This is a genomic window from Candidatus Bathyanammoxibius amoris (assembly GCA_024451685.1).
In the GTDB taxonomy this organism is placed as follows: Bacteria; Planctomycetota; Brocadiia; order Brocadiales; family Bathyanammoxibiaceae; genus Bathyanammoxibius; species Bathyanammoxibius amoris.
On record JAMXCW010000011.1, the window covers coordinates 1 to 50,107 of the forward strand.

Consider the following 50,107-nt stretch of genomic DNA (forward strand, 5'->3'; position numbering starts at 1 on the left):
GGCGTCTCTTTCGAAACTGCTCTTTGAAAAAAAGATTGACAGCATAATGTCCGCAGCGAAGAGCCCCATAAGTTAAGTTGATTGAACCTTTTCTGCCTTTTGGCAGATAGAAGTATTTTTTTCTATGGAGGGTTTGATCTTGGCTCAGAACGAACGCTGGCGGCGTGGATTAGGCATGCAAGTCGAGCGAGGACTTCCCCTTCGGGGGAAAGAGCCGAGCGGCAAAAGGGTGAGTAATACACAGATAACCTGCCTCTGGAAGGGGGATAGCGGAGCCCGCAAGGGACTTGCCGAAAGGTCCGATAATACCCCATAATGTCACTGGCCGCATGACCGGTGACTAAACGTGTCCACTTCGGTGGGTTGCGTCCGGAGAGGGGTCTGTGTCCCATCAGCTAGTTGGTAAGGTAACGGCTTACCAAGGCTTTGACGGGTAGCCGGCCTGAGAGGGTGGTCGGCCACATTGGGACTGAGACACTGCCCAAACTCCTACGGGAGGCTGCAGTCGAGGATATTTCGCAATGCCCGCAAGGGTGACGAAGCGACGCCGCGTGGGGGAAGAAGGCCTTCGGGTTGTAAACCTCTGTCAGGAGCCAGGAAATGCAGGGTGTCAATAGCATCCTGTTTGACTACAGCTCCAGAGGAAGCCATGGCTAACTCTGTGCCAGCAGCCGCGGTAATACAGAGATGGCAAGCGTTGTTCGGAATCATTGGGCGTAAAGCGCACGTAGGCGGCCTTGTAAGTCGGTTGTGAAATCCCCTGGCTCACCCAGGGAACTGCATTCGAAACTGCGAGGCTTGAGGACAGGAGGGGAGAGTGGAACTTCTGGTGGAGCGGTGAAATGCGTAGATATCAGAAGGAACACCGGTGGCGAAAGCGACTCTCTGGCCTGTATCTGACGCTGAGGTGCGAAAGCTAGGGGAGCAAACGGGATTAGATACCCCGGTAGTCCTAGCCGTAAACGATGGGCACTAAGTAGGGGGGGGGCGACCCTTCCCTGCCGTAGCTAACGCATTAAGTGCCCCGCCTGGGGAGTACGGCCGCAAGGCTAAAACTCAAAAGAATTGACGGGGGCTCGCACAAGCGGTGGAGCATGTGGCTTAATTCGATGCAACGCGAAGAACCTTACCGGGGCTTGACATGGTAGAAGTAGGAGCCTGAAAGGGTAACCAACGGTATCCAGTCCGTAACTATCACAGGTGCTGCATGGCTGTCGTCAGCTCGTGCCGTGAGGTGTCGGGTTAAGTCCTCTAACGAGCGAAACCCTTGTCTCTAGTTGCCATCGGGTCATGCCGGGAACTCTAGAGAGACTGCCGTCGTAAAGACGGAGGAAGGTGGGGACGACGTCAAGTCATCATGGCCCTTATGCCCCGGGCTGCACACGTGCTACAATGGCCGGTACAAAGGGATGCGAAGCCGCGAGGTGTAGCGAAACCCAAAAAACCGGCCTCAGTTCGGATCGGAGGCTGAAACTCGCCTCCGTGAAGTTGGAATCGCTAGTAATCGCGGATCAGCTACGCCGCGGTGAATATGTTCCCGAGCCTTGTACACACCGCCCGTCAAGCCACCCAAGCAGGGTGTACCAGAAATCGCTGACCCAACCCGCAAGGGAGGGAGGCGCTGAAGGTACGTCCCGTGAGGAGGACTAAGTCGTAACAAGGTAGCCGTAGGAGAACCTGCGGCTGGATCACCTCCTTTCTAAGGACGACGTAAAAGGGGCTCTTCCTCGGCATTATGCTGTTTAATCTTTGCAGGTGGCTATCGACCCAATTATGAGCCACGGCGCGCACATAATTGGGCCTATAGCTCAGCTGGTTAGAGCGTTCCCCTGATAAGGGAAAGGTCAGTGGTTCGACTCCACTTAGGCCCACCAGAGCTCCCTTAAAGGGGATGTAGCTCAACTGGGAGAGCGCGGCCCTTGCACGGCCGAGGTTAGCGGTTCGATCCCGCTCATCTCCACCAAGAATTTAGATTATAATTGCTCTTTGACAACTTAGAATAGCGGAAAAGGTGGCAAGTACACCATATAGCTTTTGGGTAGCTAAGCTACTAAGGGTTCATGGTGGATGTCTTGGTGCCAAGAGCCGATGAAGGACGCAGCAGGTTGCGATAAGCTTCGGGTAGCTGCCAAGCAAGCTTTGACCCGGAGATCTCCGAATGGGGCAACCCATCTGGGGTAATACCCAGGTATTGGTACCTGAATACATAGGGTATCAAGGGCAACGGAGGGAAGTGAAACATCTCAGTACCTCCAGGAAAGGAAAGAAAAATCTACTCCCTCAGTAGCGGCGAGCGAACGGGGACAAGCCTAAACCCGGCATGTGTAAAAGCCCTTGTGCGTTGCATGTCGGGGGTCGTGGGAATCGATTGGGTGGCGACAGGGAGCCGCCCGGGGAGTTACAAAGGTCAGCGTTAGCCAAACAGGCAGGAAAGCCTGGCCACAGCGGGTGATAGCCCCGTAGGCGAAAATTCTGACTCTCCCTCGTCGGTATCCCAAGTAACGCGGGCCACGAGAAAGCCTGTGTGAATTCGGGAGGACCACCTCCTAAGGCTAAGTACTCCTTGGCAACCGATAGCGAACAAGTAGCGTGAGCGAAAGATGAAAAGAACCCCTGTTAGGGGAGTGAAATAGAACCTGAAACCATGTACCTACAAGCGGTGGGAGCACTATGGTGCGCCTTCGGGTGCACAACGTGTGACCGCGTACCTTTTGTATAATGGACCGGCGAGTTGCTGTGTACTGCTTGGTTAAGTGTTATCAGACACGAAGCCGTAGCGAAAGCGAGTGTTAATAGCGCGTCTTGGTAGTGCGCAGCAGACACGAAACCGGGTGATCTACCCTTGGCCAGAATGAAGCGGATGTAAAAGTCCGTGGAGGTTCGAACCCGTCTACGTTGAAAAGTGGTGGGATGAGCTGAGGGTAGGGGCAAAAGACTAATCAAACCCGGTGATAGCTTGTTCTCCTCGAAATAGCTTTAGGGCTAGCCTCACGTGTTTCCGGATAGGGGTAGAGCACTGAATGGACTCTGGGGCCCACCAGGCTACCAGGTCCAATCAAACTCCGAATACTATCCGTCCAAGCGTGGGAGTCAGACCCTGGGGATAAACTCCTAGGTCAAGAGGGAAACAGCCCAGACCGTCGGCTAAGGCCCCCAAAACAGTCTAAGTGAAAAAGGAAGTGAGAGTGCTAAGACAGCTAGGATGTTGGCTTAGAAGCAGCCATCATTTAAAAAGTGCGTAATAGCTTACTAGCCGAGTGCTTTCGCGCCAAAAATGAACGGGACTTAAGTCTGTTGCCGAAGCTGCGGATCCGCCTCTGGCGGATGGTAGAGGAGCGTTCTACGATAGGCTGAAGGGAGACCGTGAGGACTCCTGGACGATGTAGAAGTGAGAATGTCGGTACGAGTAGCGATAATATGAGTGAGAATCTCATTCGCCGAAAGCCTAAGGTTTCCTGGGGAAGGTAAATCCGCCCAGGGTTAGTCGGGACCTAAGTCGAGGCCGAAAGGCGTAGACGATGGACAACGGGTCAACATTCCCGTACCACCACTAGGACGCTTGAGCATGGGGGGACGGAGACAGGAAGGTTAGCAGGCCTAATAGACATGGTCTGTCTAAGCCCGAGATGCCGTTCCAGGAAAATCCGGAACGCCAAGGCATCAAAGGCGAATGCGTGGGCCTTGAGCCCGTAAGTAACCGGTACTGTCTTCCAAGAAAAGCCTCGTTTGCGAGTCCTGGCGGTGTCCGTACTAAAACTGACACAGGTAGGCGAGGTGAATATCCAAAGGCGCTCGAGAGAACCCTTGTTAAGGAATTCGGCAAAATTGCCCCGTAACTTCGGGAAAAGGGGCACCCGCTTTCGAGCGGGTCACAGCAAAGAGGCCCGGGCGACTGTTTACTAAAAACACAAGTCTGTGCAAAGACCAAAAGTCGAAGTATACAGACTGACGCGTGCTCGATGCCAGAAAGTTAAGGGAATGGGTTAGTCCGCTTCGGTGGACGAAGCTCTGAACTGAAGCTCTGGTGAATGGCGGCTCTAACTATGAGAGTCCTAAGGTAGCGAAGTTCCTTGTCGGGTAAATTCCGACGTGCATGAAACGCGTAACGACTTGGGCGCTGTCTCAACAAGGGACTCGGCGAAACTGTAGTCGTGGTGAAGATGCCACGTACCCGCGGCAAGACGGAAAGACCCCGTGAACCTTTACTGTAACCTACTATTGAGTTTTGGCATGATATGTGTAGGATAGGTGGGAGACTTTGAAGTCCGCTCGCTAGGGCGGATGGAGTCATCCTTGAAATACCACTCTTATTATGTTAGGACCCTAACCTGGTGCCGTGAATCCGGGCCGGGAACAGTGGTAGGCGGGCAGTTTGACTGGGGCGGTCTCCTCCTAAAAGGTAACGGAGGAGCCCAAAGGCCTCCTCAGTGCGGTTGGTAACCGCATGTAGAGTGTAAGGGCATAAGGAGGCTTAACTGCGAGACATATATGTCGAGCAGGTGTGAAAGCAGGGCCTAGTGATCCGGTGGTTGCGTGTGGAAGCGCCATCGCTCAACAGATAAAAGGTACTCCGGGGATAACAGGCTGATCTTCCCCGAGCGTTCATAGCGGCGGGAAGGTTTGGCACCTCGATGTCGGCTCATCGCATCCTGGGGCTGAAGAAGGTCCCAAGGGTTCTGGAGTTCACAGATTAAAGCGGTACGTGAGCTGGGTTTAGACCGTCGTGAGACAGGTCGGTCCCTATCTGCCGTGGGCGTTCGATACTTGAGGAGAGCTGTCCCTAGTACGAGAGGACCGGGATGGACGAACCGCTGGTGTACCAGTTGTCGCGCTAGCGGCACAGCTGGGTAGCTAAGTTCGGAAGGGATAAACGCTGAAAGCATCTAAGCGTGAAGCCCCCTCCAAGATTAGGTATCGCATCCCCTTGAGGGAGAAAGACACCTTGTAGACTACGAGGTTGATAGGCCAGGTGTGTAAGTGCAGTAATGTACTTAGCTAACTGGTACTAATTTGTCGAGGAGCTTGGTTGCCCGTTTTTTTGCTTGTGGTGTGCCCAGAAACCTTTTCCACTATTCTGTTGTCTTCAAGCTCTTTTTCGGTAGCTATAGCAAGAGTGAAACACCCGTTCCCATTCCGCACACGGCAGTTAAGCCTCTTGCGCCGATGGTACTGGCAGACAAGCCGGGAGAGTAGGTCACTGCCGAAATTATCTATATAAGTAACCCGTCCGGCAAACGGACGGGTTTTTTATTACCGAATTCTCATTACCAGAAAACGACCGTGACAGACAAGGACACGCAGGCAGAAGAACAGTTGTTCAAGGAGTACCTCGCCGCTAAAGGCCTTAAATACACCCCCGAAAGACAGACCATCTTCAGGCGGGCGTTCACAACGCACAAACACTTTGAGGCGGAGGATCTGTTGCTAAGCCTCAGACAGAACCACCAGCGCGTCTCCAAGGCCACCATCTACCGCACACTCGCCCTGCTTGTAAGAAGCGGACACCTCCGGGAGGTAATCTTTGGAGAAAAACATTCCCACTACGAACACGTCCACGCAAACGAACACCACGACCACATGATATGCTCCGGCTGCGGCAAGATAATCGAGTTCACGGATGAAGCACTCGAGCGCCTGCAGGACAAGGTCTGCGTAAGGCACAAGTTCAAGCCTGAATCCCACCGCATGCAAATACACGGCCTGTGCAAAGACTGCCACAAGGCAAACACAACGTCCTAGCCAGACCCGCCCGAACATTCAACAGAGACAGGCCGGTGTCCAACACAAAAGGGTTGCGGAAACACCGGAAACAAAAAAGTCTATAAAAGACGAGATTTTTCCCTTTAAATAAGGCTGCAGAAATAGTAGATATACAGTTTATTTATTGCATTCCCACTGGTTTGTTTCGTGTTACCTGACCAAAATAGCAGGAGGAAATAAAAGTTGCTGGCCTTAGACCTCTTAATGGAAGGAATCTTGTTGCTGGCGTCCATCTTGTCGTTAATCTTTCTGTCCCGCGCCAGAAAGGCGTTAACGCTGAAGTCCGTCGGCCGTGCACGCTTTTTCCTTCTCCTGTTTATGGGCCTGATATTGGTAGAGAATGGGCTCGGTATATATTTCGGCTTCAGACGTGGACACGACACCATTACGCTTGAGGCCCTGATCCTGGCCCTGGCCAGCACGGCCATATTTTATTCGGGCAAGGCCCGGCATGAACGGCCCAGAGAGAACCTGGGTGTGGCGGTCGTCTGTATAGCCTGGACGGTCATGTCCAACGCGCTCGAAGTCATCCTCGGATTCTTCTTGAGGGCGTAAGAAGGCTCGCTTTTCTACGGCATATCCCTGCCCTTTGCCAGATACGTTTACCACCTGTTTGTCCCCTTCTCATCGTATTATAAACCCTTGTGGTTTATGGGGTTTTCGTTGTAAACACAACAAGACTTCATTCAAGTCGGTGATTACCATGACCCTTTCTATGGGTTTCCAGTACGGAGGGGGGGGTCGGGCACGGCTACCAGGTAGAAGGGGGTAAGTATCTTTACCCCGTTATCGCCCCGGCATTGATAATCATCGGCTGCATGATGCTCGGGGGTGCCAGAAGGATCGAATGGGACGAATCCAGTGAGGCCATACCGTCTTTTCTTACCATAAGCATAATACCCTACAGTATGAGCATCACCGGGGGAAGGGCTTGAGGTCCACTGGGTCTTTCACGTCATCTCAGCGGCCTTCGTAGCGAGATACGTGTTGCTGGGACAACGGTCTCGTTAACTACTCGCGGCCTACGGCCCATTAACAGTTAAAACAGACCGTTAAAGCACCTGCGGCCGTTATCCCCGTCCCTTCTTAAAATCATGATGACAGGTGTCGCAGGCCTCCCTTACCTTGAAGGATTGCTCCAGCACGGCGTCAGTATTCCCCTCGTCAGCCGCTTCGCTCAGGGCATGCATCCGGCGGTGCAGGGTCTGTCTCAACCTCTCGAACTCCCGCTGATCTACCTTTGACAGGGTTGACTGTGAAAGGTCTAGATTACAAATAAAATGTGAGGCCTCGTCCAATTCATGCGTTATCTTGATTGTCGCTGGGATGTCGTCTTTCAGTACGGCTTCTTCGAGTTCATCCAGGCCCTCCTGCAGGATCTCCATGGTATCCTTGACCTTCTCTTCACTTTTCTTGGATTTGTATATCTCCTCACCAGATGCAGGGATGCTTATGCAGAGCGTAGACAAAACAAACACACCGGTTAGGAAAAAAGGATAAAATCTCCCCATATACGACACCTCCATTAATAACTCAGTCACTGGTAAATAATCATGTTATAAGACGTATAGTCCCATATTTCCATAATTTGCCTACCCTGTCAACATATTTTAGAAAAACGAAATGCCGCCTTATGTTGCGCGTCTATACCGCGTCATGGATGGTATTTTTCTTGCTAAAATACTGAATTTATAGTACATATTAGAAAACAGGTGTTTAAACATTTGCTGGCTTGGAGGTTCGAGATGTCCAGGGTTTGCAACGTATGTGGAAAAGGCACAACAACCGGCTATGCCTACGCGCGCCGCGGCCTGGCCAAGAAAAAGGGTGGTGTCGGGCGTAAGATAACAGGCAAAACCAAGAGAACATATCTAGCCAATCTGCAGCCAATCAAGGCTAGACTCAATAACGGAACCATAACCAGGATAAAGATTTGTACCAGATGCCTCAAGGCGGGAAAGGTGGTCAAGGTGGTCTAGCGTAATGAGCCCCTGCCAGACAATAAGGACAGTCTCCCTGCGCACTGCCTGTGGCCAGTTGACCAGGTACAGACAGGAGATTATCCAAAGAGCACTTGGTCAGCTGGAAATAACGGGGTTTAAGTATGGCTTAGAGTTCTCTGACTTTGACGTCCTGGTGTTTCCCGTGGGTTTCGACATCTCTGGGAAACCCAGACCGTTTTACAACCTCAGCCTCCTGTCAGATGACGTCTTTGAACTTGACGATGCACGCCTTGACTGTCTGCTTTTGCACGAATACCTCCACTGCCTCATTTCCTGGCGGGCCTTCCACAACCCTTACAATGACAACCCTGAAATGTACCGCCTTGTCAGGGAATTCGTAACCGACTGGAAGACAGAGGACAGGGAACTCAACTTTTCCCTGGAATACATCGACGAGATAAAAAACAGCGTCTATTTCATATTGCGGGACAGGCCCTGGGCGGCGTGGGGCGTCGGGGGAAGCCGCTGTACCAGAGGCGTAGTTACTCATTCGATAAACAGGTACTGCAGGCTGGCGGCCGAGAAGCTGGACAAGGAAGGACTTCCATTTTTCCAGCACATGGGGAAGTCTGTCTTCCATGAGAGGGTAGGCTTTTCCACCCTAGACGACGCCAGGCTCTTTATGGCATTCTTGTGTTTTGAGTATGGAGAATTTCTGGTTGAGGAGCTCAGGGCCGCAAACCGAAACAGATTTGGCCGCGATATCGCCGATTATGAGGAAGGTCTGTGTATATACCTTTCGACCGCTATGCTGGACATACCGCTGGATGAATTCGTGAGGATATGCCATCAGGACAAGTCTGAACTGATGGCCGCACATGCCCTTGAAGAAAAGTACGGCCACGAGTCTCTCGACGTCATAGGCCGGCTTAAGGAAGGCGTCCCGGTGGAAAGCATTTTTTAGGAGGAGACTTTCCGTGTCCCTTATCGACAAAAAGACCATTGACCATGTAGCCCTCCTGGCCAGACTGGAACTCAGTGAGGAGGAGAGGGAGATACTTACCACCCAGCTCGAAGACATATTAAAATACATAGAGAAACTCAAGGAGTTAGACACGTCGCAGGTAGAACCCATGGCCTATGCCGCCACCACAAAGAACGTCTTCCGTGAGGACGAGATAAGACCGTCTATAGATGTGGAGGATGCCCTGAAAAACGCACCCTCCAGGGCAGAAGATTTTTTTAAGGTGCCAAAGGTGATAGACTGAACCCTTACATCTTAAAGTTTACCACAAGATAAACAGGCCGTATGGAACAGGGGGGCACAATAACGTGCCCCCGTTTTCAAGACATATGAATACATCGACCATACATGAGCTTACCGCCTTTGAATTAAGAGAAAAGTTCACCTCTGGCGAGCTTACGTCACAGGAGGCGACAGAAGGGGTCTTCCGCCAGATAGAAGAAAAAGACCCCGTCATAAGCGCCTACCTGAGTCTTGACAGGGAAGGCGCCGTTGAGAGGGCCAGAGAATTGGATGCCCGGATGCAGAGGGGCGAAAAACCGGGACTTCTCGCGGGAATACCCGTCGCCGTAAAGGACAACTTATGCACTAAAGGCCTGCGGACCACCTGTGCGTCCAAGATATTGGGCAATTTTGTCCCTCCGTATGATGCCCACGTGACGGAGAGGTTAAAGGCGGAGGGGGCCGTCATCGTTGGCAAGACAAATCTCGACGAATTTGCCATGGGCTCTTCGACAGAGAATTCCAGTTTTAATCCGACGAAAAACCCCTGGGACGTGAGCCGCAGTCCGGGAGGCTCCAGTGGCGGCTCGGCCGCGGCCGTCGCCGCCGGAATGGCCTGTATGGCGCTTGGCAGCGACACTGGCGGCTCCGTAAGGCAGCCCGCGAGCCTCTGCGGTGTGGTAGGCATGAAACCGACCTACGGCAGGGTGTCACGGTACGGCCTGGTAGCCTTCGGGTCGTCACTCGACCAGATTGGGCCCCTCACAAGAGACGTCAGGGACGCGGCACTGCTGCTACAGGTGATAGCGGGGCACGATGAGAGGGACTCTACCAGCGCTGATATGCCTGTGCCGGACTATTTGTCAGCCCTTGAAGACCGCATAGACGGCGTCCGCATAGGAATTCCGAAGGAATATTTCGCCGAGGGACTGGACGACGAGGTACGGCAGGCCGTGGAAGGGGCCGTCAAGACCTACAAGGGCCTTGATGCCAGCGTGATCGAGGTCTCTCTGCCACACACGCCATATGCGGTGGCCGTCTACTACATAATCGCCACGGCCGAGGCCAGTTCCAACCTCGCCCGGTACGACGGTGTCCGCTACGGGTACAGGACGGCGTCATCAGACGGAACCATTAGCATGTACAGTCGTTCCAGGGCCGAGGGTTTTGGCAGTGAGGTAAAGCGCAGGATTATGCTCGGAACGTACGCACTAAGCTCCGGCTATTACGACGCCTACTACCTGAAGGCGTCTAAGGTGAGAAACCTCATCAGACAAGACTTCCTGTCGGTCTTTGAAAAGGTAGACGTCATTTTATGTCCAACGTCGCCGACGCCCGCATTCAGGCTCGGGGAACGCCTTGAGAGCCCGCTGGAGATGTATCTCTCCGACGTGTTCACGATCCCGGCAAATCTGGCAGGGATACCCGGGATATCTATACCGTGCGGTTTTACGCGAAACAACCTTCCCATCGGGTTACAGCTAATGGGAAAACACTTCGATGAGACAACACTTCTGAGGGTCGCCCGCGCCTTTGAGAGAGAAACCGATTACCACCGGAAAAGGGCCGGAAGGGACTGCCTATGAAGATATTGATAATATCTGACATACACGCGAACATCCAGGCGCTATCTGCCGTTCGGGACAACGAAAAGGGGGTCGACAAGATATTCTGTCTGGGCGACCTGGTGAACTACGGGCCCAACCCTAAGGAGGCCATCGAAACAGTACGAAAAATCTCCGAGAAGATAGTAAGAGGAAACCACGATGACGCGGTAAGCGGGTTGCGTGACGATTGCTGTTGCCCGCCGGAGTACAGTGAACTGGCCGAGCCGGGAAAGGAGTATACACGAGGGGTTCTGGATGAAGCAGAAAAGCAGTTCTTGAGAGACCTCCCACTTGTGGAAGAGGTACAGGTAGACGGTTTCAAGTTCCTGCTGGCCCACGGCTCACCGGGGGGAAACAACTGCACCTTCCTCCCGCCGGACACGTCCGAGAAGGTCATGGCCAGGGAGCTTGAAGGGGTAGATGCCGACTTTGTGTTTATTGGCCATACCCATATGCCGATGCAGATGAAGGTCGGCAAGACGGTCGTCGTTAATCCGGGGAGCGTGGGCTTCCCCAGCGGCAACATCCCCAAGGCCGCTTACGCAGTATGGGAAGACGGCAACATAGAGTTCAAGAAGGTAGATTACGACATTAGCGAGACCGTCAAGGCCCTTAAGGGGACGGCCTTGCAGTTTCAACATATAGAGGTCATTTCCGAGAAACTGAAACATGGAAAGTTTTAAACTCTCATAAAAATGTAGCGTGGCAGCTTGTCTGCCACGTGTACTAAATATTTGGGAACTTCATACTAAACTGATAAATGAAATACGAAATAGTCATCGGCCTTGAGACACACGCAGAGCTGGCGACGGCGTCAAAGCTCTGGTGCGGGTGTTCCACCACCTTTGGCACGCCGCCCAATACCCAGGTCTGCCCCGTGTGCCTTGGTATGCCCGGCGTCCTCCCCGTACTGAACAAAAAGGCCCTGGAATACAGCCTCAGGGCCGCCCTGGCGCTTAACTGCGGGATAAACCTCTTCAGCATGTTCGATCGAAAAAACTATTACTACCCCGACCTGCCGAAAAACTATCAGATATCACAAAACCATCTCAATCTCGGTCTGAACGGGTTCGTCGATATAAGGACGAATGAAGGGATGAAGAAGATCAGCATCAACAACGTGCACCTGGAAGAAGAGGCCGGTAAGCTCATCCACCCGGAAGACCCTTCGGCTGATTACAGTCTGGTGGATTTCAACCGTGCCGGAGTTCCACTCCTTGAGATAGTCACCAACCCGGACATGCGAGACCTTAAAGAGGTCGAGCAGTTCATGCAGACTCTGAGGAATATCCTGCTGTACAACGAGGTCTCCGACTGCAAGATGCAGGAGGGCTCTCTCAGGTTCGAGGCCTCGATATCACTGAGGCCCGTGGGTCAGGAGAAATTGGGCCGCAGGGTGGAGATGAAGAACCTTAACTCTATGAAGGCCGTGCTGAAGGCCCTGGAATATGAAACAGGCAGGCAGACAGAAGTCCTGGACTCAGGAAAAGAGGTAGACATGGAGACCCGGCTGTGGGATGAGGTAAAGGGTCGCACCGGGAGGATGCGCTCCAAGGAAGAGGCCCACGACTACAGATATTTCCCTGAGCCCGACCTGGTGCCGATGGCCATCGAAGAACGCTGGCTCAATAAGCTAAGGTCCGCGCTTCCTGAGCTCCCGATAAACAGGAGAAACCGGTTTGTGGAGGAATATTCCCTTTCAGATTATGACGCGGGGGTCCTCACGGAAGACAAGGCGGTGGCAGATTATTTTGAACGGAGCGTAGGACTCCATGCCACTCCCAAACCCCTGTGTAACTGGATAACAAACGACGTGCTCAGGGAGCTTAAGGAAAGGAAAGTCGAGATAAAAGACTTTAAGGTCTGTCCCGAGTCTCTGGTAGGACTGGTAAAGATGGTTGAGGAGGGGGCCGTCAGCATGCCCGTTGCCCGGGAAGTATTTGTAAGTATGGCTGACACGGGCAAGGAAGCCGCCGAGTTGGTAAAGGAGAAAGGGCTCCTCCAGATAAGCGACAAAGGAGAGCTGGAAGAACTCGTTTCAAAGATTCTGGATGAAAACCCGGCGGCAGTTAGTGATTTCAAAAAAGGTAAAAAGACGGCACTAGGCTTTCTTGTCGGCCAGATAATGCGCCAGTCCAAGGGCAAGGCAAACCCCAAAGTCGCTAACGAACTCCTCACGCAAAAACTTAAGGCATACTAAACCCTGCCTACCAGGACATCACTTCGCACACGCCATAACTAACTTATAGAAATTGTTTGGGCACAAGACGGGAAACCGGGACTATACGTCACAAGGACCGACGGTCTTTCTCTTGTTCGCCTTCGTCCTTTCGATGGCGCTATCCAGAAGACATTCAACCTTACAGCTCAGCGCCGCAATCAGTTCCCCGGACGTCATACACCCATTGCTTTTTATATATTCCTTTACCTTGCTGCCTACTACCAAAATCTCCCCTGAACCACTTTTTTTAGCCATTTTCGTCTCCTTTGGGAAGGATAAGTTGAGTTTATAAAAGATAACACTATAATGAATCCGGCAATCAATGCCCCACACGATGCTATACAGAGGTTCTGGGCGATAATATCACAAGGTGTTTAAATGTCAATAGGCTTGATAGAAAAACTTTCTGACCGTACATTACTTGGTACTCCATGAACGTAGACCTCAGAAAAGCACTTGTCTCCAGGACTAGACGGCTGGTTGTAAAGGTCGGCACCGGCGTAATTACCACAAAGGACGGACTTCTGGACACGGCCCAGGTCTCAAGCATATCCAAGCAGATAGTGGGCCTGAAGCGACGCGGCTACGAGGTTGCCCTTGTAAGTTCCGGTGCCGTGGGTGCGGGGATGGGCGAACTCGGCATGCGCAGGAGACCGTCTACACTGCCGGAACTACAGGCGGCAGCAGCCGTTGGCCAGGGCAAACTGACCGGGGCCTACGACGACTGTTTTAAGGCCGAGGGATATCATGCCGCCCAGGTCCTGCTCACCAGAGAAGACCTGGAGGAACGCCACCGGTATTTAAACACCTGTAACACAATCAACGCCCTGTTCGGTTTTAAGGTCGTACCCGTAATCAACGAAAACGACACCGTCTCGGTGGAAGAAATCAGCTTTAGCGACAACGACATCCTCTCCGCCCTGGTGACCAATCTCTTGAGGGCGGAGCTGCTGGTAATGCTCTCATCCGTGGACGGACTCTACAAAAAACCCGGTAAGGGTGCGGAGTTTGTGCCCGTGGTGGAGGAGATTACCGGCGACGTGGAACGGCTCGCGTCCGGGTCCATGACGCATCTCGGTATGGGCGGCATGGAAAGCAAACTCAAGGCCGCGCGCATAGCGACCAATTCCGGAGAGGCCGTTATCATCGCAAACGGCAGGACACCCGACGTCCTGACGAGGATAATCGACGGTGAGGAATTGGGTACACTGTTTCTCCCCGCCCGCAAGAGGCTCAAGAGCCGCAAACGCTGGATAGGTTTTACGCTGAGGCCCAAGGGTAGGATATACATTGACGAAGGCGCCTTCGCCGCCCTCTCAAAGAGGGGCAAGAGCCTCCTGGCCTCAGGGATAACCGACGTGGACGGGGGGTTTGACAGGGGAGACGTGGTTTCTATATCCACCGCAGGTGATAAGGCCGAGTTCGCCAGGGGCCTTACAAATTATTCTTCAACAGAGCTCATGAAGATAAAGGGGCAGTCCAGCTCCTCGATAAAGAAGACCCTGGGCAGCAAACCCTACGACGAGGTGGTGCACAGGGACAACATGGTGCTAATCCAGTGATCTAGAGCTTCCCAAGGAGTATCAGCCCCCCTATGCCTATAAAGATAACGGCGGCGCCGTTGCGAATATATTTTGTGGGCACTGCCTGCGCGATCTCCGCCCCGATGGTTACGCCTATCAGAGTCACTATCGTCATGGCCAGGACCGCGCCGATGAAGACCGTCACCGGTTTACCGGTCTGACTGGCCATAAATATTGCCGCTATCTGTGTTTTGTCACCAAATTCCGCGGCGAAAATAGCACCGAACGTGCCGACAAGAACCTTCAAATCGATGTCCATTAGCGTTCTCCTTAGCTCATTATCCCGACTTTAATAATTCCAAGAATTTCCCTACATGAAATCAGTCTAATATCATGTGTCATTCTGAGTTTTTTGAGCGAAGAATCTTGTATGTGGCGTGGCAGCTTGCTGCCACGTTTAACGTTGGAGCAAGCTCCAACGCTACATTCCTTGATTGTTCTACTCCCTCAGAATGACAATTGTAAAAAATCTTTCATAGGGAACACATGATGTATTACCGTCTAATCCTCTTTTACTATGGCCTTTTTCACCAGTTCATCGTACAGATACCGAAGCTCCTCCGAGCCAAGTATATAGGCGGTAACCAGAAACGCCACCACCGAGGCGGAAAGTGGCGCAAAGAGCCGCAACGCCTTTAACGAAAAATCCCCGTGGTGTTCAGGCAACATGTCCAACACAATAATACATGCAACCACCATGACGGCTGAGGCAAGCATGGTCCGCCCAACCGACGCCATTACCCCCTCCAGACCCTTTATCTTTAGCCTTTTTCTCAGGATAACAAAAAGTACCGTCGCCTGTGTCATGGCGGAAATGGCCGTTGCAAACGCCAGACCCCCCTCCTTCAAGAACCAGATCAGGGTAAGGTTCAGAGTCAGATTAAGAACCACCATACTGGCCCCCACCTTCACCGGGGTCTTCGTGTCCTGTATCGAATAGAACGCCCTTATAAGGATGTGAAGGGAGCAAAACGCCCATATCCCTGTTGCATAGAAGAAGACTACTGAGGTCGTACGGAGTGCGGACTCCTCTGTAAAGGCGTGCCTCACAAAAAAGAGCTCTATGAGCGGCCCGCCCAGCACCATAAGCCCGAGAGACGCCGGTACACTGATAAATATCACTATCTGCAGCACCTTCCGCAGGGTGGTGGAAAATGCCTCCCAGTCGTTCCTGACCGCATATGTTGAAATGGTGGGAAACATCGCGGTAGCCATGGCAATGCCCACAAGCGCCAGCGGAAATTCTATTATGCGGTCTCCATAATAGAGCACCGACGCCGCCCCGCTATGAAGGGGGTATTCGTAGACATTTCCCAAGAACGAAAACGTGTCGTGTCCTCCCGGCGACGAGGAAAATCCGATGGCAATCAGGCTGTCCAACAGGACGTTCACCTGCACAATGGCCAGACCAAAGACCACGGGACCTATCAGCCCTGTAATCTTCCTCAGCCCCGGATGAGAGGGCTCAAGGATGGGGCTTACGACGTCCCCCTCCTTTCTGAGCACCAGGAGCTGTACACCGTATTGTAAAACGCCGGCTATTAGAATAGCCAGCGCCACACCGAAGATCTTCTCTTCCTGGGTGTCTCCCATCATGGGCGCGAGGAAGAGGAGGCCCGCTATCCAGCATACATTCAGAATGACCGGAGAGAGGGCTGGCATGAGGAAGTGCCGGAGGCAATTAAGCACGGCCGATATCAGTGCCGCCAGACAGATAAGCGGCATGTAGGGAAACATTACGGCCAACAGCTCAAGCACCAGTTGCCACTTTTCACTGAGAGGTGTGAGCCTTGGGAGTATGTAGAAAACGACCTCTCCCAGGACTACCAGCAGGCCAAGGAAAAGGCCCAGTACCGTTGCGACGACGCTTACGAGTCTCCAGGACTCACGTTCATCGCGCTTCTCCAGATATTCAGTGAACACCGGCACAAAGGCCGCAGTCAATGCACCTTCGCCGAAAAGCCTGCGGAACAGGTTCGGCACACGGAAGGCAACGGAAAAGGCGTCCCAGACCATACCCGTACCGAAAACGCTGGCGCAGAGGATGTCGCGGGTTAAGCCCAGTACACGGCTTAACAATGTACAGAGGCTTATTGTGCTAGCAGACCTTATGAAAGAGTGCTTGGGCAATGTTGTCTACCGTCTTAAAGGGCTGCCTGAAGGTATTAAGCCGTCACGCATGAGGGATTATACGTTTTAACACCCTGTCTTAGGGGGGTCATCGGGTCAGCTCACGTATGAAGTGTTTCGTAACCGCCAGCACGTCTTCTTGAGCGATTATCGCCGAACAAACCGCCACGCGTGTAGCCCCTGAATCTAAGACCTGCCGGATATTGTTTGTGTTAATGCCTCCAATGGCGAAAAATGGTATATCTATTTCACTCACGATTTCTTCGATCAGTTGTGTGCCCACGGGTTCCGCCCGCGTCTTGGTGTCCGTGGGGAAGATGGGGCCAATCCCCAGGTAGTCTGCCCCGTGCGTCTGTGCCTGACGGGCCTGATGAATATTATGGGCTGAAACTCCGATAAGCCTGTCATTGCCAACCAGACGTCTGGCCTCCTCAACAGGCATGTCTTCCTGACCCAGGTGTAACCCATCCGCCTGAACTTCTATGCCGACCTCGGGGTAGTCATTTACGATAAATATAGCGCCAAGTTCCCGGGTCAGCTCCCTTATCTCCGTGGCAGCCTTGAGGATCTCTTTTCGAGGTATGTCCCCGGCCCTCAGCTGGAGGACTTCAGCGCCTCCGCGTATGGCAAGCCTTGCAGTATCAATGACTGACCCCTTGCACAAACTGGGCGTCAGCAAGACATACAGTCTTGCCTCCTCAATGGCCTTTCGCAGGTTTTTCCCGTCCTTCGTAACTCGCAAGATTTATCATTATCATAATATAGTCCTGCCTTCAAGGTTTTTATCTAAAGCGTTTATACACCATGTAATAGAGAATTATTTCCCGTTTTTACCACCAACACGGAAGCTATTGACTGACAAGGCAAGAATGTTATAATTGAGTTGTCTATGAAGAGCGCAGGCAAGACCTTCATGCACAGGGCATACCTGTTTAACCCTATCCTGTTATTGACCGATTGGCGGAGGGGCAGCAATTATTCTCTTTCGGGGATGGCCGTTCAGTGACTGAGTTAAAACACGAATGTGGACTCTTTGGTGCGTACGGGTGCCTTGACGCCACGGAGAAGGTCTACTTTGGCCTTTATTCCCTCCAACATCGCGGTGAGGAAAGTGCCGGTATCGCTTCTACCGATGGCCGGAGTATAATCTCACACAGGGGAATGGGGCTGGTCTCTACCGTCTTCACGGCGCAGAAGCTTAAGAGCCTGAGAAACCCCGCCGCCATCGGACACGTCCGTTACTCCACCATAGGCGGGAGCGAGTTACGTAACGCCCAACCCTTTGTGGCTGAATACTCAAAGGGACAGGTGGCGATTGCACACAATGGCCAGCTGGTCAATACAAAGGAACTCAGGGCCTCCCTCGAACGAATCGGCGCAGTGTTTCAGACACAGACCACCAGCGATAGCGAGGTGATTCTCCACCTCATGGCAAAACCAGAATACCGCGACAACCTCTCCGGTCTGCTCAGCGACCTCAAGGGCGCCTTTTCCCTCTTAATTCTTACGCCCGGTGAGATGATCGCCGCCAGAGACGCGAATGGTTTCAGGCCCCTGTGCATTGGTAAACTGAACGACGGCTACGCCGTGGCCTCAGAGAGTTGTGCCCTTGAACAGATTGGGGCACAATATCTTAGAGAAGTCTCCCCCGGAGAGGTCATTTATATCGACAAGAATGGTCTGCGGTCAGAGACCTTCGCCCCTGCAAAACCGTCCTACTGCATCTTTGAACTGATATACTTTTCCAGACCTGACAGCATGATATACGGAGAAAATGTACACCTCTTCCGCAAGCGCTTGGGTGCCAAGCTGGCGGAGGAATGCCCCGTGGAGGCCGATATAGTGATACCCGTGCCGGAGGGAGGGAATTCCGCGGCCATGGGCTATTCCCAGGCCTCTGGAATTCCTCTGGACCGCGGCTTTGTACGTAACCACTACGTGGGACGCACTTTCATCCAGCCACACGTCGAACAGCGACATCAAAAGGTGGAAATCAAGCTTAACGCCATCTCAAACGTGGTCACGGATAAAAGGGTAATCGTGGTGGACGATTCAATAGTGCGGGGTACTACCTCCAAGAGCCGCTTAGGACTGCTGAGAAAGGCCGGCGCAAAGGAGATACACGTAAGGATTAGCTGTCCCCCGCACCGCTATCCGTGCTATTACGGGATTGATTTTCAGATCAAAAAGGAACTAATCGCGGCAGTCCGTCCCCTGGAGGAGATAACAGAGTTCCTGGAAGTGGACAGCCTGGGCTACCTCAGTATCGAGGGCCTTTTGAGCTGCACCTCCTCCCCCAAGGACTACTGTGTCGCCTGTTTTGCCGGCAAATATCCCGTACCGGCGGAAATTATCAAAAAGGCCCCTGAGGACTCGGAAGAGTGGGAAGAAAAGGCCGGCGAACACATCATTGTTGTGTAGGCTCTGCTTCGCAACATAACCCTGCTATCTCGCCTCACACACCACCAGCAAGGTCCAGCCATGCCCCCAATATATTATAAAGACGCAGGGGTAAACATAGCCGCCAAGGAGAAATTCACCGGGGACATACACAAAGACATGCGAAAGACCTTCGGCCCGAGGGTCATTGAAAGCCCCGGCGGCTTTGGCGGACTCTTCAGCCTGCACTATGAAAACCGCCTGTTCAAAAAATACCGCAACCCCGTACTGGTAGCCTCGACCGACGGTGTCGGCACGAAACTCAAGGTGGCCTTTATGATGGACAAGCATGACACGGTCGGCATAGACCTGGTGGCTATGTGCGTGAACGACATCCTGACCATGGGCGCAGACCCCCTCTTCTTCCTCGACTACGTGGGCGCCGGGAAGGTCGACCCCTCCAGGCTGCATGAGGTCATAAGGGGCATTGTGGCCGGGTGCAGGGAGGCTGATTGCGCCCTGCTCGGGGGCGAGACGGCCGAGATGCCCGACTTTTATCGTGATGACGAATACGACCTTGCCGGGTTTGCCGTAGGGGTTAAAGAAAAGAAAGACCTCATAATGGGCAAGGCCATCACACCGGGAGACGTCGTGGTGGGCCTTTATTCAAGCGGGTTACACAGCAACGGGTTCTCACTCGTAAGAAAGGTTTTTTTCCAGAAACACAAATGGTCCGTCAGCAAGAAGGTCGAAGAACTCGGCGCCACGCTGGGAGAAGAGCTGCTGAGACCCACGAAGATATACGTCAGGGCCATGAAGAAGATACTGGGGCACTACAAGATAAAACACGTGATAAAAGGGGCCGCTCATATCACAGGTGGGGGTTTTCAGGGAAACATACCGCGCATACTGCCTGCCGGTACCTCCGTCAGGATAGAAAAGAAACTCTGGACACCCCAACCCATATTCACACTGGTCAAAACACTTGGAGACGTACCGGAAGACGAGATGTTCCGTGTGTTCAATATGGGCATAGGCATGGTAGTTATCGTGAAGGCTTATTACGAAGACTCGATAATACGTCAGCTCCGTTCGGCCGGGCAGGATGCCGCCGTTATAGGAAAGGTGGTAAGGGGCAAACGCCGGGTCGAGTTGGTGTAACACAGCGTGTAATAATTGTCAACATGTGGGGTGCGTCTTGACACACAAGCCCGTGTTCCCGCATATTGCAAGCATCTCGTTAACCAACGATTGAAGTGGAAATTGGACAAAGAAAACCCGAACAATCAGCCGGAATGGCAATAAGGGTATTTACTACTCCGGTCCCTGTTTAAGATAGGTCCTGACGGCGTCCTCGAACTTCATCGGCTTCAGTTCAAAGTCCCTTTTCATCTCTTTTATGTCACCCACGTTGTCACTCTGCATCATAATAAGCTGTTCACGGGTAATCATGGGTTTTTCACTGACTTTTTCCATCAGGTAGGCCATGGGCCACGCACTCTTCAGCGGCAGGTGGAGCTTTTTCTTCCGTGTACCCATCACCTTGAATATGGTGTCCAGTATCTCATCCATGGTTAACTGTTCCGGCCCGCCCAGCTCATAAGTTTTGTTTACTATTTTTTCACTGGCCGCGGCCTTCGCAAAGCAGTGTGCCACGTCTTCCACATAGACGGGCTGCATCTTCACCTTCCCCGATCCGATGACGTAAAAGATGGGCAGGTACCGGGTCTGCCTGACTATCTGGGCGAACATGTTTACAAACTCGTCGTCCTTGCCGCATATTATAGACGGCCGGAATATTACGTACGGTATACCGCTTGAGCGGACGGCCTCCTCGCCCGACCATTTGGTGGTGTGGTAGCGGCTGGCCGCGTCGGCCCCGGCACCCATTGCACTCATGTGAACAAACTTCTTTACCCCGGCCTTTCTTGCGGCATTCACCACGTTGGCCGTGCCCTCCACGTGTATCCTCTCAAACGTCACCTCAGGGGGCTTCTCAACGATGATGCCCACAATATGAACGACCTTCTCCACGCCCTTCATCGCCTTCTCAAGTGTCCCCGGGGACGTTATGTCCCCCTCCACGAATTCTACGCCCAGACCTTTCAGCACTTGCCGGCGTGACTGCTTTCGTGCCAGACACCTTACCTTTTCCTTCCCTTCTTCGACCAGCTTCCTTACGACATTACGTCCGACAAAGCCCGTACCGCCCGTTACCAATATCATGTTCCACCCTCCATATTTGCCACAGCCACAGTAGGTACCGCAGGGTCGTGCCAGAGGCAGGACCACCCTCCGTTATCAGTATTATTTCTTGCTCCTTGCCTCCACTATAGCGATGGCCTCAATCTCCACGCCCACATCCTTCGGCAGCCTTGACACCTCAACAGTCGAGCGTGCGGGCCTGGAGTCCTTGAAAAACCCGGCGTACACCTCATTAACCGCGCCATAGTCCTCCTCTATACTCTCCAGGAATATGGTGGTCTTTACTACGTTCTCCAGCGACAAGCCGGCGGCCTCCAGTATTCCCTTGATGTTTTCCAGCACGCGGCGTGTCTGGGCCCGGATGTCGCCCTCTATAACGTCACCCGTGGCAGGGTCGATGGGTATCTGGCCGGAAACGAACACCAGTGAGCCCGCACGCACACCCTGAGAATAAGGGCCTATGGCCTGTGGCGCGTCTGTAGTAGAAACCACTTCCTTATCCATGCATGACCACCTCCCCCACTTACGGATCGAAGTTCAGGCGCCCGCCCCCGCAGCTTTTTCTTTAATCGCGGTATCCTCTTTGACCTGAGCGGACCTGCCGTTTTTCTTAATCGTCCTTTCGAGGAGTTCTACCACGTGGAGCGTCTCTACGGGTAGATTTCTGCTTGCGACAAGCTCTGAGATCTGAAGCACACACCCGGGGCAAGACGTCACCACCTTTTCCGCCCCGGACCTTTCTATGGATTTTATCTTGTGCTCACCTATCTTCATAGACAGGTCACGGTATATGATGGCAAAAATACCCCCGCCGCCGCAGCACCTCTCAGGATACTCCATCTCCTTGAACGTGGCGCACCGTTTAATCACTTCCCTCGGTTCTTTGATAATACCCTGGCCCCAGCGCAGGTGGCAGGGGTCATGATAGGTGACCGTAGAGTCCAGGGGCACCGTCTCGTACTCCGTAAATTTTTCCAGGAACACGTTTATATCGTAAATCTTATCATGCATGGGTTTCCATGAATCGCCCAGCATCTTCAGGTAGTCCCTCTTTATCGTCAGTGTGCAGGTGCCGCAGCCGGATACGATGGCATCAAGGTCCTCCGCCTCAAACACCTTCCTGTTCTTCTCGGCCAGTTTCCTGGCCGCGACCATATCCCCCAGAGACCTGGCAGGAATGCCGCAGCACACCTGTTCCGGGGGCACAACCACCTCAATGTCCAGCATATTGAGCACGTTTATGAGGGAGTCTGCGATATGGGGATTAGCATAGTTTGTCATACAGCCCACAAAGAAGCCCACCCGCATCTTCGGCCTGGTAAGTTTCTTTGTCTGCCTGTGCTTATTCAGCGCGGTCTGTGCGGCCAGGGCAGGCACCCACTTCCTGCCCATAAAAAACAGCGGCAGGTGTCTCAGCGTTCCCTGCCGCTCACCGGGGATAAACCTCTGCCCGAAGGCGGCGGCGCGGATTATGAAGTCAAACAACCTCCGTCTGGGAAGGATGTGCCGCAACACAAGACGGGCCAGGCGTGATATGCCCATATTCTTCTCTATGCCCTCAAGGAGCGCATCTATAATCTCGCTGAAATTCACATCGGAGGGGCATACGGCCTGACACCGCAGACACTTCTTGCACGAATATATATAGTCCCTGAGTTCGGGCGTGTAGAATATCTCGCCCTGGAATACGGCCTCTGCAAGGCTTATCCTGCCCCTGGCCACGCGCGTCTCATCGCCGGTCTCAAGAAACACGGGGCAGACAGAACGGCACTTGCCGCACTTCGCGCATCTTGCAATCTCTCTTTTCGCTTCTTCTATACCCATAACGGCACCTTAAAACAATTTTAGTTTATACGGCAGACTTAAGCAAATAAATTAGGGCATCTTACACACCTAACCCTACTCGATGTGCGCCCCCTGTAAACCTCTGTTCCGGACGTTGGTATTGCCTTGATTTTGCGGCCATTATCTGATATTTTCAAAAATCCGGGAATTTCACTAAAGGAAACTGTTTTAAGAAGATAACTGACTTGGGAAGCCTGCAGGACATATACAAAAAGGTGGTTGACGGCAAGAGGTTGAGCCGGGAAGACGGACTCCGGCTCTATGAATCTAACGACGTCCTTCAGGTAGGCCGCATGGCCGACATCATGAAGGAGCGTAAGAACGGTGACAAGACCTTTTACATCGTAAACCGCCACATAAACTATTCCAACATATGTAAGAACCAGTGCAAGTTCTGCGCCTTCTCCAAGGAGGAGGGAGACGAAGGCAGCTACGCCATGACCCTGGACGAGGTAATAGAAGAGGCCGAGGGCGTGGTAGAGCAGGGGGCCACAGAGATACACATAGTGGGCGGGCTGCATCCGAAGCTCGGGTTTGATTACTACCTTGAGATGCTTGGCAGGCTGCACGAACGTTATCCTCAGGTACACCTCCAGGCCCTTACGGCGGTAGAGATAGCCCATCTGGGCGAGAGGGCGGGCCTTTCGGTAAAGGATACACTTGTCGCCTTGAAGCAGGCGGGCCTGGGGTCAATACCGGGCGGCGGGGCCGAGGTCTTTTCGTCGAGGGTGAGGAAGGAACTCTGTCCCGACAAGCTGGAGGGAGAGGGCTGGCTGGGCGTTATGCGCGAGGCGCACCGGCTCGGCCTGAAGAGTAACGCCACCATGCTGTACGGGCACATGGAATCGGCCGGGGAGAGGATAGACCACATGCTCGAACTGCGCGGGCTCCAGGATGAGACCGGCGGGTTTATGAGCTTCATCCCCCTTGCATTCCATTCCGACAACACCCCCCTCGAGGAACTTCCCCGCACCACCGCCGCACTGGACCTCAAGACCCTGGCCATCGGCAGATTGATGCTGGACAATTTTCCCCACATAAAGGCCTTCTGGATAATGCTGGGCGTAAAGCTCGCCCAGGTATCGCTGAGTTTCGGTGTGGATGACATGGACGGAACGGTGCTGGTGGAGAGAATAACCCACTCGGCGGGGGCGGACACGCCGGAAGAGTTGTCTGTAGGGGAGATTGTAAAGCTGATAGAAGAGTCAGGGCACAGACCGGTGGAAAGGGACACGCTTTACAGGGAAGTAATAAGGCCGGACAATAAATATGACCACAGATGGCATCTTGCAGAGACCCGGAAAGAGGACTGTGTCGAGGTTCATTAAATTGAAAGGAGAGTCATGGAGTCGTTCCCCACACTTTTTAGCCCCTTCCGCATAGGTTCCATGGAGGTAAATAACCGTATCGTATTACCGGCAATGGAGACCCATCTATGCGACGAAGACGGCTTTGTAACCGATGAGGTCATATCCTATTATCGCGAGAGGGTAAAGGGTGGCGTCGGGTATGTGACGGTGGAGAACACCTCAGTTGACCCAACCGGCAGGATAAACGACGGCATGCTGTGTATACACGATGACAAGTATGTTGACGGGCTGGGTCGTCTCGCAGATGAGATACATAAAATAGATGGAAAGATAGTCATTCAACTGAGCCATGCCGGCAAGGAGGCCCTTAAATTCTTCACAGGCGTTGACCCGGTCGCTCCGTCCCCTATCCCCAGTCCGATAACCAGGACAATGCCCAGGGAATTATCTATCGAAGAGATAGGGGAGATTGTCGGGAAATTCGCCGACGGGGCGGAAAGGGTCGTGCGCGCGGGCGCCGACGGCATTGAGCTGCACATGGCCCATGGTTATCTCGTTAACCAGTTCTTTTCTCCCGAGACCAACATGCGAGAGGACGGCTATGGCGGCAACACCGAAAACAGGTCGAGATTCGCCCGGGAGATCGTAGAGGCCATCAGAAAGAGGGTGCCCGGTGACTTCCCCGTCATCTGCAGGATTAGCGCCGACGAATATACCGAGAAGGGACTCAAGCTCGAAGAGAGCAAGGCAATCGCAAAAACACTTGAAACCGCCGGAGCAAGTGCCCTCCATGTATCGGCGTGCAACAGCTCATCCGCTGTCTATAACATCCCCTGCTACTACCTTGAAGAAGGCTGCTTCATAGAGCTGGCGGCGGGGCTAAAACCCGTCGTAAGCGTGCCGATAATCACCGTTGGGCGGATTCTAAGGCCGGAGATGGCGGAAAAGGCGCTAGCCGAGAACAAGGCAGACCTTGTCAGTATGGGCAGAAGCCTGATTGCAGACCCCCACTTACCCAGAAAGGCGAGGGAGGGGCGTCTCGACGACATAAGACCCTGCATCTCCTGTAACCGCTGCATCGAGAGTATCATAGAGGGAAGACTCGTATGCACCACAAATCCCTATATCGGCAGGGAATGGGAAATAGAACGCTTACCCCGGCCCAGACCGAAACGAGTCCTTGTAGTCGGCGGCGGTCCCGGCGGGCTCAGTGCCGCCACTGCCGCCGGAGAGCGCGGCCATAAGGTATGGCTGTGGGAAAAGGACTCAGACCTGGGAGGTAGATACAGGTACGCCATCATGGCCCCCAGGAAGGAGAACATGTCCAAGTTTCTGGACTACCTTATACGCCGCGCAAAGGAGTGTACCGAAGAGATACAGTGCGGCAAGGAGGCCACCGCCAACGCGATAAAAGAATTTTCGCCGGATGCCGTAATACTGGCCTGCGGGGCCAGGGACGAATTCCCGGATATTCCGGGCACGACCGGCAACAACCTGCTGGACATAAAGAAGGCCTTCGACCAGGCCGACGCATTGGGTAAGAACGTAGCCATAGTAGGGGGAGGCCCGGAAGGTTGTGAGTTGGGAGACTTTCTTTTGACCCGGGGCAAAAAGGTAACTATCATAGAAATGAGAAGGATGCTGGGTATCGGCCTTGTCGCCCATCCGCGTTTCCACGTCTCCGAAAGGCTGAAAAATGGCGGCGCCAGCATCCTTTTGAGCTCAAAGGTGGTAGAGGTAGGCCCCGGTTTCCTGGTAATTAATAAAAGACGCGAAGGCAATCAGAAACTGGAGGGATTTGACGACATCGTTATGGCAAGCATTCACAAGCCTAACATGGAACTTCAGGAGGCCTTAAACGGTAGTATAAAGGAACTGTACGTAGTCGGCGACGCCTGTGAGGGCCGTACAGCCCTTGAGGCAGTAGCAGAAGGAGCGGAAGCGGCCCTCAAACTCTAACCCCCGGTATAACCTGTGTTATTGTAGTGGCGGAGTCATGCCGTGGGCAGCCTCCAGAGGCGCCCACAACGGGGTCCGCCTAAGGCGTGACTTGCTCTGCTTAGTGTTGAGCAACCACGACCACTAACTCTAATAACCCCAAACATCCCGAGGCCTGGAAATGTGAAGCAAGGCACTGTATTCAAAGTAGCGGGACCTAGTTGTCAGGTTGAGGCTGACGGCCACACCTACACCTGCAGTATACGAAAAAAACTTAAAACCGCCTCAGACAAGCGGACAAGCCCGGTAGTGGTGGGGGACCAGGTAAGGTTCAGCGAGACGTCTCCCGACGAAGGAGTAATCGAAGAGATAGGGGAGAGACAAACCAGGCTGTCCCGCGTGGCCCCATGGGCACCCGGTAAAGAACACGTGGTAGTGGCCAACATGGACCAGGTGCTCATAGTAATGGCCGCAAAAGACCCGCCCGTTAAGGCAGGACTCATTGACCGCTACATAATCGCCTCAGAGAACGGCGGCCTAAACTCGGTAATCTGTATAAACAAGATAGACCTGGTAGACGAAGAGGAGGTTTCATGGGTCAAGGATTTATACGGCGGCCTGGGGTACCCGGTGTTGTTTACCAGCGCGGTCGAGGACATGGGTATAGAGGAACTCGCGGGCACTCTTAAGGACAAGAAGACCGTCCTGGCCGGACAGTCGGGTGTAGGTAAATCATCTCTTATTAACCGGATTCAGCCCGGTCTCGGCCTCAGGATCCAGGATATAAGGGTGGCCGCAAGAAAGGGGAAACATACCACAAGCTGGGTAACACTCTTAAAGATGGACATAGGCGGATACGTTGTGGACACGCCGGGGATAAGGGAACTCGGGCTCTGGGACATCAGAGAACCTGACGTTGCCGAGTTTTTCCGGGATATCTGGGAGATTGGAAAGGGCTGTCATTTTTCGAGGTGCACCCACAGCCATGAACCTCGTTGCGCGGTAAAGGCGGCCGTAGAGCAGGGCACCCTTGACGAAAGACGTTATGGCAGCTACCTGAGAATCCTCGCCTCCACAAAGGAAAAACAGACCCGCTAGAGATTATCCTACCTGAAAACATTGCAGCAAGCACAGAAGTGCCTTAACTACCAGACCGGTCATATACGCAACACAATATGACAACGCCCGCCGCGCCACATAAAATAAATCCTTGACGCTTTGTTTACAATATGATTAGAATCCCCCGTAGACATGCCAACCAAATCCACGGTCTCCTCCAAACGCGTCCAACCCAGGGTAACGGTGATAGGCTCCGGTACCGGGGTTCCCTCGTTATCGCGCGGTTATCCGTCAATCCTTGTCAGGGCGGAGGGCGAGATTATGTTACTCGATACGGGCCCCTGTACCCTGGCAAGACTGCTTCACCGGGGGGTCACTTACGTTGACATAGACAGGGTCTTTTACACCCATCTGCATCCTGACCACTCCGCGGGTATGACGTCAATGCTCTTTGCCATGAGAAACGCCGAGCCAAAACGGACAAAACCGCTGCGTGTGTTCGGCCCACCCGGCTTAAAGGGGTTTTACGAGGGTCTGAACCAGTTATACGGGAACGCCCTGACACCAAAGTCGTACGAATTAAACCTCACCGAGCTGTCTGAAGAGGAGACAGCGTTTGACGGCTGGAAGGTAAGGACGAGCCCGATGGCACACATGGTCCCGACGATCGGTTACCGTCTGGAATTCTCGACAGGCGAAGTACTCGCTTATTCAGGAGATACGGATTACTGTGAGAACATCGTAAACCTGGCAAAAGGGGCGGACGTCCTTGTGCTGGAATGCTCCTTTCCGGAAGACCTGAGGGTCGAGGGCCACCTTGTGCCCTCCCTTTGCGCCAGGGTCGCACGTGAGTCCGGTTGCAGGAGGCTGGTGCTCAACCACTTTTATCCGCAGTGGGAGGGGCGTGACATATTAGAGGAGTGCGGGAGATTTTACGACGGCGAGATAATCCTGGCAGAGGATTTTGTAGAACTGCCACTGTAGAATGAAGCAGGGGGAAAAAACTTGACGGGCAAAAACGTAAAGGCGTTACTAATAATAGATATGCTGAACGACTTCGTCGTAAAGGGGGCGCCCCTGGAGGTGCCCGGGGCCAAAGGCATAATCGGCAACATCAGAAGACAAATAAACAAGGCCCGGCGCAACGACATCCCAATCATATATTGCTGCGACAGCCATTTGAAGGATGACCGGGAATTCGAGGTATGGCCACCCCACGCCGTAAGGGGCAGCCGTGGCGCAGAGGTAGTAGACGAACTCAAACCCCGTCCGGAAGACATTGTAGTATACACAAAAACGTACTCCAGCTTCTACCGCACCACATTGGACAAGACGCTCAAGAGACTGGGGGTGCGACACGTTATTTTAACGGGTGTAGCGACCAACATCTGTATCCTCTATACCGCTGTCGATGCCTACATGAGGGGTTACGAGGTTAGCGTGCCGGAGGACTGTGTGGCTGCGTTCAGGGCAGAGGATCACCGGTTTGCCCTGAGACAGATTAACAAGTTACTCAAACCCTACAGGTCTTTCCCGTAAAAGCCATCCAGGCCAACAGACAATCACACCCTGACCTTCATACAGATTAGACGAAAGACACCAGGCCCATGCAGTGTGTCTTGTGGAAGCAAAGCCGGCGGAAATTTTCCCGGTATACCTGGTATACTATCTGAAGTGTAACATCTTAAGGCGGTGAGAGTGCGGCGATGTTAAAAAAAAGGCCCACTTTGCAAGACTTCGCACAGTGGGCCTTTTTTGAAGGCAAGGTCTTTACTTCTTGGCAAAATTTCTAACGACCTGTAGCAACTTCTTCATCATATTCTCTGTCTGTTTACCCCTGTAGCTGGGCATCTTGTCTTTTCCGCCCAGCATGGTCTCCATGAGCTGTTCGTCCGTCCTGGATCCCTGCCACTCTGCGTCCGTAAAGTCAGGTACACCGGCCTGTTTCCCAAAGGTCGTGCCCACGCCACCGTTTCCATGGCAGTAGCAGCATGTTTCCTGCGGAGCAAACGAGCCCTGAACCGAACCGCTGCCAAAGATGTAATATACGCTCTTTTCAGGGTTGCCTCCTACGAGGTCTTCATCTGCGACAGCCAGGGGACAAAAGGCAAGGCAGAAGACCAAAAGGGAGACACCGACTAGAAATGCGCTTTTCATATCTCAAAACCCTCCTCTCAAAGGCGCGAATTTTTTTATACTAAAAGGCAGGAATAAGCCTAAGGGGCAAGCCCCGCCTCAGTCTGGTATATCTGGTGGCAGCTCCTGCAGGAAAGGAAGAGGAATCTGTAGGAATGTCCTACGTCTTCTATCAGCCCAACCTTGTCTCCCTTTGCCCTCTCTGCTATATGACCGGCGTGGATTGCTACGCTCTGGCTCAGTGCCTTCGTGTTAGCGTCAATATTAGCATCTTTGATACGTGCTTCTTCATTTGCCTTTATGTTGGCTCCGGCGCTGCGGATAGTTTCATAGTCCGCGTCGCTTAACTCTTCCGGGAAGTAACCTTTCAGGCGGTTAATCTTCTGGAATTCCTTGGCCGAAGCCGCACAAAGCTCTTTCGACGTAGCAGCATAGCTACTTGCAGCCATGGCACAGACAAAAAGCAAGGCCAGGCTTGCAACGAGAAATCTTTTAATCAGCATTTATCCTCCTCCTTCTTAACTGAAGAACCCTCCTCTTAATTCTATGTCATAGCTCCCGTAATGGTATGAACCAACGCTGTCTCCCCCCCACTTCCCTACTGCGGCAGAGAGAATTGCGAATGAAAGCAAGCGGAGATTCGACGCAACACCCTACCATCCCTTAACATGCTAGTCAAGAAAAAATTTGTTGTGAATCCTCTGCGCATACCAACCTTGCCTACTTGGGGGGAGACTGGCCGGGATAAAGATTCGTATATATCTGTATTCCCAAGTGGTTATGACAATTCTTACAGCTGTTGCGAAGCCTGCCGAAGGAGTACTGAATGTCTTCGTAGGCGCCCACGTATCTCTCATTGGCCGCCTTATAAATCTCGTCGGCCCGCTTTTTCATCTCTTTCGAGAGTTTTAAGTACTCTTTGTCCTCGGGGGGCACAAATTTCTTAATAACCTTCTCTGCGCGCTTGGAAATGACCTCCCCTGTCTTAAGCAATATTTCCCAGTCCCTGGCTGAAAGGACGTAATAACCCATCATCTCCTGGGCGGCCTTGTAATGCTTGTCGATTCCTTCCATCAATTCTTTCAATTCCTTGTTCTTGGGGTATTTCGGCTTTTTCTCCTCGTCGCCCAGGGCCAGGCCGGTCAAGAACGTTGTGGACGTAAAAAACGTGAACATGGCTAAAAGAATGATTGTATAAAAACCCCTGTTCTTTATACTCATTCCCAGGTCCATAATCGGCAAGTTCTCCTGCTGGATTCAATAGCTGCATATACACCCCCGCCAAATGGCCGAGTATACTACTAATTTGCCACCCGCAAATCAACAAAAAAGACGGTCCTCAGCCGGATACAACTTACCGCACTTGAAAAAAACGCCGAATAGAATATAATGTCGCTAACCCTTTTTATCAGCACAAGAAACAAGAGGCGTTTCTACTGGAATAAGTACACATGAAGTGGTCTAAAACCCTTATACCTACGTTAAAAGAAGACCCCTCAGAGGCTGAGATTGCCAGCCATAAGCTCATGATAAGGTCGGGGGCTATAAGGAAACTCCTTTCAGGCGTCTATTCATACCTGCCCCTGGGGACAAGGGTACTGAATAAGGTGGTAAAGATTATTAGAGAGGAGATGGACAGGACCGGTGCAGTAGAGGTTTACCTCCCCGCCCTCCAGCCGCTGGAACTGCTGGAAGAAAGCGGCCGGATTGACGTCTTTGGGCAGGACCTCATAAGCTTCGCGGACCGCCACGGGAGGAAGATAGCCCTTGGCCCAACCCACGAGGAGGTAATCACATATTTAATCCGTAACGAAATAAGCTCATACAGGCAACTGCCATTAACACTCTACCAGATACAGATGAAATTCAGGGACGAGGTCCGGCCCCGCTTTGGCGTCCTGAGAAGCAAGGAGTTCCTCATGAAGGACGCTTACAGCTTTGAGGTAGACGAAGAAGGGCTGGAAGTAAGCTACAGAAAGATGTACGACGCTTACTGCAGGATATTTGACCGGTGCGGGCTGAATTATATAGCCGTAGAGGCCGACTCCGGGGCGATGGGAGGAGACGTATCCCACGAATTTATGGTGCCTTCCGAGGTGGGAGAGGATTTGTTGGCAAGGTGTGAGGGGTGCGGTTACAGCGTCAATAATGAGAGGGCTGAGCCGGCACCCTTACACCCCGAACAGAGCAGGCCGGAGGAGATGAGCAGCGTCTCCACCCCTAACGTGACCACTATAGAGCAGGTGAGTAAATTCCTGCAAGTGCAACCTGATAAATTGGTTAAGACGCTTATATATAAGGTGGGGGACGAACAGGTCGCCGTCCTGGTCAGGGGAGACCACGAAGTAAACGAGGCGCGGCTGGTAAAGGTGCTCGGTCAGGATGGCATCGCTCTGGCCGACGAGGAGACCATCGTCAACATAACGGGAGCGCCCATGGGTTTTGCCGGGCCGGTAGGACTTGACATACAGATCATTGCGGACCAGGCCGTCTCGGTCCTCAAGAACTGTGTCACCGGGGCGAATAAGGCGGACACTCACCTTGTGAACGTAAATCCAGGACGCGATTTCAAGATTAATCGTGTGGATAACCTTAGATACGTCATCGATGGCGACAGGTGTACAAAGTGTGGAGAGAAATTAGTAATCTCCCATGGGATAGAGGTCGGCCACGTGTTCAAGCTGGGCACCAAATATAGCAAGGCCTTTGACGCGAAATTCCTTGATTCCAGCGGTGTGCAAAGGCCCATACTGATGGGCTGCTACGGAATAGGAGTAAACCGCATTATCGCCGCACTTATAGAAAACTCCCACGATAAGGACGGCATCATCTGGCCGCTTGAGATAGCCCCGTACCAGGTACTTGTGCTGCCGCTGAACGTAAATGATGAGGCGTGCATGAACGCGGCCCTCAGGCTTCATGATGAACTGGAGGCAGCCGGCGTTGAGGTACTCTTAGACGATAGGGAGCAGCGTCTGGGGGCAAAGTTCAAGGATGCCGACCTCATTGGTATTCCCTACAAACTAGTGCTCGGGAAAAAATTCCAGGAGGGAGGCGAGGTTGAAATACAGTCCAGAAAGGGTGGAGAGGCCTCGTTTGTACCACTGGAGGCGGCAGTAACGGAGATGAAGAAGCGATTGGACCGCTTGACATAACACTATTTGCAAAGAATTCAATCTATGGGCAGCACACGTCCTGAATTGGCGGTAAATCTCATTATCGGAATGCTTTCCGGAGATGAGCACCTGTTCGAGATAGGCGAGACAAGGTTAAAGGATGAATTCGGACCCGTAGACCAGGCGAGCGACATCTTTCCGTTTGATTTCACCGACCACTATGAAAAGGAAATGGGCAAGGGCCTTTCGCGCAAATTCATCGGCTTTGAGAAACTGATAAAGCCAAAAAAAATAGCCTCAATCAAGGTCTTCACTAATCAAATAGAAAAAGACATCGCCGCAATGCGTCTGCCCGTAAGCCGCCCGGTGAACCTGGACCCCGGCTACATAGGCGGCGGCAAGCTGGTGCTGGCATCCACAAAGGACCATGCCCATCGCATCTGTCTCGGAAAAGGTGTCTACGCAGAGGTATGCTTGAGATATATTGGAGGACGTTTCGTACCGCTTCCATGGACGTACACCGATTACAAATCCAGAGAATACCAGGAATTCTTCTCCAGGGTAAGAAAGTCTTATCTGGATAAGCTGGAGAGACAGGCCGTAAAGGCATAATTACAACAGAGGATACAGATGATGCAAAAAGTGCTACTACTGCTTAAACCCGACGCCGTCCAGCGTAGACTTATCGGGAAAATTATTACCAGGTTCGAGGAGAAGGGCCTGCAACTAGTCGGCATAAAATTGGTTAAAATGACCGAGAAACTGGCCAGAGAAAACTACAGACAGCACAAGGGAAGAGATTTCTATGAGCCGCTTATCAGGTACGTGACCTCAGGTCCCGTTGTAGTAATCGTTCTCAAGGGCAAGGAGGTGGTGGAAATAGCCAGGAAGATGGCAGGTTTCACGTTTGGCTCAAAGGCAGAACCCGGCACTATACGTGGAGATTACGCCGTCTCAAACCGTTTTAACCTCCTCCATGTATCCGACTCCAAAGAGGCGGCTGAGACCGAAATAGGCATCTTTTTCGGCGAAGACGAACTGGTGGAGTACGATGCCGCAGACTACTCTTGGGTCTACGATACGTCACAGGGCAAGATAATCTAGACAGCCAGGTGCAATGTTTTTTGTGCACCGAAACCAAAATAATGCAGGTACTTTCGCTGATTAGGAACCACTAACTGTTGCCGTCACAGCACTTAAGGGTGTATCATCTAATTTATGCAATTGGCATGGAAATTGTATATTAAGTCAAGAGCATGAAAAAGGTACTTCACAGCTTAAAGATGGCCGCACCCAATATTTGTTCAATGGCTAACTTGGGTTGCGGCTTTGCGGCAATTGTCGCCGTTATCCACGGACGGTATGAAATAGCACCGTGGTTTATAATTATAGCCATGGTGTTTGACGCCTATGACGGCAAACTGGCCCGTTATCTTAATGCCACAAGCAAGCTGGGCAGTGAGCTTGATTCCTTCTGTGACCTCGCCACATTTGGCCTGGCACCGGCCCTGCTGGTTGGCGCTATTCTCAGCAAGAGCCATCCCATACTGGGATGGGTCCTGGGCTTTTTATTCGTTTCGGCCGCGATATACCGGTTGGCAAGGTTTAACGTAATGCAGGCCGAGAACAATGATGCCCGGGAATTTAACGGCCTGGCAACCACCGGGGCGGCTGGTATGATTGCGGCGCTACTCACCCTTAACCTATACCTGACCGGCAAATCTGATATCGGCTGGATAATCGGTGTGCTGCCGGTCATCACGGTTGTTTTGTCATTGTTGATGATATCCAACATAAGATTTCCAAATTCCATGGATTTCGCCGACAAGCAGTTCAGGTCACCTTTGTATGCCACCATCCTGTCAGGGGCAGTGGTGGTTTTTGCCTGGATACCTCAGGTGGTGCCTAGCGTGCTGTTCACCCTCTACATTGCCGCGGGATTTCTGGGCATAATAAAAGACAAGGTACACATCAGATTATAGCCTCTGGCCTTTTTGCCACCCCCCCGGCCTTGCACCTCCGACCTGCCGTTCGCCTCAAAATCTCTCTTAAAGGTACAGTTTTAAACACCGGCCCCGTCATTATTCATTATAGAATCTACCCCCTCCCTCAGGAACGACTCCAATCAAAGTAGTTTTATTTATTATTTGAAACGTCTGTAAAAACTGCTCTAATATTCTGTGTTTCTCTGGTTGCCAGAACTACGGTAAAAGAGTTGCAACACTGGCCTGGTCTGTCCGGCCCGTCAGACTTGGACTCAGCACGGGGAACCGGGAAGGGACTGAGCTGGTGCGTTCTGTATTGAGCTAAATCTGCAAGAAATGTACATTTTGTGTTTTTACTATTGGGGGTTTTGTTATGAAAATGGAACTACGACCAAAGGCCTTGGACAAACTTTATAAGCGAAGAAACAGAATTGAGATACCCGAATATCAACGTAGCGAAGTCTGGTCTAAGGTAAAGAAGCAGAAATTTATTGACACAATTTTCAAGGGGTGGCATGTACCAAAATTATATTTCCGCAAAATAGATAACGAAACTTTTGAGTGCGTCGATGGACAACAACGATTGAACGCAGTTTTTGACTTTTACGAAAATAAGCTTCCACTTCTTGAGGAGCAAGCGAAATTGTACAAAGGCGAATACTATAAAGACTTACCAGCTTCGGTAACTGATAGCTTTGATGATTTTCTTCTACAAATAGAAGAAATTGAAGCTGACGCAGAAGAAGAAATAGACGCTGAAATAGAGGAACTATTCAAAAGACTACAGTTAGGAGTACCACTTAATGCACCAGAAAAGTTAAATGCAATTGGAGGGGGGCTTCGAGATTTTCTGAAGGAGCTGTCGAAGCATACATTTCTAAAGAATAAGCTTGTAACGAAAGATACACGTTACACATACTTAGATATTTGTTCAAAGGTTGCGCACCTAGTAATTTACGGTGCTCATCGCAACATGCGCTTTGACGAATTAGAGAAAATGTACCAGGACAACCGTGACTTTTCTAGTAACACGGCAATAGCTAAAAAGTTGCTCGCTATCTTTAACTTCCTTGATAAGGCATTTCCCAAAAAAGCGGACGTTTTAAGAAACCGTGCCACGTTAATTTCTATATGTCATATCATTTCTGAACTCTCTGAAGCACATTCATTAAAAGGACTAGAATCAAAATTTAGAAAGTTTGTTGAAGAATTTTCAGAGAATCTTCGAAATGAAGTCGAAAAAGGGTCTAGGGCAACTGACAAGGATCTTCTCGATTACCAAGCAGCTATCAGCCACGGTGTTGCAGACCGAGAGTCTGTAAACAAAAGATTTGATATTTTAGCTAGAAAACTTGTCCTGTTCGATCCAGCATTTGCTTTTGTTTTTTCAGGTAGAGGGCAAATTGGAGGAACAGTTGAGAATGGCCTCTCGGAAATGGCGGAAAAAATACAGAACTTAGTTTACGAGTGCAATGAAATCTATCGCGCTTCAAATGGAGAAGATTTAATAAAGCAAACAAATAAAGTAACAAAGACTCTGATTAATTTAGGAAAACCTATTGATAATACACATTCATACGAAGACTTTATAGACGATCTTTACAAGACATTCTACGAAGGCAGCGGAAGTGGCAATAGATTAGGTAGTAAAAAACCCGAGATTGTTAAAGATCTTAATCTTTTAAGAATGGCTTTACGCCATGATCTTAATCATGGAAAGCTACCGAAAATACGAACTAAAGAGAAAAAAGTAGGAGACACGATAAAGAAATATTCGGGGAAAAATAACATTGGACTTCTAGATGAAAATAGACTTAAGGCGATGCAATTAAAAATATTAGACTCAGTTAGAAACATGCTAGAGAATGTTAAGATAAAAATCGCCTCCTAGTATTCTCTATAAGTTCTATTTTCTATAAATTACAACAAAGATGACAAGAGGAAAAACTGCATTAGGCATAGAGGTCCTGGACGCGGCGAGGGAAACGGTTAAGGAGTCGATAGAGTACGCCGGCTCTCTCAAGGGTTGCCGGTATGCGGACATCCGGCTCGGCCTCGTGGCGTACAAGTCTGCCAGCTCCGAGAACGGCAGCCCTAAGGGCATGGAGGAAGAGGTGAATATTTCCTTCGGTGTCAGACTGGCGGCCGGTGAGATGCCGGCATGGGGCTATTATGGCCAGCCGCTCGGAAAGGCCGACATGAGGAGACTCCGTAAGATATTTCGCGCGGGCATAAAAAAGGCCCACCAGCGGGCCGTGGCTAATTCCAGGAATAAAATCGCGATGAGAGACCTGGCGCCGTCTTTGGCGCCGGTACGGCTCGCGCCGGTCGAAATATGTCAGGACGTTATACCAGCCGTCTTTGACGAAGACCCCCGTGACGTTCGACTGAAAGAGGTGCTCGCGCTCAGCGTCAAGACGACAAAGGCGATGCAAGCCGTCTCACCAGACGTCAAGTATGCCATGATTGGCGTGGCGACGGGGCTTTCAAGGGAACTGTTTTACAGCACGGAGGGGGCCGCTATCGACCAGTCCGCCGCCCTTACCCAGGCACAGTTTTTTGTAGTGGCCAGGAAGGAAGGTGCGGTGCCTGAGGCATTCGCAGACCATCTGGGCGCGCACGGGGGATGGGAGGTCATAAAGGGGAAAAACGTCTACGGCAAGAACCTCGTGGATTTTGCCCTTGAACGCACCGGGGATACGGTCGAACTGGCAGGGGCCGAGTTTCTCCCCTCAACGGACGAACCTGTTGTGGTCGTAACAGACCCGCATTTTAACTCCCTGCTGGTACATGAAGTCATCGGACACCCGACCGAGGCCGACAGGGCGCTGAAGATGGAGACCGCCTACGCGGGCAGGTCGTGGCTGCTGAGAGGTCTTGCGGACGGCGACAACGAACTCGGCAAGCGGATAGGCTCCGAACTCCTGACAGCATTCTCAGACCCGGACCTGGAAGGTTACGGGCACTACAAATACGACGCCGAGGGCACTCCTGCCAGAAAAATAATACTGATAGACAAGGGCATATTGAAGGGCTTTATGAACGGCAGGGAGAACGCGGCCATACTGGGTATGGAACCCAACGGTTCGATGAGGGCGACGGAGTGTCAATACATGCCGCTGGTGAGGATGACAAACACCGTAGTCGCCCCGGGCGGCAGGGACCCTCAGGACATCATTGCAGAGGTGAAGGACGGCTACTACGTGGTTAATAACCGCATACCCTCCATCAGCGAATCCAGGGAGAATTTCAGGATATCCGCCCAAAAGGTCTATAAGATAGAAAACGGCAAGCTGGTAAAGCTGTACCGGGGCGGAGGGATAAGCGCGGACTCCAGAGACTTCTTCATGAACATAGACGCCGTCGGCAATGATTTTAAGATGTTCCCCATACCAAACTGCGGCAAAGGACAGCCCATGCAGGTTATGAAGGTGGGCAACGGCGGCCCCACCCTCAGGAGCAAGGCCCGGATGACCGGAGAGTACAAATGACCGGTACAGGTATAGATGACCTGAGAGACTGCGTGAGCAAGGGACTTGAGGCCACAAAGAAGGACGGGGTTGAGATTGAGGTCTTTGCGTCATGGAATGAGCTTGTAACCATGCGGATTAATTACACCTCAGACATCCCCTCAATGGGCCTGCAGGAGCCAAAGTCCAACCAGTCATTTGGCGTGGGCGTGCAGGCGGCCTTCACGGATAAGGGCAAGGTGACGGTTGGTTTCGGGAGTGAGTCCAATAACCTTCACCCCAGGGCCGTCAGGGAGGCCTTCCGGAAGGCAAGACGCTGCCGGCTCTCCGACCCGGACTTTCATTCATTGCCCTCTCCCGCGGGGACACCTACACTCTCAGACTACCACGACCCCGCGGCCATGGAGGTGCAAGACGCCGACGTGGTGGAACTGGGATGGAAGGCACTGAAGGGGGCGCTTGAGGCGTACAAAGAAAGAGGTATCACCAAATCAATAATCGTAGGCGGAGACGTATGCATCCTGAAGGAGAAAATGGCCATAAAGAGCACCATGGGGATAGAGGAATTCGACGAGTCAACCATCCTGACCGCCACGATAACCACAATGGTAGAAGACGAAGACGTTAAGGGCACCGGGTGGAGTACCAGTACCCATCTTGAGGGGTTTGACCCGGAGGCCGCGGGACGTGAGGCCGCGGAGAGTGCGATACGCACCACGGGCGGCGAGAGGATAGAGCCCGGCGCCTACGAAGTGGTTTTTGGCAGGCAGCCCGTGACCGACCTGGTATCTCACATAATAGCGCCGTCGCTCAGCCTCTCCTATGTAAATGCCTCCAACACCCCTTTCCTCGGAAAACTGGGCAAGGAAATATGTTCATCAAACCTGTCTATATACGACCACGGGGCCCTGCCGGGGCAAGTCGCCAGTAAGAAGATTACCTGCGAGGGACTGCCCACGGGCAGGACTGATCTGGTATCAAACGGCCTGCTCGTAGGATTCCTCGCCAACCACTATCTGAGTCAAAAACTTTCAGGCCCCGCGGCGGCCTTTGAGCCGAGGAACGGCTTCAGATTCCACGCCGTGGGCAGAAACAACGACATGCGGGCGGCAATATCTCCCACCAATATAGTGGTGGAGGGCAGGGAAGAGGTATCCTCGGAAGAATTGCTTTCCGGCATAAGAGAGGGCCTGTACATAGGGAGGATATGGTACACGTACCCGATAAACGGGATGGCCGCCGGAGATTTCACCAGCACCATCATAGCGGACTCTTTTTTAATAAAAGACGGAAAGTTGTCAACACCCCTCAAACCAAACACCATAAGGATTAACAGCAACATAAGCCACATCCTGAATAACGTCCGTTCCGTGACCAAAGAGAAAAAAGCCACGCTGGTGTGGGCGGCCGAAGAGGCTGTGATTGCGCCGGAGATAAGGGTGACGGGGGTAAGGCTGGACGGTATTGCAACCGCTTAAAAGCCCCACCTTTTGCCCGCCTGAGATTTGGTGTAAGTTAGTTTTTTTTATGTTTGACTTTTCTGTAATGTGATAATTATAATCGTTCTCAAGGTTTGGAGTTGACGGATGAAGTATCTCCTAACTAATTAAGAATACCGGCAGGCATAGTGGTCGTAGATTGATAAGTCAATAAAGGGGGGGAGAGCTGGGACTTGTGCAATCCATAATAAAGAAGCGACTGGCATTGTTTCTTCTCTTAGTTCTTTTTTTATCAACATCCTTGGGTGAAAGCGTGAGTTTTGGCAAGTGTCAGAGATATGTAAAAAAGACTGGGGGACGCTTAGAGGTGGACCTTGGGGGAGGCTTTGGCCTCTTCAAAGGGCAAGTCGGTGTAAAGATCGGCCCTGCTGAAGTAAAGAGACTGGCCGATACCTCCCTACTTAGTCTTGATATCGTCCAGCACTACTATTGCATGCAGGCCGAAGAGGCAAGAAAGCGGGCAAAAAAGACTAGGGATGAAGGTGAAAAAATAACTTTCACCAAGCGTGCAAACGATATGCAGGAAAAAAGGGATGAAGTCTTTAATACACTTTTAGAACTGAACAAAAAACTTTCAGAATTCTCACTTAAGCCATCAGATTCTGAAAAGATTACATCAGACCTCGTTGACTCATTTAGAGAACATAAGAAGGAAGTTTTTGAATACGGGGAGGGAATTTCAGACAAGAATGTGACGACAGCCTTAAAAGAGTTACATCTGGCTTATGATGAGGCAAGCCCTTTTCTAATAAAGATGGAAATAACCGACCCTCCCGATGGAGAGAAAGTTGGAATGACTTATATCGTGAAAGGAGAGGTTTCAGATCCGACCTATCAGGTGTATGTATTAGTACACCCCCTCATGACGGACACTTGGTGGGTACAAACCATTCCAGAGGTCAGCCCTGATGGCACCTGGCGAACACGTTGCTATTTTGGGACAGAAACGGCAGGTATAGGTGAACCTTTTGAGATAATTGCCCTAGCCGCCACTGAAAAGAATCTATTACATAGCGGACAGACAATACCGGTAGGTAGGCTTCCAGAAACAGCTATTAAATCAAGGATTATACAGGTAGAACGTACTCAATAGCGAAATAAAGTCGTTTTAATGCCTCCCTACTTATGCTACATCTTCATTGGCGTGCCTTAACTATATAGGGCAAGGCGGGAGAATAGGGAACTCGTCATGATGGGCAATCTGAGTCCAGCGTTCAAAGATCATGACCTGTTGCTGCGTGAGGCACCTAAGTTCCGGTCTGATCCTTCCCTTGTGCTGATCTTTGAGAAGTTCCCAAACAGGAATGACCCGTTATGCCTTGACCCCTTGGTCATAGTTCGGCGCTTCCTTCTTGACGTTGGTGGGAGACTGCAGGCAGGGACGTTAGGAGAGTTGGCAATCTTGATGACGATGGAAGCATCCGCAAACAACGTGAAGGTTTCATACGTTTGAATTTTGGCAAACAGACCGCCCAACGAGGCGCTGCACCTGACCGCTATTCCGCTGCGCTCCATAGCGGCAGGTGAGCTTTGTCGTTGGGCAACAAGAAAAAGGAGGAACCGCAATGATCAAGAAGCAAGTGTTCACTATTGCTATAGCCATGATGATGGTATTCCTTATCCTTGGCAGCGATAAGACTATGGCACAAAAGGTTGAGGCATCTGCGAAAACTTCAGAGAAAGCAACCAAAGCTAATTCAGCAGTTCTTACAGCGGGCGGAACCGCATATGTGCGAGTCAAGCAGTATTTCACATTGTCTGGTGAACCGACCGTGAGAGACTCTCTTGGAGGGATCGGGTATGTGCTAAAGAATTTGAATCCAGCGGGTGCTGTAGCAATTATCGCAAAGCCGACAGAAAACGACGCCACCTTTTCCTTTGGCGATGCAGTAACGCTAATTGAGAAGAAGGACGGTCTTCCCACTATGTGGCTTGTGGCCAAAGCTCAGACAAAGGTTTGGATACCTGCTTATGTCCTCACAGCTAACAAGGCAGAGATTGATTTTTTGAAGGAGAATAACAGGATTCCAGAAACAATGTCTTACATCTATGATGACGAAGGGCGGAAAGTGTGGGGTGTTTTCATTGGTGGGTTCGGCAACAGCTTTGTCGTAGATTCTTACGGCATGGTGTTAATGGCTTACGCAGAAGGCACAAGTCCCTTCGCTATCAAAGGCAATGCAGTTGTATTTGATGAGTCGGTGATGAAAAAGACATGGGAAAAGCCTCCTGTATTTAATAGCGCAAAAAAGGCATTTAAGCTAACTCCATCCTGTTTGTATTATTGCGTTTCTGAAGGTGACAAGTCAGCTTTTGAGTGTATAGACTTGGTCGAACTTAAGATCTCTAAGTAATATCAATAATGGCCTTGAGAAATTAAAGGGGACGGAAATTAGGGGTGGTTATGGCATATAGGCTCCAGCCAGATGTGAGCCAGCCTGGTAGGGTGGACAGTGTCCACCCTTGTACAAAACTAACGCCAAACAAATAGGAGAAAAGTAATGAATCAAGTAGTTAAAGAAACCAAGTTCATCGTGTTGCCAAAGAACCAATTTTGGACAAATTCCGCCCACACCTTTTGCCCACCCGGCAGATGTTGTCTATAAGGGGGTAGCCGTAAGTCTTTGTCAGTAAAGGTTCGGCGCGTGGTTCAGCCTGGTTAGAGCGCGGCGTTCGGGACGCTGACTTCAACCCTTTTTAGAATCGTTTCCCGGCGTCTGAAAAAACTAGTAACCATATTCCCCCTCTTCCTCCAAGATGACTTCCTTTCTGTATCGCGAAACAATGCCGCTCCTGGTCACAATGCCTACAAGTTTCTTCGGGTCTTCCTCGCTTACCACAGGCAGGCAATTGGCATCCAGCATTCCGAACTCCGCGAATACGAAAAACAAATTGATCGGCTCATCTATAAACTCTACGGCCTTACGCCGGAGGAGATTAAACTTGTTGAAAGCTTCTCTAATTCCTGACCATGAAAAAAAATTTAGCGAAAAGCGAAAGACATTTAAAAACACTTACGACACGAGAGGCGTCAGAAAGCACCCACCTTTTGCCCGCCTGGGGTTTGTTGTTAGTATGTTCAATTCTCTGCTAAAAGGCAGTAAAGTGGAGTCCAAATGCGTTTATTGTGGGAGCACGGAAACTCACTATGCGTTGCGAGGAATGATTACGGTTCCTGCTCCCAGTGAAAAATGTACCTCACTACCCTCAGTCAGCCACTCCTTTGAAAAGGTAGTAAGCTTGATGTTGTCATACTGCAGGACATATTGATAAGTAGCCCCTATATATGCCCTTTTACGAATCCTCCCCTTATATTTTCCATCCTTGCCAAGCTGGATAGAGTCGGGGCGAAAAAGGAGCAAGACCTTGCCTCTTGTTAACCCTTTTGTATTACACCTTAATTGACCAAAGGGTGTGTCTACTAAATCCTTGTTAACGGCCTCAGCCTCGAGAATATTAGAGTCTCCAACAAACCTTGCTACAAATTCTGTGGAGGGATGCGAATATATCTCCTCAGGAGAGCCTATCTGCTCTATCCTACCATGGTTCATCACGGCAACCTTACTGGCTAGAATAAAGGCCTCTTGCTGATCATGGGTAACATAAAGTGTGGTTATCTTTAGTTCTTCCTGTAATCGTGGTATCTCTACCCTTAATTCTTCCCGCAGGTGTACATCCAGATTAGAAAGTGGCTCATCCATAAGCAGCATTCTGGGCTCAGGGGCAATAGCCCTACCTATCGCCACTAACTGCTGCTGACCACCAGAAAGACTGGAAGGATAGGTACCTCCATATTTTTCTAATTTTAACTTATTGATTACATCCTCAACTCTTTTCTTCCTGGCAAGCCTACGAATACCGACCGCCTTGAGACCAAACTCTATATTCGCCTGAACCGTCATATGAGGCCATAGGGCCTGGTCCTGAAACACCATGCCTAGATGTCTAGCCGTCGGCGTCATCTTGTTTCTGCCCTTGGTACTGGCCAGTCTGCCATCAATCCAAATCTCTCCTTCGTCAGGTGTTTCCAATCCCGCTATCATCCGCAAAGTGGTAGTCTTGCCACAACCTGTTGGACCCAAGAGTGCCAATGTTTCACCTTCCTCAATACTAAAGGTTATTTTGCTAACTATGGGCACTCCTTTAAATCTCTTGGAAACTCCCTTTAAAACCAGCATAGCCGTGTTCTAACCAGATGAATAATGCCTAAGAACATCCCTACCGGCACAAGCACTATAACTACCAACAATACGGAGACGGCAGCTACGACATTTGTTGGGCTGTTTGCCATTACAGTAAACAATGCTATGGGAAGTGTCTCCTGACCAGGTGGATATACCAGAATGGTCGTCCCAATCTCTCCTACACAAAAGATAAAAGAGAGAAGCCAGGTAATCATAATGCCACTCCCTACAAGGGGTATAAGTATCTTTCCCTTAAGTCTCCACCAGCCTGCCCCCGCGACCTCAGCGGCATCTACCAAATTATTAGGGACCTGTCTGTAAGAATCTGCCATGGTACGCGCCGCAATAGGGGCAAACCTGGCTACGTAACCTATAATAATTATAATAAATGAGCCATACACGAATTGGGAAAATCCATCCGGCCTATTCCACAGTCTTATCAGGCCTACACCAATTACAGTGCCTGGTATGGCAAATAACATTACCATGGAGAATTCCATACCCTTACCGATGTAAATCCTAGCCTTTTCAGAAAAATAGCCTATGGCTAGTCCCAATAGTGTGATGAGGCTTGCCCCAACAACACCAAAGACAAGGGTATTCATTATGCTTTGTCTCGTGAGTAAAAAAGCCTTCTTATAGGCATCCAGAGACCATGAATCCATTACCAATGTTACCAGTGGAAAGACTACCACCACTGCCAATATTAGACAGCAAGCAATGACACACGGTATCTTCCACCGTCCCAGGAGATATTTATATGTTCTAGTATTAGTTCCTCTTCCCAGGGCCTCAAATGACCTACCCTTTAAATATATCCTCTCGACCACCATAAGTGAGACAGTCACACAGACTAGTGGTATGGAAAGGGCCACCGCAGCTTTTTCGTTATAAAAGGCGCTAAATTGGGTAAATATCTGGGTAGTGAGTACCTTTATATCAAGTAGGAATGGCACACCAAACTCAGACAGCGTCAAGATAAACACAATAAGCATCCCTGAAAATATACCCGGAGCGGCAAGTGGAAGCAGGACTTTCGTTATAACTCTGCCTCTTCCTTCAAAGATAAGACCGCTTTCCTCCATGTGGGTACCCACCCTTGAGAAGCTTCCTTCTGCTATCAACATTATGACGGGAAAGAAGGACAGTCCCAGTACCATAGCCCCACCAAAGGCACTATACATAAAGCTGGAAATCATATCTGCCGTCACGAATGGTATGCCTGAAATGAGGTTGTTTAGCAGGCCAGTCTTTCCCAACAGGTCGGCCCAGGCGAGACCGTAAATATACGACGGTATAATAAAAGGCACAAGAAAAAGTATTCTGTAAATGCCCTTAAACGGTAAGTCGGTTTTGCCAAAGAGAAAGCCCGTAAATATCCCTAAGATAGTCGAAAGTGTTGTAGTTAAAAAAGCAAGAAGTAGTGAGTTAAGAAAGAACAGGCCTGTCTTGTAGTCTGTAAACACTTCTTTATAACTTGAGAAAGAGGGCCTTCTATCTACCACAAAAGAGTCTCCAAACATCCACAGTATAGGCAGAAATACTAGGAAGAAGATGAGTGCCGCGGTAAGACCAAAGATTATCTTCTTTGTAATGGATGCCTCCTATACTCAATAGCCGGACCACTTTTTTAGATATGGGTATATCTCTTCCAGCTTATTGGCTACTTCTCTGTAATCTACCTCGGATTCCTCTATATCCCTAATAGTGACTATGTTTTCTGGTCCCGTAACCCAGGGACGGAGGGGTATCTGCACACATTCTGCATGAGCAAGCTTTTCCTCTACCTCTGCGCTGAGCAGGAAATCTAATAGTCTTTTTGCATTCTCCGGATTTGGCCCATTCTTTATCATGCAGACCATATTGGGCATTAGAAGCGCCCCCATACCTTCCTGGTCAGGATAGATCATACCTACGGGAGCGCCTTCCAGCATAGCCACATTGACATCATCTGTATCGGTTATACCTGCCGCCACCTCACCTCTTGACACTAGCCTCCTCACCTCACCATTAGAGGAAACTATCCTGACATCATTGGCCTTTAACGCCTCAAAAAACTGCGTGGCCTCTTCGTCTCCCAGGATCACAAAGAGTGCGGCTGCATGGATGGTTGTGGTACCAAAAAGGGGATTTGCTATAGCCACCCGACCTGACCACCTAGGCTTTAGAAAATCGAATATAGATTTTGGTATTTCTTTGGGTTTTACCAAGTTTTTATTATAAATAATTGCTCGTACCCTGGCAGAAAAACCCGTCCAATAACCTTTCTCATCCTTGTATATGTCAGGTATATCTCTGGCATTAGGAGATTTGTAAGGTTCTAGCATACCCCTTTTCTCCAGGAGTATTGGCCTGACAGGGTCGCCGCTCCAGAATACATCCGCCTGCGGGTTACTTCTCTCGGCAATGAGGCGGTTGACTATACCGGTACTTTTTGCCTCCTCAGTATCAAAGATTGCTTTTACCTTAATACCACTTTCCCCCTCAAAGTCTTTAAGGACAGGCCCCGAAAAGAGTCTGTCCACAGAGGTATAGACCACCACTTCCTGACCCACTACTTCTACCTTTGACAAGCTCGAGAAAACTGTCAGAAAAATTAGCGTGACAAAATACTTTCCCATCACTCTAAAGCCTTCACAACAAGGTTATCAAAATAGGTAATGGAATCGGCCTTTGTCCAGAGGCCGATTTTGCCTTTCTCAAAAGTGTTATCTTTCACTTCTAAATAAAACCTATCATCGTAACAACACAGAATTTTATCTCCATTATTTATGATCTTAATGGTATGCCATTCTCCCGGTGTAACTTTTAGATGCGCTGAGTCTAGTTGCTTGCGATTACCATTTACCACTTTGTAAACCCGGAAGTTATTTTCTAAAGGATTGGCCCGGGCAACATAGTAGTTATCAGGGTCTTGATAACGCCAGATTGGGCCACCCCCTTGGTCTTCATCTCCTGATACAGCCTTGAACTTCACTTCTAGTTCAAGGTCACCATAATCTGTATTTTCGATCACAGCTAAGTTGAAGTGATAGCCAGAGTTTTCATTTGAGGTCTGTGCTAATACATGAGGCGGGGTAAGGGCAGTTTCATCCTCAATTATTTCCCAACAGCCAAGATTTCCCATACCAGTTACCTGATTTGAAAATCCTTTAGGTAACTTCCCAACGCTTTCTTTATCAAAACTCCATAATGGGTCTTCAGTTCCACCAACAAATCGTAAAGTAATTGCCTCCGGGGAGACCGAGTGTTCCCAGTAGAGTTCGTCGTCGAGAACAGCAATAGCGCAGATGTTATCTTTGGTTGAATCAATTACAGCGTCATCATTGTGACCTGTATTGAACTTGCGCGACAACTCCAGTGTCCATTTCTTTCCGTCATGCGTTCCTTTACCGAGAACATCCGCCAGGCTGCCGGTAGGCTGACGATGTTCAAAGGAATCTACTAACTTACCCTTAAAGGCTATTGGTTTGGATTTCAAGTGGTAGGAAGACGTTCCCCCATCCAGAATACGTGCGATATAGACCTTTCCATGTCCACCCATTGAGTATTCGTGCCCACCACGGATTGGTTTCTGACTGATAATGTGTCGCTTATCGTCCACCCAACCCACGGGGTTACCACGTCCAGCCTTCCAGTGCCATACATCTGCAGTGTACTCGTGAACCAATGTCAACATAGAAACGACGAAGTCCCCTGTCATGGGAAATTCTATGGCAAACTGATCATCAGGGTTCGATGGCCGTTCATAGTCTTTCTTCTCGTCGTTCCAGACATACGGATCCCGCAAGTCATCCCTGGTGTCATCAGGCCATTGAGCCATTACATAAAAGGCATCATTGGTATGAAGGGCACGAAGGACTACCGGTTTTGGGTCACCACCTCCTATAGCTTCCCTCACCATAACAGTGAGGGGGTTAGCTTTTTCCCAAATCTCATCCATCTTCCCGTCTATAATTGGTGGCGTCTTTGTATAAGAGGACTCCAAAACGGGAGGCGTAATCTCAGCGCTCCATCCATATTGAAAACACAGGTGTGAAAGAACAACTACTGATATTACAAATTTTATCATACTATGGCTCTTCCTCCTTTATTAGACTTGTTAGTATCAAGTATGGGCCTGCTGAAAATCTGTGTAGGTACAGATCGTGCCGGAGGCATCCCTCCTACATTTTTTGGCCCATTTTGGTGGTTCGGCAACAGCCTCATTTAACACACACATTTAAACCTGTTAAAACCCCATTTGCCATACCGATTCTAACCCCTTGGAAGTTGGTATTGGAACCCCTGGGTGCTTCAAGGTTTAACCTCCCATCTTCTCCTCCGGGCTGGCCTTCTCCCTGCAGTCTTGTTCCCCTATCATGTTATCCACCACCGCCTGCCAATCGGTGGCAATGTATTCTGTTTTCTCTAAAACCCTTTCCAACGGATGGCATAGAGAACATTTGTCCTTGAAGAGCAAAACACGTTCTTTCGCTTTCTCCTCTAGGGCAACAACGGTAAACAACAAGCCTGTTAAAAAGTGTACCCTCATGCCCTTTTCAGACCTTTATACAGGTATTCAAAAAATTGGATACCTTCCTCTAGCAGGATGTTATCCTCGTCATATATATCCATTATCCCCTTTAACAGGAGAATAACCGCCTTCGCCTCCTCCTTCCCATACTTACCATCCTTGAGGTCGGCATCGTGGACAATCCTAGAAATTTCCCATGCGGCAGGGTCTTTGATGCCAAACCTCTTTAGCATGGTCTCTATAGTGCAATCATCCCCATGATGACTGAATTCGACCCCCACCATGTCAAAAGGTATAAACCCGCCAGGCAGTGGGTCTCCTGCCTTTTGAAAAGAGAAATTGGCCTTGGGGTCAATAAACCTCCTTATAAACCAGGCAGTAGCTAACCTGTCCACATGAGGTCTTTTGCGCGTTATCCACCTTTTCTTCCGAAAATCCTCCTTCCTCAGTGGGGTCAACACACCGGGATGCTTTCTTTGTCTTTTAGCCTCTACAGCCTTTGTGCAACGGAGGAAGAGCTTCTTAGTCTCTTTAGCGAGCGGAGCACTGAAAAAGTCTATCTCCGCCAAAGTCTTTAGTTTTTTTTCTATAGGAGTTAGCTCCTTATTCAAAACATCTCCCTCGGCAGCTGTTTTTTCCTTCCCTCGAGTAATCTTTTTGAGGAGGGATTCACATGCCGTTATTATTCCCCGATAGTCCGCATCTCTTGCGGTATTAAAGAGCCCGATAATGTCTTGATCCTCTAGGTTCTCTATGCCGTTTGTCTTCACCAGGGTGGCCTCTCCCCCCACGGACTGAATCTCCTGGCCTAGCCATTGGAAGTTCTCGTAAGTCCTCTCAGTTAAAGGGAGGATATAAACGGAATTCTTCAGGGAAACTGCCCCAAGTTGCCTGAATTTCCGCCACAGCCTCATCCTTTCCTTAGAGGCCTTCACGGGTAGGCTGTACATCAACAAGATCCACTGTAGTGTCATGTTATACGTATACCATATGTAATAGATAATACAATATTTTAGTTGAATTCCACACAATGTCAAGTATAACACTTACATTGTTACTAAGTTACTAAACAGGTTGTATAAGGGGGAACCAAAAATGAGATGGGCCATATTCTTAATATTGACGCTTTTGCCATCCCTTTCCTTTGCACAGGGGGAATGGGGTGGGCCTCTGCAGTCCTTATCTCAACAGGAAAGGGTGGAAATGGTAACTCTCATATTTAAGATGCACGTATATGACCTTGACCAAGCAAAGCACAAGAAGTTCTGGGAAATAGCAGATTCCCATAAATGGTCCGAAAAAGAGTTGCCGGAGTTGTTTGATAGGCTTTTCGGCAGAGGTACTGTGCGCCAGCGGTATATGCTACGGGCGGTCCTTAGTGCGTATGAAAAGAAGAAGGATACAAAGAGTACTGAATTCCAGGAGTATGAGGCCAAATTAGTCAAGTTGGAAGTAATCGCCCCGGAGGAAATAAAGGAGTCCGATGAATTTATTTATAAAGTAGCTCACGGAGAACCCGTGGTAATTGAGGGCCTTTGGGGAGACCCTTGGGCAGAGCCCATATTCAACGATCATTGGGCAGAAAATTACCGCGCCAATCTTGACATCATAGATAAGTACCACAAACAATCCCTGCAACTTTTTGATAGGAACTGGAAGGGTGAGTAGAAAGTAATTCTTAATTGTTCCTACGGAAACATACTGAATTCATCGTCTACAAATTAAGCCGCTAAATTTCTCGCTAAATATTGGGCTAATTGGTTTCATAATTTTGTGCTTCCCTATTTCTTCTTCCAATATTACCTAAAATCTTGTATTTCTAGTTATTTACCTTATTCTTGAGAGTAAGCTCACAACAGTTAATGCGTTCGGGACGCTGACTTCAACCCTTTTTAGAGTCGTTTCCCGGCGTCTGAAAAAACTAGTAACCATATTCCCCCTCTTCCTCCAAGATGACTTCCTTTCTGTATCGCGA

44 protein-coding genes, 2 tRNA genes and 3 rRNA genes are annotated in these 50,107 nt (G+C 50.7%); 31 read left to right on the forward strand and 18 right to left on the reverse strand.

Annotated features, from left to right (window positions below; translation table 11 throughout):
- Positions 1 to 121: 121 nt before the first annotated feature.
- From NOU37_07080 to NOU37_07110, 7 genes are all read left to right on the forward strand, one after another.
- Positions 122 to 1,699 (forward strand): 16S ribosomal RNA (locus NOU37_07080).
- Between the two features lie 98 nt (positions 1,700 to 1,797).
- Positions 1,798 to 1,874 (forward strand) — tRNA-Ile (locus NOU37_07085).
- 13 nt (positions 1,875 to 1,887) lie between these two features.
- Positions 1,888 to 1,963, forward strand: a tRNA-Ala gene (locus NOU37_07090).
- Positions 1,964 to 2,040: 77 nt separating this feature from the next.
- Positions 2,041 to 5,030: ribosomal RNA gene (locus NOU37_07095) — 23S ribosomal RNA — on the forward strand.
- Between the two features lie 64 nt (positions 5,031 to 5,094).
- Positions 5,095 to 5,206: ribosomal RNA gene (gene rrf / locus NOU37_07100) — 5S ribosomal RNA — on the forward strand.
- The 16S, 23S and 5S rRNA genes sit together here with 2 tRNA genes alongside, the layout of an rRNA operon.
- Positions 5,207 to 5,280: 74 nt before the next feature.
- On the forward strand, positions 5,281 to 5,739 hold the full coding sequence (locus NOU37_07105) for a transcriptional repressor (protein ID MCQ4574993.1): 459 nt from the start codon (positions 5,281 to 5,283) through the stop codon (positions 5,737 to 5,739).
- Positions 5,740 to 5,943: 204 nt separating this feature from the next.
- Complete coding sequence (locus NOU37_07110; GenBank protein ID MCQ4574994.1) at positions 5,944 to 6,315, forward strand: hypothetical protein; 372 nt, start codon at positions 5,944 to 5,946, stop codon at positions 6,313 to 6,315.
- Positions 6,316 to 6,830: 515 nt separating this feature from the next.
- Here NOU37_07110 and NOU37_07115 read toward each other — a convergent pair.
- Positions 6,831 to 7,271, reverse strand: coding sequence for a cytochrome c (locus NOU37_07115; GenBank protein ID MCQ4574995.1), 441 nt, complete (start codon positions 7,269 to 7,271; stop codon positions 6,831 to 6,833).
- Positions 7,272 to 7,505: 234 nt separating this feature from the next.
- On the opposite strand from NOU37_07115, the gene rpmB reads away from it, so the two are divergent.
- The 6 genes from rpmB to gatB all read left to right on the forward strand — a co-directional run bounded on the left by rpmB (position 7,506) and on the right by gatB (position 12,756).
- Positions 7,506 to 7,739 carry a 50S ribosomal protein L28 gene (gene rpmB, locus NOU37_07120; protein MCQ4574996.1) on the forward strand — a complete coding sequence of 78 codons (234 nt, stop codon included), beginning with the start codon at positions 7,506 to 7,508 and terminating at the stop codon, positions 7,737 to 7,739.
- Between the two features lie 4 nt (positions 7,740 to 7,743).
- Positions 7,744 to 8,667 carry a hypothetical protein gene (locus NOU37_07125; GenBank protein MCQ4574997.1) on the forward strand — a complete coding sequence of 308 codons (924 nt, stop codon included), beginning with the start codon at positions 7,744 to 7,746 and terminating at the stop codon, positions 8,665 to 8,667.
- A gap of 13 nt (positions 8,668 to 8,680) precedes the next feature.
- Positions 8,681 to 8,971, forward strand: a complete 291-nt coding sequence (gene gatC, locus NOU37_07130) for an Asp-tRNA(Asn)/Glu-tRNA(Gln) amidotransferase subunit GatC (GenBank protein MCQ4574998.1) — start codon at positions 8,681 to 8,683, stop codon at positions 8,969 to 8,971.
- 85 nt (positions 8,972 to 9,056) lie between these two features.
- The gene (gatA, locus tag NOU37_07135; GenBank protein MCQ4574999.1) at positions 9,057 to 10,535 is read left to right on the forward strand and encodes an Asp-tRNA(Asn)/Glu-tRNA(Gln) amidotransferase subunit GatA; all 1,479 of its coding nucleotides are present in this window, start codon (positions 9,057 to 9,059) and stop codon (positions 10,533 to 10,535) included.
- Positions 10,532 to 11,239 (forward strand): metallophosphatase family protein, encoded by a 708-nt coding sequence (locus tag NOU37_07140; protein ID MCQ4575000.1) that lies wholly within the window; start codon positions 10,532 to 10,534, stop codon positions 11,237 to 11,239. The genes gatA and NOU37_07140 overlap by 4 nt, the downstream gene beginning before the upstream one ends.
- 77 nt (positions 11,240 to 11,316) lie before the next feature.
- Positions 11,317 to 12,756: an Asp-tRNA(Asn)/Glu-tRNA(Gln) amidotransferase subunit GatB gene (gatB, locus tag NOU37_07145; protein MCQ4575001.1), complete on the forward strand. Its 1,440-nt coding sequence runs from the start codon at positions 11,317 to 11,319 to the stop codon at positions 12,754 to 12,756.
- Between the two features lie 81 nt (positions 12,757 to 12,837).
- Here the strand turns inward: gatB and NOU37_07150 are convergent, their stop codons facing one another.
- The gene (locus tag NOU37_07150) at positions 12,838 to 13,032 is read right to left on the reverse strand and encodes a hypothetical protein (protein ID MCQ4575002.1); all 195 of its coding nucleotides are present in this window, start codon (positions 13,030 to 13,032) and stop codon (positions 12,838 to 12,840) included.
- Positions 13,033 to 13,208: 176 nt separating this feature from the next.
- Here NOU37_07150 and proB point away from each other — a divergent pair, with 176 nt between their 5' ends.
- The gene (proB, locus tag NOU37_07155) at positions 13,209 to 14,339 is read left to right on the forward strand and encodes a glutamate 5-kinase (protein ID MCQ4575003.1); all 1,131 of its coding nucleotides are present in this window, start codon (positions 13,209 to 13,211) and stop codon (positions 14,337 to 14,339) included.
- Between the two features lies 1 nt (position 14,340).
- On the opposite strand, the gene NOU37_07160 is transcribed toward proB, so the two are convergent.
- The 3 genes from NOU37_07160 to thiE form a co-directional block, all read right to left on the reverse strand.
- The gene (locus tag NOU37_07160) at positions 14,341 to 14,619 is read right to left on the reverse strand and encodes a TMEM165/GDT1 family protein (protein MCQ4575004.1); all 279 of its coding nucleotides are present in this window, start codon (positions 14,617 to 14,619) and stop codon (positions 14,341 to 14,343) included.
- A 242-nt stretch (positions 14,620 to 14,861) separates the two neighbouring features.
- Entirely contained in the window at positions 14,862 to 16,490 is a 1,629-nt protein-coding gene (gene murJ / locus NOU37_07165) for a murein biosynthesis integral membrane protein MurJ (protein ID MCQ4575005.1), read from the reverse strand.
- Positions 16,491 to 16,578: 88 nt separating this feature from the next.
- Positions 16,579 to 17,232, reverse strand: a complete 654-nt coding sequence (gene thiE / locus NOU37_07170; GenBank protein ID MCQ4575006.1) for a thiamine phosphate synthase — start codon at positions 17,230 to 17,232, stop codon at positions 16,579 to 16,581.
- Between the two features lie 260 nt (positions 17,233 to 17,492).
- Here thiE and purF point away from each other — a divergent pair, with 260 nt between their 5' ends.
- Positions 17,493 to 18,911: an amidophosphoribosyltransferase gene (purF, locus tag NOU37_07175; protein ID MCQ4575007.1), complete on the forward strand. Its 1,419-nt coding sequence runs from the start codon at positions 17,493 to 17,495 to the stop codon at positions 18,909 to 18,911.
- Positions 18,912 to 18,971: 60 nt separating this feature from the next.
- On the forward strand, positions 18,972 to 20,030 hold the full coding sequence (gene purM, locus NOU37_07180; protein ID MCQ4575008.1) for a phosphoribosylformylglycinamidine cyclo-ligase: 1,059 nt from the start codon (positions 18,972 to 18,974) through the stop codon (positions 20,028 to 20,030).
- 153 nt (positions 20,031 to 20,183) lie between these two features.
- On the opposite strand, the gene NOU37_07185 is transcribed toward purM, so the two are convergent.
- The 3 genes from NOU37_07185 to NOU37_07195 all read right to left on the reverse strand — a co-directional run bounded on the left by NOU37_07185 (position 20,184) and on the right by NOU37_07195 (position 22,898).
- On the reverse strand, positions 20,184 to 21,095 hold the full coding sequence (locus tag NOU37_07185; protein ID MCQ4575009.1) for a complex I NDUFA9 subunit family protein: 912 nt from the start codon (positions 21,093 to 21,095) through the stop codon (positions 20,184 to 20,186).
- Positions 21,096 to 21,176: 81 nt separating this feature from the next.
- Positions 21,177 to 21,578 carry a RidA family protein gene (locus NOU37_07190; protein ID MCQ4575010.1) on the reverse strand — a complete coding sequence of 134 codons (402 nt, stop codon included), beginning with the start codon at positions 21,576 to 21,578 and terminating at the stop codon, positions 21,177 to 21,179.
- A gap of 33 nt (positions 21,579 to 21,611) precedes the next feature.
- Entirely contained in the window at positions 21,612 to 22,898 is a 1,287-nt protein-coding gene (locus NOU37_07195) for a (Fe-S)-binding protein (GenBank protein MCQ4575011.1), read from the reverse strand.
- Positions 22,899 to 23,104: 206 nt separating this feature from the next.
- On the opposite strand from NOU37_07195, the gene mqnE reads away from it, so the two are divergent.
- From mqnE to NOU37_07220, 5 genes are all read left to right on the forward strand, one after another.
- Positions 23,105 to 24,247, forward strand: coding sequence for an aminofutalosine synthase MqnE (gene mqnE, locus NOU37_07200; GenBank protein MCQ4575012.1), 1,143 nt, complete (start codon positions 23,105 to 23,107; stop codon positions 24,245 to 24,247).
- 15 nt (positions 24,248 to 24,262) lie between these two features.
- A complete protein-coding gene (locus NOU37_07205; protein ID MCQ4575013.1) occupies positions 24,263 to 26,188 on the forward strand; it encodes an FAD-dependent oxidoreductase in 1,926 nt (641 codons plus the stop codon).
- Between the two features lie 162 nt (positions 26,189 to 26,350).
- A complete protein-coding gene (gene rsgA / locus NOU37_07210) occupies positions 26,351 to 27,265 on the forward strand; it encodes a ribosome small subunit-dependent GTPase A (GenBank protein MCQ4575014.1) in 915 nt (304 codons plus the stop codon).
- 153 nt (positions 27,266 to 27,418) lie between these two features.
- Positions 27,419 to 28,210 (forward strand): ribonuclease Z, encoded by a 792-nt coding sequence (locus NOU37_07215; GenBank protein MCQ4575015.1) that lies wholly within the window; start codon positions 27,419 to 27,421, stop codon positions 28,208 to 28,210.
- A 21-nt stretch (positions 28,211 to 28,231) separates the two neighbouring features.
- Entirely contained in the window at positions 28,232 to 28,765 is a 534-nt protein-coding gene (locus NOU37_07220) for a cysteine hydrolase (protein MCQ4575016.1), read from the forward strand.
- A gap of 231 nt (positions 28,766 to 28,996) precedes the next feature.
- Here NOU37_07220 and NOU37_07225 read toward each other — a convergent pair whose 3' ends face one another.
- The 3 genes from NOU37_07225 to NOU37_07235 all read right to left on the reverse strand — a co-directional run bounded on the left by NOU37_07225 (position 28,997) and on the right by NOU37_07235 (position 30,595).
- Positions 28,997 to 29,383, reverse strand: coding sequence for a cytochrome c (locus NOU37_07225; protein ID MCQ4575017.1), 387 nt, complete (start codon positions 29,381 to 29,383; stop codon positions 28,997 to 28,999).
- Between the two features lie 59 nt (positions 29,384 to 29,442).
- On the reverse strand, positions 29,443 to 29,865 hold the full coding sequence (locus NOU37_07230) for a hypothetical protein (GenBank protein MCQ4575018.1): 423 nt from the start codon (positions 29,863 to 29,865) through the stop codon (positions 29,443 to 29,445).
- Between the two features lie 217 nt (positions 29,866 to 30,082).
- Positions 30,083 to 30,595 carry a cytochrome c gene (locus NOU37_07235; protein MCQ4575019.1) on the reverse strand — a complete coding sequence of 171 codons (513 nt, stop codon included), beginning with the start codon at positions 30,593 to 30,595 and terminating at the stop codon, positions 30,083 to 30,085.
- 218 nt (positions 30,596 to 30,813) lie between these two features.
- Here NOU37_07235 and NOU37_07240 point away from each other — a divergent pair, with 218 nt between their 5' ends.
- From NOU37_07240 to NOU37_07280, 9 genes are all read left to right on the forward strand, one after another.
- Positions 30,814 to 32,517, forward strand: coding sequence for a proline--tRNA ligase (locus NOU37_07240; GenBank protein ID MCQ4575020.1), 1,704 nt, complete (start codon positions 30,814 to 30,816; stop codon positions 32,515 to 32,517).
- Positions 32,518 to 32,541: 24 nt separating this feature from the next.
- Positions 32,542 to 33,090 carry a DUF4416 family protein gene (locus NOU37_07245; protein ID MCQ4575021.1) on the forward strand — a complete coding sequence of 183 codons (549 nt, stop codon included), beginning with the start codon at positions 32,542 to 32,544 and terminating at the stop codon, positions 33,088 to 33,090.
- Positions 33,091 to 33,108: 18 nt separating this feature from the next.
- Complete coding sequence (gene ndk / locus NOU37_07250; GenBank protein MCQ4575022.1) at positions 33,109 to 33,582, forward strand: nucleoside-diphosphate kinase; 474 nt, start codon at positions 33,109 to 33,111, stop codon at positions 33,580 to 33,582.
- 152 nt (positions 33,583 to 33,734) lie between these two features.
- Positions 33,735 to 34,460 (forward strand): CDP-diacylglycerol--serine O-phosphatidyltransferase, encoded by a 726-nt coding sequence (pssA, locus tag NOU37_07255; GenBank protein MCQ4575023.1) that lies wholly within the window; start codon positions 33,735 to 33,737, stop codon positions 34,458 to 34,460.
- Between the two features lie 376 nt (positions 34,461 to 34,836).
- On the forward strand, positions 34,837 to 36,354 hold the full coding sequence (locus NOU37_07260; GenBank protein ID MCQ4575024.1) for a DUF262 domain-containing protein: 1,518 nt from the start codon (positions 34,837 to 34,839) through the stop codon (positions 36,352 to 36,354).
- Between the two features lie 40 nt (positions 36,355 to 36,394).
- On the forward strand, positions 36,395 to 37,954 hold the full coding sequence (locus tag NOU37_07265) for a TldD/PmbA family protein (GenBank protein ID MCQ4575025.1): 1,560 nt from the start codon (positions 36,395 to 36,397) through the stop codon (positions 37,952 to 37,954).
- A complete protein-coding gene (locus NOU37_07270; GenBank protein ID MCQ4575026.1) occupies positions 37,951 to 39,411 on the forward strand; it encodes a TldD/PmbA family protein in 1,461 nt (486 codons plus the stop codon). The genes NOU37_07265 and NOU37_07270 overlap by 4 nt, the downstream gene beginning before the upstream one ends.
- 196 nt (positions 39,412 to 39,607) lie before the next feature.
- Positions 39,608 to 40,525: a hypothetical protein gene (locus tag NOU37_07275; GenBank protein ID MCQ4575027.1), complete on the forward strand. Its 918-nt coding sequence runs from the start codon at positions 39,608 to 39,610 to the stop codon at positions 40,523 to 40,525.
- 472 nt (positions 40,526 to 40,997) lie between these two features.
- Positions 40,998 to 41,786, forward strand: a complete 789-nt coding sequence (locus NOU37_07280) for a hypothetical protein (GenBank protein ID MCQ4575028.1) — start codon at positions 40,998 to 41,000, stop codon at positions 41,784 to 41,786.
- A 372-nt stretch (positions 41,787 to 42,158) separates the two neighbouring features.
- On the opposite strand, the gene NOU37_07285 is transcribed toward NOU37_07280, so the two are convergent.
- The 7 genes from NOU37_07285 to NOU37_07315 form a co-directional block, all read right to left on the reverse strand.
- Entirely contained in the window at positions 42,159 to 42,323 is a 165-nt protein-coding gene (locus NOU37_07285; GenBank protein MCQ4575029.1) for a hypothetical protein, read from the reverse strand.
- A 255-nt stretch (positions 42,324 to 42,578) separates the two neighbouring features.
- Entirely contained in the window at positions 42,579 to 43,610 is a 1,032-nt protein-coding gene (locus NOU37_07290) for an ABC transporter ATP-binding protein (GenBank protein MCQ4575030.1), read from the reverse strand.
- A complete protein-coding gene (locus tag NOU37_07295) occupies positions 43,598 to 45,121 on the reverse strand; it encodes an iron ABC transporter permease (protein ID MCQ4575031.1) in 1,524 nt (507 codons plus the stop codon). Before NOU37_07295 ends, NOU37_07290 begins: the two co-directional genes overlap by 13 nt.
- Positions 45,122 to 45,226: 105 nt before the next feature.
- A complete protein-coding gene (locus tag NOU37_07300) occupies positions 45,227 to 46,237 on the reverse strand; it encodes an extracellular solute-binding protein (protein MCQ4575032.1) in 1,011 nt (336 codons plus the stop codon).
- Complete coding sequence (locus tag NOU37_07305) at positions 46,237 to 47,688, reverse strand: ethylbenzene dehydrogenase-related protein (GenBank protein ID MCQ4575033.1); 1,452 nt, start codon at positions 47,686 to 47,688, stop codon at positions 46,237 to 46,239. Before NOU37_07305 ends, NOU37_07300 begins: the two co-directional genes overlap by 1 nt.
- Before the next feature lie 231 nt (positions 47,689 to 47,919).
- Positions 47,920 to 48,150 carry a hypothetical protein gene (locus NOU37_07310; GenBank protein MCQ4575034.1) on the reverse strand — a complete coding sequence of 77 codons (231 nt, stop codon included), beginning with the start codon at positions 48,148 to 48,150 and terminating at the stop codon, positions 47,920 to 47,922.
- Entirely contained in the window at positions 48,147 to 49,082 is a 936-nt protein-coding gene (locus NOU37_07315; protein ID MCQ4575035.1) for a chromate resistance protein, read from the reverse strand. Before NOU37_07315 ends, NOU37_07310 begins: the two co-directional genes overlap by 4 nt.
- Positions 49,083 to 49,227: 145 nt before the next feature.
- Between NOU37_07315 and NOU37_07320 the strand changes: the two genes are divergently transcribed.
- Positions 49,228 to 49,800, forward strand: a complete 573-nt coding sequence (locus tag NOU37_07320; GenBank protein ID MCQ4575036.1) for a hypothetical protein — start codon at positions 49,228 to 49,230, stop codon at positions 49,798 to 49,800.
- The last annotated feature ends 307 nt before the right edge of the window (positions 49,801 to 50,107 follow it).

Coding starts and splice junctions, on each gene's coding strand:
- NOU37_07115 (MCQ4574995.1), bottom strand. CDS start 7,271: ATGGGGAGATTTTATCCTTTTTTCCTAACCGGTGTGTTTGTTTTGTCT.
- rpmB (MCQ4574996.1), top strand. CDS start 7,506: ATGTCCAGGGTTTGCAACGTATGTGGAAAAGGCACAACAACCGGCTAT.
- NOU37_07125 (MCQ4574997.1), top strand. CDS start 7,744: ATGAGCCCCTGCCAGACAATAAGGACAGTCTCCCTGCGCACTGCCTGT.
- gatA (MCQ4574999.1), top strand. CDS start 9,057: ATGAATACATCGACCATACATGAGCTTACCGCCTTTGAATTAAGAGAA.
- NOU37_07140 (MCQ4575000.1), top strand. CDS start 10,532: ATGAAGATATTGATAATATCTGACATACACGCGAACATCCAGGCGCTA.
- gatB (MCQ4575001.1), top strand. CDS start 11,317: ATGAAATACGAAATAGTCATCGGCCTTGAGACACACGCAGAGCTGGCG.
- NOU37_07150 (MCQ4575002.1), bottom strand. CDS start 13,032: ATGGCTAAAAAAAGTGGTTCAGGGGAGATTTTGGTAGTAGGCAGCAAG.
- proB (MCQ4575003.1), top strand. CDS start 13,209: ATGAACGTAGACCTCAGAAAAGCACTTGTCTCCAGGACTAGACGGCTG.
- NOU37_07160 (MCQ4575004.1), bottom strand. CDS start 14,619: ATGGACATCGATTTGAAGGTTCTTGTCGGCACGTTCGGTGCTATTTTC.
- purM (MCQ4575008.1), top strand. CDS start 18,972: ATGCCCCCAATATATTATAAAGACGCAGGGGTAAACATAGCCGCCAAG.
- NOU37_07185 (MCQ4575009.1), bottom strand. CDS start 21,095: ATGATATTGGTAACGGGCGGTACGGGCTTTGTCGGACGTAATGTCGTA.
- NOU37_07190 (MCQ4575010.1), bottom strand. CDS start 21,578: ATGGATAAGGAAGTGGTTTCTACTACAGACGCGCCACAGGCCATAGGC.
- NOU37_07195 (MCQ4575011.1), bottom strand. CDS start 22,898: ATGGGTATAGAAGAAGCGAAAAGAGAGATTGCAAGATGCGCGAAGTGC.
- NOU37_07205 (MCQ4575013.1), top strand. CDS start 24,263: ATGGAGTCGTTCCCCACACTTTTTAGCCCCTTCCGCATAGGTTCCATG.
- NOU37_07215 (MCQ4575015.1), top strand. CDS start 27,419: ATGCCAACCAAATCCACGGTCTCCTCCAAACGCGTCCAACCCAGGGTA.
- NOU37_07225 (MCQ4575017.1), bottom strand. CDS start 29,383: ATGAAAAGCGCATTTCTAGTCGGTGTCTCCCTTTTGGTCTTCTGCCTT.
- NOU37_07230 (MCQ4575018.1), bottom strand. CDS start 29,865: ATGCTGATTAAAAGATTTCTCGTTGCAAGCCTGGCCTTGCTTTTTGTC.
- NOU37_07235 (MCQ4575019.1), bottom strand. CDS start 30,595: ATGGACCTGGGAATGAGTATAAAGAACAGGGGTTTTTATACAATCATT.
- NOU37_07240 (MCQ4575020.1), top strand. CDS start 30,814: ATGAAGTGGTCTAAAACCCTTATACCTACGTTAAAAGAAGACCCCTCA.
- NOU37_07245 (MCQ4575021.1), top strand. CDS start 32,542: ATGGGCAGCACACGTCCTGAATTGGCGGTAAATCTCATTATCGGAATG.
- ndk (MCQ4575022.1), top strand. CDS start 33,109: ATGATGCAAAAAGTGCTACTACTGCTTAAACCCGACGCCGTCCAGCGT.
- pssA (MCQ4575023.1), top strand. CDS start 33,735: ATGAAAAAGGTACTTCACAGCTTAAAGATGGCCGCACCCAATATTTGT.
- NOU37_07260 (MCQ4575024.1), top strand. CDS start 34,837: ATGAAAATGGAACTACGACCAAAGGCCTTGGACAAACTTTATAAGCGA.
- NOU37_07265 (MCQ4575025.1), top strand. CDS start 36,395: ATGACAAGAGGAAAAACTGCATTAGGCATAGAGGTCCTGGACGCGGCG.
- NOU37_07270 (MCQ4575026.1), top strand. CDS start 37,951: ATGACCGGTACAGGTATAGATGACCTGAGAGACTGCGTGAGCAAGGGA.
- NOU37_07280 (MCQ4575028.1), top strand. CDS start 40,998: ATGATCAAGAAGCAAGTGTTCACTATTGCTATAGCCATGATGATGGTA.
- NOU37_07290 (MCQ4575030.1), bottom strand. CDS start 43,610: ATGCTGGTTTTAAAGGGAGTTTCCAAGAGATTTAAAGGAGTGCCCATA.
- NOU37_07300 (MCQ4575032.1), bottom strand. CDS start 46,237: ATGGGAAAGTATTTTGTCACGCTAATTTTTCTGACAGTTTTCTCGAGC.
- NOU37_07305 (MCQ4575033.1), bottom strand. CDS start 47,688: ATGATAAAATTTGTAATATCAGTAGTTGTTCTTTCACACCTGTGTTTT.
- NOU37_07310 (MCQ4575034.1), bottom strand. CDS start 48,150: ATGAGGGTACACTTTTTAACAGGCTTGTTGTTTACCGTTGTTGCCCTA.
- NOU37_07315 (MCQ4575035.1), bottom strand. CDS start 49,082: ATGTACAGCCTACCCGTGAAGGCCTCTAAGGAAAGGATGAGGCTGTGG.
- NOU37_07320 (MCQ4575036.1), top strand. CDS start 49,228: ATGAGATGGGCCATATTCTTAATATTGACGCTTTTGCCATCCCTTTCC.